Source organism: Ensifer sp. PDNC004, assembly GCF_016919405.1.
Lineage (GTDB): Bacteria > Pseudomonadota > Alphaproteobacteria > Rhizobiales > Rhizobiaceae > Ensifer.
Genome location: NZ_CP070353.1, coordinates 3,597,156 through 3,653,346, shown reverse-complemented (window position 1 = coordinate 3,653,346; position 56,191 = coordinate 3,597,156). Strand labels below are relative to the sequence as shown.

The window sequence follows — 56,191 nt, the reverse complement described above, 5'->3', positions numbered from 1 at the left end:
CGGACCTTGCGTTCGGCGGCAGGCATCGCATGGCTATTCATGGGTCTTCTTGTCCTGGTACTCGATGACGGCGTTGAGGACGTCCTCGACCATCGTCTCTTTCTTCACATCGCGCGACAGCACCGTCAGGTCCGCTTCCGCATAGATCGGGTAACGCGCATTCATGAGGTTTTCGAGCGTCTGCCTGGGGTTCTCGGTCTTCAGCAGCGGCCGGGTGTCGCGCTTGTTGACCCGCTCCCAGAGCACGTCGAGTTCGGCATTGAGCCAGACCGTCAGGCCGCCCTTCTTGATCTGGCGGCGCGAACGCTCGTTGATATACGCGCCGCCACCGGTCGAGACCACGCGCGGCCCGCTGCGCAAGAGCCGCTTCAGCACCCGCGTTTCGAGTGCCCGGAACTCGTCTTCGCCATAGCGGGCGAAGAGATCGCTGATCGTCATGCGCGAGACGCGCTCGATCTCATGGTCGGAATCGACGAAGGGAATGCCGAGCGCCTGGGCCGTCAAGCGACCGATCGCCGATTTGCCGGCGCCCATCAGGCCGATGAACACGAGATTGCGTTTACCGAGTACAAGCTTCGCCCGCTCGGCCAGCGTTGCGGAAACCGGTTCGATCACGTCGTTCATTGGACTTCTTATTCCCCATTCCCTTTCGGTATCGACAAATCAGGGTGTAGCGTCAAGTCGTCGCGCGCGTCCGCTCACGGTTCTTGAACTCGGCGGAAGCGGCGTTCATATAGGTCTGGCACCCGCCACGGCGTCGCGCGCTCATTCCGGGCGCTGAAACGCACTGGCCGTTTGAACGCCTGCATGTATCCTTGCGTCCGCTTCGATCGAAAGGCACATGCAGAGGAGATTGAAATGCCGACCCTCTTCCGGTTCCTGTTCTTCTGTGCCGTTATCGCCGGGATAGTGTACGGCACGATGATCTCTCTCGTCACCTTCGTCGAGCCGACGCAGCGCGACGTCACCGTCAAGATTCCGTCCGAACGGGTGAACAAGACCCAATGAGCGATCTTTCCGCCGCCCACGTCGAGGCTTTCCTCGAAATGATGAGCGCCGAGCGGGGTGCCGCGATCAACACGCTGCAATCCTACGAGCGTGATCTCGAAGATGCCTCCTCGCACCTGCGCACACTTGGAACCGGGCTGACGGCAGCGACACCGGACGATCTTCGCGGGTATCTCGCCCACCTCGCCGGCCAGGGCTTCAAGGCGTCCTCGCAGGCGCGGCGGCTTTCGGCACTCAGGCAGTTCTACAAGTTCCTCTACGCCGAAGGCATGCGCGGCGACGACCCGACGGGGATCCTCGACACACCGAAGAAGGGACGCAGCCTGCCGAAGACGCTAAGCGTCGACGACGTCTCGCGGTTGATCGGCCAGGCGGAGACCGAGGCGGCAGCCGGCGGCGCCGACCACCTCGGCAGATTGCGCATGCATGCGCTGATCGAACTGCTCTATGCGACCGGCATGCGCGTCAGCGAACTCGTGTCGCTGCCGGCAAGCGTGCTGGCGCAGAACGGCCGCTTCCTCGTCATCCGCGGCAAGGGCAACAAGGACCGCCTCGTGCCGCTGTCGCAGGCGGCGATCCGGGCCATGCGGGCCTATGGCGAGGCGCTCGCCGACGAGATGGCGCGCGACGAAACTGGCAACCGCGAGAACCCGTGGCTCTTTCCCTCCTCGGGCAAGCAGGGCTTCCTGCCGCGCCAGGTTTTTGCGCGCGACCTGAAATCGCTTGCGGCCCGCGCCGGAATAAGGGTCGCCACGATCTCCCCGCACGTGCTCAGGCATGCCTTCGCCAGCCACCTGCTCGCCAATGGCGCCGACCTTCGCGCGGTGCAGGAACTGCTGGGGCATTCAGACATTTCCACGACACAAATCTATACGCATGTGCTGGAAGAACGGCTGCACAACCTCGTGCAAAACCATCACCCTCTTGCCAAACAGGCGAAAAAACAGGATTAGGACCGCCGGGCAGGCTGGTTTCGGCCCGCAGACCCTTGTCGCAAAATGATCGGAAACGCATCTCATGCACAACTATCTCGATTTCGAAAAACCCATCTCCGACCTCGAAGGCAAGATTCTCGAATTGAAGAAGCTCGCCGGCGAAGACGAGAGCGTGAACACTTCGGATGAGATCGAACGCCTGGAGACGCGCGTCCGCGACGCGATGGTCGAGATCTATTCCAAGCTGACGCCGTGGCAGAAGACCCAGGTCGCCCGCCACCCTTCGCGTCCGCACTTCCTGGACTATGCAGCAGAACTCTTCACCGAGTTCACGCCGCTTGCCGGCGACCGCAACTTCGCCAATGACGACGCCATCCAGGCTGGCCTTGCGCGTTTCCGCGGCATGCCGGTCGCCGTTCTCGGCCAGGAAAAGGGCAACGATACGAAGTCGCGCATCAAGCACAATTTCGGCAGCCCTCGTCCGGAAGGCTACCGCAAGGCGATCCGCGTCATGGAAATGGCCGATCGCTTCGGCCTGCCGCTGATCACGCTGGTCGACACCGCCGGCGCCTATCCGGGCGTTAACGCTGAAGAGCGCGGCCAGGCGGAAGCCATCGCCCGTTCGACCGAAATGTGCCTCAACGTTCGCGTGCCGATCGTCACCGTCGTCATCGGCGAAGGCGGCTCCGGCGGCGCGATTGCGATCGCCACCGGCAACCGCGTCTACATGCTGGAGCATGCGATCTACAGCGTCATCTCGCCGGAAGGCGCTGCCTCGATCCTGTGGCGCGATTCCACCCGCGCGAAGGAAGCGGCCAGCAACATGAAGATCACGTCCGAGGATCTGAAGGCGCTCGGCGTCATCGACGGCATCATCCAGGAGCCCGTCGGCGGCGCGCATCGCGACCCGAATGCGGTCATCGGTCGCACCGGAACCGTGATCGCCGACGCGCTCAAGGAACTTTCCGGACGCGATGGCGACCAGTTGCGCACCGATCGCCGACAAAAATACCTGAATATCGGCCGTAATCTCTAAGCCGGGATCGGCAGTCCTTAGGCGGGGACGGGGCGAAAGTCCCACGCCTTTCCCCTCGCCGGTCTCCATGGCCCGCGATTGCGGTAGAGTGTTTCGCAACTGCAAAGCGGAGTGTGGCCAAATCTTGGCCATATTCATAAGGTCATGAACAGCGCATCGGCAGGGCCACCCTGCAGGGTTAAGAATTCGTGAAGTATAATCGCTTAGTGATTCTCTAAAGGGCCCACCCTCGCGGACTGGGCTATCGTAGTCGAGTTTGGGTTTGAACGGGCCTCTGCTGATGCGTTTCTGGAACCTTTTAGCTTCCGCCGCCATTGTCGCCACACTTGCCGGCTGCACCAACGAAGCGCTGGATGCGACGACGTCGGTCGATATCAAGTCCGTCAAGAACAAGACCGAGTACCAGGTCTCTGCGCCGATGGTCAGAAAGATGACCGAACTCGGCATGCAGAAGCAGGCGCCGATCGCGTTGCGCATCTTCAAGGAAGAAGGCACGCTCGAGGTCTGGAAGGCCAATACGGCCAACCGTTTCCAGCTCTTGAAGACCTACAAGATCTGCGCCTGGTCCGGCAAGCTCGGCCCCAAGGTGAAGGAAGGCGACCGGCAGGCGCCGGAAGGTTTCTACCCGCTCTTCCCCCGCCAGATGAACCCCAACTCCAACTATTATCTGGCGATCAACACCGGCTATCCCAACGCCTACGACAAGGCGAACGGCCGCCAGGGCACGCACCTGATGATCCACGGCGCCTGCTCGTCGTCGGGCTGCTACTCGATGACCGACGAGCAGATGATCGAGATCTTCGCGCTCGCCCGCGACAGCTTCAAAGGCGGCCAGGAAAGCGTACAGCTGCAAGCCTTCCCCTTCCGCATGACCGCGGAAAACATGGCGCGGCACCGCGACAATCCGAATATCGACTTCTGGAAAATGCTGAAGGTCGGTTACGACCAGTTCGAAGTCACCAAGCGTCCGCCGGAAGTCAACGTCTGCGAAAAGAAGTACGTCTTCAACCAGCAGGCCTCCGGCCCGTTCAACCCCGGCGGCCAGTGCCCGGCGATGTCGACGCCGCCGGCGCTGCAGGTGGCCATGGCTGGCTTCGAGAAGACCTACCAGACCGACTACGACAAGGCCATGAAGAAGTATGACGGCATGGTCTGGTACGAGCCGAGCGAGGCCGAGCGCAAGGCGATCGTCGCCAAGCAGCGCGTCGGCCGCGAGCTCGCCTATGCCCCGACCGGCAACTCGCTTGACGCCGGCAAGATGATGAAGGCGAGCGATCTCGAAAAGAAGCTCGCCGATCAGAAGGAAGCGGAAGAAACCAAGGTGGCTGTCGAGCTCCAGAAGAAGGAACTCGAAAAGGCGACCGATGGCGGCAAGCACGTGCCTGTCCCCGCCGCCAATCCCATTCCGCAGCCGGTGATGCAGGCAGCCGTCGAAGAGCCGAAGAAATCCTTCTGGAGCCTGTTCTCGAAGAGCGAACCGGAATTGCAGATGCCGGCTCCCGTCGTCGTGACGCCGGACCAGCAGGCAACCGCCGCACCGCAGGCACAGCCGGCTCCGGCAACGACCGCAAAGCAGGCGAAAGCAGCGGCTCCCGCCGCCCAGCAGCAGGCCGCTGCCGTGACCACGGCAACGACGCCTGCAGCCGATGCGACCGCCGAGGCGCCGGTTCTGACGGAAGAGCCGCCGAAGAAGCGCCCGTTCTGGAAGATCTGGGGCAATTAATGCCGGACGAACAGAAGATCGCCTACGACCTGAGGGGGCTTAAATGCCCCCTTCCCGTTTTGAAGACGCGTAAACGCATGACTTCGCTGGCGCCGGGCGCTTTGCTGGAGATTGAGACCACCGATCCGCTGGCGGTGATCGACATTCCGAATTTCTGCAACGAGGACGGCCACAAGCTTGTAGAGGCCGCACCCGCCGACGGCGGCCACCGGTTTCTCATCCGTAAGGGCGCGTAAGACGCCACGTCTGCCGCGCGGCAACGCTTCGATTACTGAGGTGATTTAGAACCGCATGCCCGGAACGGCGAGCGGATTGTCGGAGAGGGCCTGGGCGTCCGGCCGGTCGATGCGCGGTTTGCCGGTGAAGGCATCGAAGAGATCGCGAACGAAGTCTTCCGTCAGCCCCTTGGTGATCAGCACCATGCGCGTGCGCCGGTCATTCGGGTCCGGCCAGGCGGCAAGCCGCTCCGGCGTGTGGAAGACGTTCTGCACGCCGTGCAGGACAAGCGGCCGGTCCGGCCTGTCGGCAACCGCAACGATCGCCTTCATCCTCAAGAGCTTCTCGCCATGCGCCGAGCGCAGCAGGTCGATGAACATATCAAGCGCCATCGGCTCGATCGGCCGGTCGTGCACGATGCTGAAGGAACGGATGTCGCCGCCATGCCGCGTCACATCGTGATGGTGGTGATGATCATGGTGCTCGTGATGATCGTGACCGTGGTCATGGTCGTGGTCATGATGGTGGTCGTGGTGCGCCTCGTCCTGCAGCCAACGGCCGACATCGGCGATCTTCGATGAAGGGTCGTAAAGACCGCAATCGAACAGCTCTGCGCGCCCTGCCTCGGCACTATCGCCATCGATCAGCGGCGCGCGCGGATTGAGCGCGCGGATCCTCGCCGTCAGCGCATCACGCTCCGACGCTTCGGCAAGGCCGGTCTTGCTGATGACGATGCGGTCGGCAACGGCAACCTGCTTCAGCGCTTCCTCGTGGTTGGCGATCGTCTGCAGGCCGTTGACGGCGTCGACGACGGTGACGACGCCATCCAGCCGGAAGTTCTGCGCGATGATCGGGTTGCCGATCACCGACTGCAGCACCGGCGCCGGGTCAGCAAGGCCCGTGGTCTCGATGACGACGCGCTTCAGCGGCTTGATCTTGCCGGTCTGCATACGATCCATGAGATCGGCGAGCGTATCGACCAGTTCGCCGCGCACGGTGCAGCAGAGGCAGCCGTCGGAAAGCTCGATGACCCCGTCGCTGGAGGCTTCCACCAGCAGGTGGTCGATCGAGACGTCGCCGAACTCGTTGATGATCACGGCCGTATCCGAGAGATCGGGATCCTTCAGCAGCCGGTTGAGCAGCGTCGTCTTGCCCGCACCGAGAAAGCCGGTGAGGATCGAGACCGGCACCGCCGACAAGGGACTAACCATCATGCACTCCGATCAGAAGGCCGGCCGCGGCACCGGGATCGGCACATTGGCGACATCGCCCTGGCCGGCCGGGTCGCCGGCAAGCTTCGGAGCCTTTTCGCCGCTGCCGGCGATGAGCCCGGCGAAGGCGAGCTTCAGCGGCCGGTTGATTTCGTGGATATAGGGCGAAAGCAGCTTCTGGCGGCCGGCCTCGTCGCGGCCTTCGCTGCGAACCTTCGCGGCCGATTTCGAGCAGATCTGCTTGCTGACGTCGGCGACCATGTCGCGCGTCTCGCCATAGGGCGGGATCTGCACCAGCGACGGTTTGCCGTTGCCGTTCGTCGTCAGTGCCATCTGCAGGAGCCTTGCCGACTCGTCCGCACGCGCACCGAGGCTGTCCTCGCCGAGCACGACCGAGACGACGCTGCGCCCCTCGCGGGTGGCGGACGAAACCTGGTTGAAGCCCGAGGCGCAGATGAAGCCGGTCTTCATGCCGTCAGCCCCTTCGAAGCGGCCGATCAGCATGTTGTAGTTCGGATAATCCTTCTTGCCGGTGGTAAAGCCTTCCAGCGAGAAATAGGAGGCGTATTGCGGAAACTCGCGCTTGAGCGTGATCGCCAGCACCGCAAGGTCGCGGGCCGTCGTGTACTGGCCGGGACCGGGCAGACCGTTGGGGTTGACGAAGTTCGAGGACGTCATGCCGATGCGGCGGGCCTCGGCGTTCATCCGCTCGATGAAGGCGGGCTCCGAACCGGCGACCGTTTCGGCGATCGCGACGGCGACGTCGTTTGCCGACTTCACCAGCATCATCTTCAGCGCGCTGTCGAGCGTCATCGCTTGGCCGGGCTTGTAGAACATCTTGCTCGGCGGCTCGGCGGCGGCGTTCTTGGTCATGACGACCGGGCTCTCGAGCGTGAGCTGGCCGGACTTGATGGCGCGGAAGGCCGTGTAGGCCGTCATCAACTTGGTCAGAGACGCCGGATACCATTTCTGGAAGATATCCTGGTGCTCGTAAACCTTCAGCGAATTGACGTCGACGACCAGCCTCGGATTGGCCGCAGCCGGCAGCGCCGCAAGAAGCGTGGCGCATGTCGCCGCCGTCACTCCGAGCGCCTTTATCTTGCCACGCGTGAAAAATCCTGCTGTCACCACGATAGGACCTCGAAAATCCGCTGTTGCCTCGTCTCGTCCGGCTATTTAGCCTATATGGCGAGGAGATGGCAAAGCCCATTCACGGGCAGTGATGCCAATCCACACCGATACGCAGATACAATTAGTGATCGAACAGACCGACAGGACGAAACGATGCCGATACTCAACCGTGCCGCCGAGCTCCAGAATGAAGTCACCGAATGGCGGCGCCACCTGCACAGGAATCCGGAGCTCCTGTTCGCGGTCGAAAATACGGCAGCCTTCGTCGAAAAGAAACTGAAGGAGTTCGGCGTTGACGAAATCGTGACGGGGCTTGGCCGCACCGGCGTCGTCGGCCTCATCCGCGGCAATCTCGGCGCGGGTCGCACCATCGGCCTGCGCGCCGACATGGACGCGCTGCCGATCACCGAGACGAGCGGCAAGGACTGGGCGTCCGAGACGTCCGGCAAGATGCATGCCTGCGGCCACGACGGCCACACGGCCATGCTTCTCGGCGCGGCGAAGTATCTCGCCGAGACCCGCAACTTCGCCGGCCAGGTCGCGGTGATCTTCCAGCCCGCCGAAGAAGGCGGCGGCGGCGGCAACGAGATGGTCAAGGACGGCATGATGGAGCGCTTCGCCATCGCCGAAGTCTACGGCATGCACAACATGCCGGGCATGCCCGTCGGCCAGTTCGGCAGCCGCGTCGGCCCGATCATGGCTTCGACCGACGAGTTCACCATCACCATCAAGGGCCGTGGCGGCCATGCCGCCCAGCCGCACAAGACGATCGATCCGATCATCGTCGGAACGCAGATCGTGACCGCCTTGCAGACGATTGCGTCGCGCACAGTCGATCCGCTCGCCTCCGTCGTCGTCTCCGTCACCAAGTTCAATGCCGGTTTCGCCCACAACGTCATTCCGCAGGAAGCCGTGCTTGGCGGCACCGTGCGCACCCTCATGCCTGAGGTGCGCGAGATCGGCGAAAGCCGCATCCGCACGATTGCCGAGGGCGTTGCCCAGATCTACGGCGCGACCGTCCAGGTCGCCTACAACCGCAACTATCCGGTGACCGTGAACCATGCCGACGAGACCGGTTATGCCTTGCAGGCGGCAGCCGAGATTGCCGGTGCCGGCAATGTCCAGCCGTCGCTCGATCCGATGATGGGCGGCGAGGACTTCTCCTACATGCTGCTTGCCCGCCCCGGCGCCTTTATCTTCATGGGCAACGGTGACACCGCCGGGCTGCATCACCCCGCCTACGATTTCAACGACGACGCGATCCCGCACGGCATTTCCTACTGGGTGAAGCTCGCGGAAACGCGACTTGCCGCCTGAGGCACGGGTGGGAGGCACGATGCATCAGATCGACAAGATTGACCGACGAATTCTCAACATCCTCCAGGCGGACGGCCGCATCACCAATCTGGAGCTTGCCGATCGCATCGGCCTGTCGCCGACCGCGACCAGCGAACGCCTGCGCCGGCTGTTGAAGGAGGGATACGTCTCGGGCTTCGGGGCGCGATTGGACCCGCAGAAGCTCGGCTTTGGGCTGCTGGTCTTCATCGAGGTCATGCTCGACAAGACGACGCCCGACGTCTTCGACCAGTTCGCCGCCGCCGTCAAACAGGCGCCGGCCGTGCTCGAATGTCACATGGTGGCAGGCGGCTTCGACTATTTGGTCAAGACGCGGTTCGAGGACATGGCGGCCTACCGCAACTTCCTCGGCCAGGTTCTCTGGACGCTTCCGGGCGTCAAGGAGACCCGCACCTATGCTGTCATGGAAGAGATCAAGAACGACGGGCCGCTGCCGCTGGTGTGAGCCTCTGTCGCAGAAAATAATAGAACGGCCCGGGATCTACACAGATCCCGGGCCGTCTGCTTTCAGCTTAGGCGGCGTCCTGCAGCGAGGCCATGTCGATGACAAACCGATAACGCACGTCGCTCTTGACGACGCGTTGATAGGCTTCGTTGATCTCTTGGATGCGGATCGTTTCGATTTCCGAGACGATGTCGTGTTCGCCGCAGAAGTCGAGCATTTCCTGGGTCTCCTTGATCGAGCCGATCATCGAGCCGGAAATGCTGCGGCGCGCCGGCACCAGCGAGAAGGCATGCACCGGCACGGCGTTCTCCGGAATGCCAACCAGCACCAGATCGCCATCGACCTTGAGCAGGTTGAGGTAGGCGTTCCAGTCGATCTCGGCGGCAACCGTGCAGATGATCAGGTCAAACGTGCCGGCCAGCGCCTTGAAGGTCTCGGGGTCGTTGGTGGCATAGTAGTGATCGGCGCCGAGCTTCAGCCCGTCTTCCTTTTTGGAGAGCGTCTGGCTGAGAACGGTCACGTCTGCGCCCATGGCATGCGCCAGCTTGACGCCCATATGTCCGAGACCGCCCATGCCGACGATCGCGACCTTCTTGCCGGGACCGGCCTTCCAGTGGCGCAGCGGCGAATAGAGCGTGATGCCGGCGCACAAAAGCGGTGCCGCAGCGTCGAGCGGCAGGTTCTCGGGGATCGACAGAACGTAGCCTTCCTTGACGACGATGCTGTCGGAATAGCCGCCCTGCGTCGGTGTCTTGCCGTCGGCTTCGACGCCGTTATAGGTCACGACCAGGCCGGGCATGTAGTGTTCCAGATCCAGATCGCGGGTAGCGCAGGTGGTGCAGGAATCGACGAAGCACCCGACGCCGGCGCGGTCGCCGACCTTGAACTTGGTCACCTTGGAGCCGACCGCCGTGACGATGCCGACGATCTCGTGGCCCGGAACCATCGGGAACGCCGAGTTGCCCCATTCGTTGCGGGCCTGGTGGATGTCGGAGTGGCAGACGCCGCAATATTTGATCTCGATCACCACGTCGTCGTCGCGCGGTTCGCGGCGTTCGAAGGTGAAGGGCGTCAGCGGCTTCGACGCATCGGTCGCCGCATATCCTCTTGCAATGGCCATCAGTCTGTCCTCATTTTGGGAAAGGGTGCAGGTCCGGAGGGAGCCCGGCCTGACGCATCAGGACTATGAGGGTGCGCACGCTGCAAGCGTTAGAGCGATCCTGCAAAGTTTTTGCACGATCCTACAAGATTGACGGGGACATCCTGGAGATGGCACGTCGAGACCCTATCTGAGCGTTGCCTCACACAACGCTAAGCCGCTGGAAAGACCTGAGATTATGACAGCCACGCGACAGACTGCCCGTCCCGAGATGATCGACGTCATTGCCCGGTTTGCCAAAACCGACGGTGATCACATGACGCAGATTGCCGGCCTGAGCCTGCACCGCCACGGCGGCGACGCCCCGGTCAACTGCTCCGCCTACAGGCCGAGTTTGGCGATCATCGTGCAAGGGGCCAAGCGCGTGGTGCTCGGCGAAGAGACGCTGATCTACGGCGCCTCGGATTATCTGCTGACGTCGATCGACCTGCCGGTTCTGTCCCAGGTCTGCCAGGCCTCCGCAGAAGAACCCTACCTCAGCATGGCCTTCACGCTCGATCCGGGTAAGATCCAGGCGCTGCTTGCGTCCCTGTCGCAGCTGCCGGCACCCGCCGCCTCCGTGCGCGGCATGAGCGTCAGCAAGATCACTGCCGAACTCGAAGACGCGGCCCTTCGGCTCTTGCGCCTGCTCGAACGGCCGGACGATATCCCAGCACTCCTGCCCCTGATCGAACAGGAGATCCTGTATCGGCTTTTGACCGGCCCGCATGGCCACCGGCTCAGGCAGATGGCGACGACCGACAGCCAGCCGCATCAGGTCGGCCGCGCCGTCGCCTGGCTGAAGGAACACTACTCGCGGCCCTTGCGCATCGACGACCTCGCCAGCCGCGTGTCGATGAGCGTCTCGTCGCTGCATCATCACTTCAAGGCGATCACCGCCATGAGCCCGCTGCAGTACCAGAAGCAGCTGCGGCTGCAGGAAGCGCGGCGGCTGATGCTGGAAGAGAGCCTTGACGCCGGAGATGCCGGCCATCAGGTGGGCTATGAAAGCCAGTCGCAGTTCAGCCGCGAATATGCCCGCCATTTTGGCGAACCACCGATGCGCGATATCGGCCGGGTCCGCCGCTCGCTGCTCGAACGGCTTGCGCCGCAGGCGGAGATGCTGAGCGAGGGTTGACCGGGCCTCAGTTCCGCTCGCTGCGGATCAGCTCCGCTCGATATCTCTTCTCAGCACGATGGACGTCGTCAGGTCCTCGACATTGTCCATCGTCGCCACTTCATTGCGCAGCTCGTTGAGCGCATTGATCGAGCCAACCTCGACCTCGACGACGAGATCCAGCTGGCCGCTGACGGAGGACACCTTGCGCACGGTGGAGAAACCGGCGAGCCGGTCGAGCACGCCGATCGATGGCGTGCGCTTCAGGGTCACCAGCAGAAAAGCCTGGATCGTGCCCTCGTCCAGTTGGCCGATATCGGCGCGATAGCCGCGAATGACGCCGGCCTTTTCCAGTCGCGTGACCCGCTCGGTGGTCGCACTTCGGGAGAGCCCTATCCGGCCTGCCAGCGACTTCATTGGGATCCGAGCCTCCTGCGACAGGATGCTGAGGATGGTGCGGTCGATCGCGTCGATGTCCTGCATGTCCCCTCCTCCGTGCCCGCCGACAAGATGACGGTTATTATAAACATAGTGCCGGTGCAACCGGCATATTGCCGGATGCATCCCCTCGCCGCTCATGCAAATCTTCTCACCGAGATGAGGATCCCCATGAACGATATGCTGAAGACCACGCCCGACTTTTCGACCGAAGCGGCAGCCGCCTTGCTGAAGGAGCATTACGGCCTCTCCGGCACGCTCTCGCTGCTCGCCAGCGAACGCGACCAGAACGTCAAGGTCGAGGCTGAGGACGGCAGCATCTCCATTCTGAAGATCGTCAACGGCGCCGAGCCCGAGGTCGAAAGCGATTTCCAGACCGCACTGCTCAGCCACGTCGGCACCCATGCCGCCGACCTGCCGGTGCCGCATATCCGGCCGACGCTGTCGGGCGCGAGCCTTGCTTCGACCACCAGTGCGGGCGGCGTCACCCACCGCCTGCGGCTCGTCAGCTGGGTCGAGGGCCTGCCGCTTGCCGAAACCGGACGCAGCGAGGCGGCGCTCCAGTCGCTTGGGCAGATGCTCGGCCGCTTCGACGCCTCGCTCAAGGGCTTCATGCATCCGGGCGCGCTGCGCGATCTCGACTGGGACATCCGCCACTCCGGCCGCTCGGCTGACCGGCTGCATCACGTCGCTTCCGCCGAAGACCGCGCGCTGCTCGAACGCTTCCTTGTCCGCTTCGAAAAGTCCGTGGCGCCACACCTTGCGACCCTTCGTGCCGCCGTCATTCACAACGACGCCAACGACTGGAATGTGCTGGTCGATAAAGTCGACCACGACACCATTTCCGGCCTGATCGATTTCGGCGACGCGCTGCATGCGCCGGTGATCGCCGAAGTGGCGATCGCCGCTGCCTATGCCGGGCTCGACCATCCCGATCCGATCGGCGCTGCCGCTGCCATCGCCCGCGGCTTCCATGGCGAATATCCGCTGGCGGAAGAAGAGATCGACCTGCTCTTCGATCTCATCGCCATGCGCCTCGTCACGTCGGTGACGATCTCGGCGTCCCGCCGCGCCCACACCGAGGACAATCCCTATCTGGCAATCAGCGAACGCCCTGCCTGGACGCTGCTGCGCAAGCTCGACCGGATGAACCCGCGTTTCGCGACCGCCATCCTGCGGCATGCCTGCGGCTTCGAGGCAAGCCCGGGCGCGCGTGCCGTTGCCGCCTGGATCCGCGAGAACCGCAAGACGCTGAAGCCGCTGCTCGCACGTCCGGCCGCCACCTACCCGGCAGCGCTCGTTCCCTATGGCGACCCGCAGCATCCGATGACCGTGAAGTCGGCAGCCGAACAACCGAATGAAGCCCAGGCGATCTGGGAAGACTATTGCCGCACGCACGGCGTCGAACTCGGCATCGGCCCCTTTGGCGAAGAACGCACAGTCTATGCCGGCGAGATGTTCGTCTCGCGCTTCATCGACCACACCCGCCGCACCCGCCATCTTGGGCTCGACCTGTTCATGGCCGCCGGCACCAGGCTCTACACCCCGCTTGCCGCCACCGTCGTCAGCGTCGAAATCGAGAAAGATGCGCTCGGCTACGGCTGCCTGATAGCACTTCGCCACGAGCCCGAGGGCTGCCCGCCCTTCGTCACGCTCTGGGGTCATATGGCGCACGAAGCGATGGGACGCATCAAGGCCGGCGACCGGCTGGAGGCCGGCGCGCTGGTTGGCGAGATGGGCGCCCCGAAGGAAAACGGCGGCTGGGCGCCGCATCTGCACCTGCAGCTTTCCGCCGATACCAGCCTGACGGCGACCGAGATCCTCGGGGTCGGCGAACCGCAGTTTCTCGATGTCTGGGCCGAACTCTTCCCGGATGCGCGCACCTTTGCCGGCATTGCCGAGGAATTCTATGAAAAGAAGGGCCGCTCGCACGAGGAGATCGTCAAGCGCCGCAAGGAACTGCTCCTGCCGAACCTCTCGATCTCCTACGACAAACCGATCAAGTTCGTGCGCGGCGAAGGCGTCTGGCTGATCGACGACAGCGGCCGCGCCTATCTCGATTGCTTCAACAATGTCTGCCACATCGGCCACGCCCATCCGGCTGTCGTCGAGGCGATGGCCAAGCAGGCAGCGATCCTCAACACCAACACTCGCTACCTGCACGACAACATCGTCGCCTATGCCGAGCGGCTGACGGCGACGCTGCCAAAGGAATTGACGGTCGCCGGTTTCGTCAACAGCGGTTCGGAAGCCAACAGCCTGGCGCTCAGGCTGATGCGTGCCCATACCGGCCGCGAAAACGCGATTACGCTCGACTGGTCCTATCACGGTACGACCCAGGAGCTGATCGACATCAGCCCCTACAAGTTCCGCCGCAAGGGCGGCAAGGGTCCGAAGCCGCATGTGCATGTGGCGACCATTCCCGACAGCTACCATGCGCCGGCGGACTGGCCGGCCGAGGAACACGGTAAGCGCTTCGCCGAAAGCGTCGCCGAGCTGATCCAGGCGATGCAGGCCAAGGGCGAAGGCCCGGGCTTCTTCATCGCGGAGTCGATCCCGAGCGTCGCCGGCCAGGTGTTCCTGCCGGAAGGCTACCTGAAGGAAGTCTATCGCCTGGTGCGGGAAGCCGGCGGCGTGTGCATCGCCGACGAGGTGCAGGTCGGCTTCGGCCGCATCGGCAGCCATTGGTGGGCCTTCGAGACGCAAGGCGTCGTGCCTGACATCGTCACCATGGGCAAGCCGATCGGCGACGGCCATCCGCTTGCAGCCGTCGTTACCACCCGCGAGATGACCGACAGCTTCAACAACGGCATGGAGTACTTCAACACCTTCGGCGGCAACCCGGTGTCCTGCGCCGTCGGTCTCGCCGTACTCGACGTGATCGAGGGACAGGACCTGCGCGGCAATGCGCTTTCGGTCGGCAACTACCTGATCGATGCCTTCCGCGCGATGGCCACCCGCTACGACGTCATCGGCGACGTGCGCGGCATGGGTCTGTTCCTCGGCATCGAACTCGTGACCGATCGCAAGACCAAGGCGCCGGCAACCGAATTCGCCCGCGCGGTCTCCAACGGCGCCCGCCGCCGCGGCGTGCTGATGGGCACCGAAGGTCCGCATGACAACATCTTGAAAATGCGCCCGCCGATGATCTTCTCGAAACGCGATGCCGATCACCTGCTCGCCGTGCTCGAAGAGACCTTCGCGGACGTCGCAAGGACGCTCGGCTAAGGCCGGGTCGAACAGCAGAAAAACCAGATGCAATGACCGGGGTGCACGACACGCATCCCGGCAACGAAGACGCATGTCCTAAAACAAGAGAAGAGGAGAACAGGAAATGAAACTTGGAGTGAAACTTGGAGTTCTGGCTCTGGCGAGCGCGGCGTTTCTTGCCGGCACCGCCGCCAACGCCGGCATGCTCGACGTCATCAAGGAACGCGGCGAGCTTCGCTGCGGCGTCAGCCAGGGCGTGCTCGGCTTTTCCGCACCCAACGACAAGGGCGAATGGACCGGCTTCGACATCGATTTCTGCCGCGCGGTGGCTGCCGCAGCGCTCGGCAATCCCGACAAGGTGAAATACGTGCCGCTCTCGACCAAGGAGCGCTTCACCGCATTGCAGTCCGGCGAGGCCGACCTGCTTTCGCGCCAGACCACCTGGACGCTGTCGCGCGACACCGATCTCGGCATGAGCTTCGTCGGCGTCAACTACTATGACGGCCAGGCCTTCATGGTGCGCAACGACCTCGGCGTGAAGAGCGTCAAGGAACTCTCCGGCGCCTCCGTCTGCACCGAGACCGGCACGACGACCGAGCAGAACATGGCCGACTATTTCGGCGCCAACAACATCCAGTACCAGGTCGTCGCCTTCGAGAAGGCCGACCAGACGATCCAGGCTTTCAACACCGCGCGCTGCGACGTCTACTCGACCGACGCTTCGGCGCTTTATGCCCAGCGCCTGACGCTGAACGACCCCGATCGTTTCGTCGTTCTGCCGGAAGTCATCTCCAAGGAGCCGCTTGGCCCGGCCGTCCGCCAGGGCGACGATCAGTGGTTCAAGATCGTGCGCTGGACGCTGTTCGCACTGACCGAAGCGGAAGAACTCGGCATCACCAAGGACAATGCCGCCAAGCTGATCGAAAGCGGCACGACCGCCCAGAAGCGCTTCCTCGGCATCGAGAACGAAGCGGGCAAGTCGCTCGGCCTCGATCCGAAGTGGGCCTACCAGGTGGTTTCTGCCGTCGGCAACTATGGCGAAGTCTTCGAACGCCACCTCGGCAAGGACAGCCCGCTGAAGATCGATCGCGGTCTCAACAAACTCTGGAGCCAGGGCGGCCTGATGTACGCCCCGCCGGCACGCTGATCCGCAAGGAGCAATTCCGGCAAGTCTCCGTTCGGAATTGCTAGACCCAAGGAAAAGCGCCAACGAGACGCCGCGGCCCTCCCCGCGGCGTTTTCGCTTTTACCAGCCTTCCTCCAGCACGCGGCCCAGCATGTCGGTGAAGAAGTCGGCGCTCTCGCGCGACAGGCAGAGCGGCGGCTTGATTTTCAGCACGTTCAGGTGGTCGCCGGTCGGCTGCATGATGACGCCGAGATCGAGCAGGCGGTCGCAGATCGCCGCAGTCTCTTCGGTTGCCGGCGACAGGGTCTCCCGATCGCGCACGAATTCGACGCCGAGATAGAGCCCCATGCCGTGCACCGCGCCGATCAGCGGGAAACGCTGCCCGAGCGCTTCGAGCCGCGCTTTCAGATAGCCGCCGACCACCTGTGCGTTTTCCGGCAGCCTTTCCTCGGTCAGGATATCGAGCACCACCTGCCCGACGACCGAGCTCACCGGGCTGCCGCCCGAGGACGAGAAGAAGTATCCCTCCTTTTCCAGCGCATCGGCAATCTCGCGGCGGGTAATAACGGCGCCAAGCGGATGTCCGTTGCCCATGCCCTTGGCGACCGTGATGATATCGGGCACGACACCCTGCTCCTCGAAGCCCCAGAAATAATCGCCGAGCCGGCCGTAGCCGACCTGCACCTCGTCGGCGATGCAAACGCCACCACGCGCCCGCACCATCGCATAAACAGCGTCGAGATAGCCCTTCGGCAAGGGAATGCCGCCGGCGTTGCCGTAGACCGGCTCGCATATGAAGCCCGCGAGCTTCTCGTCCGCCGCGTCCAGTTCGGTCAGTTTCTTGACGACGGAGCGCACATAGCTGTCGGTCGTGTCGGCGCCGCGGAATTCGCCGCGATAAGTATTGGGCGCGGTGACCGGATGCACCCAGGCCGGGCGGGTTTCGAGCGCCTGCGGATTGTCGGCGATCGAGGTCGACACCGCATCGCTCGCGACCGTCCAGCCGTGATAGGCCTCGAGCAGGCTCACGACGTTGCGCGCGCCGGAATAGGCCCAAGCAAGCCGCAGCGCCAGATCGTTCGCCTCCGAGCCGCTGTTGACGAGGAACACCGTGTCGAGCCCATCCGGCGCGAGGGCTGCAAGCCGCGTCGAGAATTCGGCGACGGAGGCATAGTGGAAGCGCGAATTGGTGTTGAGCAGCGACCATTGCCGCCCGACCGCGGCGGCAAGCCGGGGATGCCCATGGCCGAGAATGGTGACGTTGTTGACCATGTCGAGATAGCTGCGGCCCTCGATATCGAACAAATGGTCCTTCCAGCCGCGCTCGATCTGCGGCGGTTGCAGGTAATAGTTCTTCTGCGGCCTGGCGAAGTGCTGCTGGCGGCGGGCGAGCAGTGTATCGCTGTGCGGCTCCGGCCCATCGCATTCGAAGCCGAGGATGCCGGCCGGTGACGGGCATAGGTGCTTCCACGCCGCCGCCTGATGCGGCATGACGAAAAGCGGCGGCACGAGGCCATGCTCGCGGCAAAGCTGGACACGGATCAGGCCGTAGGACTTCTGTTCGCCGGAGACGACGCCGAGCACGGCACCAGCAACGATCGTGTCCTCAAGATCGGCACCGGCTTCCACGCCCTCGAGAAACAGGCTCGCCTCAGCCCCCTCGAGCACCAGCAGCCCGTCCTGCCGGACGATACGAGCGGCAAAGGGAGCGACAATCTCGCGCCCGGCCTCCAGGCAGATATCGACATGCAAGGCAAAGGTGGCATCGGGCTTCGGTGACCGCAGCAGGGTCTCCGTCATCCGGTATTCGCCGTAGCGCGTCGTCGCGATGCCGATTGCATGCGCGGCGTGCTGGAGGAGCGAGATCGGCAATCCCTGGTGCTGCCAGCGCTCCTCCGGCAAAAGCGGGCTCAGGATCGAGAGGTCGATCTGGCGCACGTCCGTGGGGCCGAGCCCCGGGATCAGGCTCTCACCGGTCACCCGGGCCGAGACCGGCGCGAAGCCGACGGCTGAAAGAATGGCGTGCTCCATCAGCGCCGAAGGCACCGACGAGGCGACCTCGAAGATCTCCCGCTCATGCGCGGCATTGCCCTCGACATAAGCGTTGTCGGGCTCGCGGGAGAGCTGGTGTTCGGAGCTTGCAACCAGCACTGCAGCGCGCGCGACGATCAGCGGCCAGAGCGCCTTCAGTTCCACCTCGGTCAGCGGGCATGCCGCATGAAACGCCTTGACCGCCGGCAGGATGAACCAGGGGTCGCCATCCGCATGATGCAGCAGCGAGGCGCAGGTGACGGCAAGTTCGGCGACCAGCCAGCCATTGAGGATATCGCCGAAATCGATCACGCCGTCCGGCATCGCCCGGCCGGCCGCGTCGGGCCGGCTGACAACGTTGTCATCGGTGACGTCATGGTGGATGGCCTGGGTCCTGAGGCCAGGGGTGAGCGGCTGCAGCCGCCGCATGGCGCCGACCATCACTTCAGCGATGCGCTTCTTGCGCTGCTGGTCCGCCATATCAGTAAGCAGATGCAGGACGACGGGGCCGGCGCGCCTGAGATCCCATTGCAGCTCCCGTTCGAGCCCCGGATGCTCGAAGTCCTCCAGTGCCGACGCGAGCTGGCCCGCCAGGCCGCCGAGGGCAGCCACGGCTTCGCGCGACAGATGTTTGCGCCGGGTGAGCGGTTCGCCTTCGAGATAGCTGAGCAGGCGAATGCGATAATCCGCGCCGCGGATGGCGACGCTCTCGATCGCCTCGCCCTTGAGAGAGGGCACGACTTCCGCAACGCGTGCGGTCGGCAGACGGTTGCCGAGATGCCGCAACGCCGCGTTCTGCGCTTCCATTTCCAGCGGCTCGTATTCCGCCCGGCAGATTTTCAGAACATAACGCCGTTCGCCCGTGTCGAGGCGGTAGTTGCGGTCCTGCTGGCTGCCAAGCTCGCTGATCGTACCCGACAGGCCATAGTGTTCGGCGAGCAGTGAACGTGCCTCCTCGGCTCCGACATCGGGTCTTGGGAGCTCGGTGCGAAGCTTCAGCGCGTCCTCAACCATGGTCTCGTCATCCTCCCCTTCGGCGGTCGATCCTCCGAATCGACCGGAATGTTGTCGAGATTAGAGCGGGATCAAGGAAAAGATGTGCGGTTTCCCGTTTACACCCACCCGCAGCCTACTGCGACATGCCTTCCAGCCGATAGCGCGTGCCGGGATAGAGCAGCCGCGCCGTCGTCACATTGCCGGCGTCCGACCAGGTGCGGCGCCGGATCATCAGGCATGGCTCGTTGCGGTCGATGCCGAGCAGCTTGCATTCCCAGAGCTGCGGCGCCACCGCTTCGACGATCTGCTCGGTGCGGGTGATCGGCGCCATTGCGGTGAGATAGGCGTTCGGCGTCATCGCCTGGAAATCCTGTTCCAGATAGCGCGGGCAGATCGCCGGATTGACGAAACGATCCTCGATCTGGATCGGCAGCCCGTTTTCCGAATGCACCATGATCGAGTGAAAGACGCGGGCCCCGGTGGCAAGGCCCAGCGCATAGCCGATGTCAGGCGTCGCGACCTCTTCCTTGAGCAGCGTCATCAACGACGTATGGGCGTGGCCACGTTCGTGGATCTCGTCGGCAATGTTGCGCACTTCAAGCAGCGCGGTGCTGCCCTTGTGGGCCGCCACGAAGGAGCCGACGCCCTGCACCCGCGTGATCGCGCCTTCGGTTGCCAGTTCCCTGAGCGCCCGGTTGGCGGTCATGCGGCTGACGCCGAGGTCGGCGACGATCTCGTTTTCCGAGGGAATGCGATGATGGGCGGGCCATTCGCCGCTCTCGATGCGGCTGCGGATGAACTGCTTGACCGCCTCGTAGCGCGGCACCGGGCCGTCTTCGAAAGCGGTCGTCTCGTTCCGTTTTCCCAGTGCCGTCATCAACTCAAGCCCCGCCTTTCCGCGCCGCCGAACAAATCGTGCGCATTCGCACTCGAATCTTTTCGTTCATTTCACGCTTGCGCGCCAGCGCAAAATATCTATAGTTCCATATACAACTACGTACAGGAAAATGCACATGGCTAGTTTTCCCGTCAACCGGATCTTTGCAGAGCGGGCTCTCCTGCCCGGCGGCTGGGCCGAGAACGTCGCGATTTCGCTCGACGCGTCCGGTCGCATTGCAGCGATCGAAACCGGCAGCGCCGCCGCTGGCAGCGACGAGCGCACGGCCGGCCCGCTGATCCCGGCGATCGCCAACCTTCATTCCCACGCCTTCCAGCGCGCCATGGCCGGCCTTGCCGAAGTGGCGGGCAGCGGCGACGACAGCTTCTGGACCTGGCGCGAGGAAATGTATCGCACCGTCGGGCTGGTAAACCCTGACGATGTCGAGGCGATCGCCGCCAAGCTCTATATGGAAATGCTGAAGGGCGGTTTCGGACACGTCGCCGAATTCCACTACCTGCACCACCAGGCCGATGGCACGCCCTATGCCGACCCCGCCGAGATGTCGCTGCGCATTCTCGCCGCCGCTCGCACGACCGGCATCGGCCTTACCCATCTACCTGTCTTCTACGCCCACGCCAATTTCGGCGGCGTCGCGCCCAATCCCGGCCAGCGGCCGTTCCTCCATGATCCCGAGCGTTTCCTGGCACTGCTTGAGCGGCTCGCGCCGCTCTGCCGCGACGCGGACCAAACGCTCGGCTATGCCATCCATTCGCTGCGCGCGGCGACGCCTGAGGAGATGCGCATCATCCTCGATGCCGCACCTGTTGCCGGTCCGATCCACATCCATGTGGCCGAGCAGACCAAGGAAGTCGACGACAGCCTCGCCTGGAGCGGCCGCCGCCCGGTCGAGTGGCTGCTCGATGAAATGCCCGTCGACGCACGCTGGTGCGCAATCCACGCAACGCATCTGACGGAAAGCGAACGGCAGCGTCTGGCGCGTTCGGGCGCCGTTGCCGGTCTCTGCCCGGCGACCGAGGCCAATCTCGGCGACGGCATCTTCCCGGCGGTCGATTTCATGGCCGAAGGCGGCGCCATCGGCGTCGGCACCGATAGCCATGTGGCGACCAGCGTTGCCGAGGAACTGCGGCTGCTCGAATACGGCCAGCGGCTGCGCGATCGCCGCCGCAACCGGCTCGCGACCGGCCCCGGCGCCTCGATCGGCCGGACGATCTTCGACGCTGCCCATAAGGGCGGCGCCCAGGCGGCCGGCCAGAAGACGACCGGCATCACCGTTGGCGCGCGCGCCGATTTCGTCGTGCTCGACGGCAGCAATCCCTACATCGCCGCCGCCACCGACAACCAGATCCTCGACCGCTGGCTCTTTGCGCTCGGCGGCGAGACTGTCCGCGACGTCATGGTCGCGGGCGCGTGGAAGATCCGGAACGGACGCCACGACCGGGAGGACGATATCGACCGTGCCTTCGCGCGGGTGCTGATGAAACTGAAGTAATCGTCAAAGCCAAAATCAAATCAGGGAACAGCTTAATGTCGATCAACAAACTGAAACTCGCCCTCGCCGCCACCGGCCTCGTGCTTGCGGCCTCCACCGGCAGCGCCAGCGCTTCCTATTGCGGCGACGGCAAGACCGTCATGTTCGCCGGCATCGACTGGGAAAGCGGCGCCTTTATCACCGAAGTGATGAAGACCATCCTTTCCAAGGGCTACGATTGCCAGGTGGATTCGATCCCCGGCAACTCGGTGACGCTCGAACAGGCAACCGCCAACAACGACGTGCAGATTTTCGCCGAGGAGTGGCTTGGCCGCTCCGATATCTGGAACAAGGCGGTCGAGGAAAAGAAGGTCGTCGCCGTCGGCAAGACCTTCGTCGGCGCCAGCGAAGGCTGGTTCGTGCCGGAATACGTGATCAAGGGCGACGCCTCACGCAGCCTCGAAGCCAAGGCGCCGGACCTGAAGAGCGTCTCGCAGCTCTCCGACCCGAAGATCGTCGAGCTCTTCGCCGATCCGGAGGAGCCGACCAAGGGCCGCTTCCTCAACTGCCCGTCGGGCTGGACCTGCGAGGGCGTGAGCTCCGCCAAGCTCGAAGCCTACAAGCTCGGTGAGACCTACGTGAACTTCCGTCCCGGCACCGGCACGGCACTCGATTCCGCCATCACGTCCGCCTATCTCCAGGGCGAGCCGATCCTCTTCTACTACTGGTCGCCGACCGCGATCATGGGCAAGTTCAAGCTCGTGCAGCTTGAGGAGCCGGCCTATAGTGAAGAATGCTGGAAAGAGCTTTCGAGCGCCAACGGCAAGCGTGACCAGGGCTGCGCCTTCCCATCGGTGGACGTCTCCTATGGCGTCAACAGCACCTTCGCGCAGGAAGCCCCCGAGATCATCGCCATCCTCGAAAAGGCGACCTTCCCGCTCGAAGCCGTCAACGGCAGCCTCGCCTACATGGCCGACAACAAGGTCGATGCGACGGCGGCCGCCGCCGAATTCCTGAAGACCAAGGCAGATGTCTGGGGCAAGTGGGTTTCGGACGAAGCCCGCGGCAAGATCGAAGCCAGCCTGAAGTAATCGCGCAATCGCTGCGATCGGGCCCCACCACACATACGTGTCGGTGGGGCTCGTCCCGGCCCCTTGCGACCATTCCCGAGGCAAGCGTCATCGATGACCGCAGGAGGCGGCCATCGATGACCCGAGCAAGGAACGTTTCCGATGTTTCCGGATTCTCTCAATCTCTCCATTCGCGGGCCGGTGAACGACTTCATCCAGGCGCTGGTCAGCGGCTATGGCTGGGTCTTCAAGGCGATCAGCGCCGTCATTCTGAAAGCCGTTCTGTTCATCGAATGGATCCTGCGCGGCCTGCCCTGGTGGGTCGTCATCCTCATCTTCATGGCGCTCGCCTGGCAGAGCTCCAAGCGCTGGGGCCTGACGGTCGCCGTCGGCGTGCTTCTGTTCTTCGTCGGCGTTCTCGGCCTCTGGGACCTGACGATGCAGACGCTGGCGCTGATGCTGATGGCAACGATCGTCTCGGTCATCATCGGCGTTCCCATGGGCATCTTCGTCGCCAAGAGCCGGACGGTGCGCAGCATCACCCTGCCGGTGCTCGACGTCATGCAGACGATGCCGAGCTTCGTCTACCTGATCCCGGCGCTGATGCTCTTCGGCCTCGGCAAGGTGCCGGCGATCCTTGCCACCATCATCTACGCCGTGCCACCGCTCATCCGCCTCACCGATCTCGGCATCCGTCAGGTCGACCATGAGGTCGTGGAAGCTGCGACCGCCTTTGGCGGCAGCCCCAACCAGATCCTCTTCGGCGTCGAGCTGCCGCTCGCCACGCCGACAATTATGGCCGGCCTCAACCAGACGATCATGATGGCGCTGTCGATGGTGGTCGTCGCCTCGATGATCGGCGCCCGCGGCCTCGGCGAGCAGGTTCTGAACGGCATCCAGACGCTCGACGTCGGCAAGGGGCTGGAAGCCGGCATAGGCATCGTCATTCTGGCGATCGTTCTCGATCGCATCACGCAAGGCTTCGGCAAGAGCCGGACGGAGGATCCCCGCAATGGCTGATATCGAGATCCGCAACGTCTACAAGATCTTCGGACAGGACGCGAAAGCAGCCCTCGCCATGGCCAAGGAAGGGCTCAACAAGAGCGAAATCCTTGCCCGCTCCGGCTGCAGCGTCGGTCTCAACAATGTCAGCCTGACGATCGGCGCCGGCAAGATCTTCGTGATCATGGGACTTTCCGGCTCCGGCAAGTCGACGCTGGTGCGCCACATCAACCGGTTGATCGAGCCGACCAGCGGCGAAGTGGCCTTCGACGGCAACAACATCCTCGACCTCGACGCCAAGGCGCTGCGGACCTTCCGCATGCACCGCGTCAGCATGGTGTTCCAGAGTTTTGCCCTGATGCCGCACCGCACCGTGCTGCAGAACGTCGTCTACGGCCAGCGCGTGCGCGGCCTGCCCAAGGCCGAGGCCCGCGACATCGGCATGAAATGGATCGAGACGGTCGGCCTTGCCGGCTACGACGCCAAGTTTCCGCACCAGCTTTCGGGCGGCATGAAGCAGCGCGTCGGCCTCGCCCGGGCGCTTGCCGCCGATACCGACGTGATCCTGATGGACGAAGCCTTCTCGGCGCTCGACCCGTTGATCCGTGCCGACATGCAGGACCAGTTGCTGCAGTTGCAGCAGAACCTTTCAAAGACGATCGTCTTCATCACCCACGATCTCGACGAGGCACTGCGCATCGGTTCGGAAATCGCCATCCTGAAGGACGGCCAGGTGGTGCAGGTCGGCACGCCGGACGATATTCTGCAACGGCCGGCCAACGATTATGTTGCCCGCTTCGTGCAACGCCGACAGGGACGACCGGAAGCCCATGAGTGAGAATGTAGTCCTCGATGCGCCGCTGACCTGGAAGCAAATCGCAGCGGTCGCCAATGGCGCACCGCTCGCGCTTTCCGCTACGGCACGCCAGCGCATCGTCCACGCTCGCCGGGTCGTCGACGCTCTGGTCGAGCGCGGCATCCGCGGCTACGGCATCAACACCGGCGTCGGCGCGCTCTGCGACGTCGTCATCGACCGCGAGAACCAGCAGGCGCTGTCGCGCAACATCATCCTCAGCCATTCCTGCGGCGTTGGCGAGCCGCTTGCCCGGCCCGAAGCCCGGGCGGTGATGGCCGCCCAGATCGCTAACTTCGCCCACGGCTATTCCGGCGTGCGCATCGAGACAGTCGAGGCGCTGCTGGCACTGCTCAACGCCAACCTCATCCCCTACATCCCCTCGCGCGGCTCCGTCGGTTATCTCACCCATGCAGCGGCGATCGGCCTCGTGCTGATCGGCCACGGCATCGTCGATGACGGCAAGGACAAGATCAGCGGCATCGAGGCGCTCGCGCGGATCGGCCTCAAGCCGCTCAGGCTCGAAGCTAAGGAGGGCCTGAGCCTCGTCAACGGCACACCCTGCGCCACCGGCCTTGCGGCGCTTGCGCTTTCGCGCGCCACGCATCTCTTCGACTGGGCGGATGCCGCCGCCGCCATGACCTATGAAAACCTCGGCAGCCAGGCCAATGCCTTTGCCGCCGGCCCGCTGGCGCTTCGTCGCTCGGACGGATTGGACGCGGTCGGAGCAACGCTACGCGCCTATCTCGCCGATAGCCCGATGCTGGCCGAGACTGCCGGCACCCGCACGCAGGATCCCTTGAGCCTTCGCGCTGTGCCCCACGTGCACGGGGCCGCGCGCGATGCGCTCGCCCAGGTCGCCGAAGTCGTCGACCGCGAGCTTGCAAGCCTCACCGACAACCCGGCCGTGTCGGGCACGCCTGAGGCGCCGGAAGTGCATTCGCAGGCCCATGCGGTGGGTGCAGCCCTCGGCCTTGCCATGGACAGCCTGGCCGTCGCCATTGCCGAAGTCGCCGCCATTTCCGAGCGGCGCATCGACCGGTTGGTCAATCCGCTGGTGAGTCGCCTCCCGGCCTTCCTTGCCGGGGACAGCGGCGTTGCCTCCGGCTTCATGATCGCGCAATACACGGCCGCCTCGCTCGCCGCCGAAAACCGGCGCCTGGCCGCACCCGCAAGCCTTGACGGCGGCATCACCTCGGCGCTGCAGGAGGATATCCTCACCCATGCGACGCCCGCCGCCTGGAAGGCGCTCGCAATCGCCGACAATCTCGAAACGATCCTTTCGATCGAGCTGCTCGCCGCGACGCAAGCCTATGACCTGCAGCCGCGTGGCCGCGCTGCCCGCACCGGCGCGCTCTACCGGCGCATCCGTGCGGACATTCCCACCTATGCCGACGACCGGCCGCTCAACGGCGACTTCGCCCGCATGCGCACGCTGATCGAAGGAGGCACGCCATGAAGGTCCTGCGCGCGAAAGACTACAAGCGCATGCCGTGGAAGAACGGCGGGGGCGAGACGGTGGAGATCGCCATTTTCCCCGAGAAGGCCTCGCTTGGCGATTTCGACTGGCGCGCCAGCATGGCGACCGTTGCCACCGACGGCCCCTTCTCCAGCTTTCCCGGCATCGACCGCACGCTGTCCATCCTTCAGGGCAAGGGTATGCGGCTGATGATCGAGGGGCGCGCGCCCGCCTTGATGACCGGCGAGACGGCGCCGCTCCCCTTCCCTGCCGACGTCGCAACCTCGGCGACGCTCGTCGATGGTCCGATCGTCGACCTCAATGTCATGACACGGCGCGGAAAGCTCGCGCACTCGGTTCAGCGCCTGGCGATAGACCACCCGCACAGGGCGGAAAGCCTGGGGGGCACGACCCTCCTGCTTTGCCACGGCGGCGCCGCGCGGCTGACCGCAGGCGAGACCACTGCCGACCTCGCAGCGGGCGACACGGCGGTGCTCACGGGCGCAACCGCCGTCACCATCGAACCGGCGGCCTCTGCCGTCCTCTTCCTGATCACAATCGACAAGCCGGCCGCCTGATCGGGCGCCGGCTCGCATCGTTCAGCCGCGCTTGAGATGCAGCAGCGGATAGGGCCGGCCCGCATCATCGACAGGCGAACGCCCGACCACCTCAAAACCCATCCGCCGATAGAAACCGGCGCCCGACACATTCTGCTCGTTGACATCGACCGTCAGCACCGGATGCAGGCTCATCGCATGCTCGATCAGCCGCCGGCCGACACCTGCGCCGCGCGCGTCGGCATGGACGAAGAGCGAGTCGATCTGCGCCCCGCTCATGCCCATGAAAGCGAGCGCCTGGTCATTTTCGTCCGCGGCAATCCAGAACTCGGCGGCCGGCAGATACTGGTCGCGCACCAGCACCTCGATTGCAGCAAAATCCTCCGGCGTCAGGAAATCATGGGTGGCAACGACGGCGCTACGCCAGATCTCGAAGGTGCGCGGAAAATCGGATGGACGGGAGGGGCGGATGGAGATGGTCATGATGCAATCGCTTCTGAAAATGCGGCGGCGGCGAGGCGTTGCCGCGCGTCCGGCTGAGGCCAACGCCGTTTTGCGCGGGCGCCAGCCTGTGAAGATGTCCGGTCCTGATCCGGTCCGGCCGAGCTGCGCACCTTATCCGCCGCCCCGACGATCGCAAGCAGTCTCTGCACCTGCGGTTTTCAGGCCACGCCGGTTAAGAATTCAGCAACCATATTCCATGTTCCCCGGGGAACAGCACAATTGACGCCACACGATAGTCTCCATGTCACGGTTTTTAGCCAAGACATCAACAAGCGCAGGACATGGGGGACAAGGACATGATCAAAACCGCTTTCGGCGTCAACGTCACCGTACTGGTCTTCTCGATCACCGTGATCGCGATCATGCACTTCGCCCTGTCCCAATATCGCGCAGCCGAAATCGCCAATATCGACCTGCCGGACTACACGACGATCACCTCGTCGATCAGCAGATAATCATTTAGTTTTTTCGATTGGGCGTCGGCCAAGTCACGGCGAATGCAACGTCGCTGCCATGAGCGACCGTCCCCGGGCGGTGTTGCTTACGTACCGCCAACACAATTCCAGAGCCTTGCAACCGCAGCTGGCGCGCCTTTCAGGTCGACCTTGACCTCGGCGTCACCAACGCGGAACATGAGTTGGACGCTTTGTTCGATTGGCGCCTGGAAGCCACCTTCCTCACCCCCGCCGCGCACGACCAGTTGCTGCGGCGTGAGAACCTCGACGCTGACGGCGGGGTAAGGCTTGCCATCGAAAAGCAACTCGGCGCTTGGAGGCGTCTCGGCCTTGAACGACCAGGCTTCGTTGTAGAATCCAAGATCAAATGCCTCGTTGGCGTTCGCATAGACCATGAATGTCGTCGCCCCATCGGCGTCTCGCGACAGCACGCAGCCATTCGCTTTGTCGCCGTTCAGGCGCGCACCACTCCAAACGCCGAACTTGAAAGCGCGATCCGGGGCGTCCTTGGCAGTCTCCTCGATCCCATAGTTCAGGAGGTTCGGCGGCGTACCATCCGTCCTAAATTGCAGAACATAGGCACCTTTCTCGGCATCAGTGCCTTCACATTGGGTCGTCGCCGGTCCTTTGAACGGATTTTCGTAGAAACAGGAACCGGTTACGTCTTTGGAGCTTATAGGCTCGCCATCCTTGCCGCGGTTCACAATGACCTTGTCGACACTCTGCAACTGGCTATCGGCGTCCGGCTTTTCGCCTTCGATGCCGCTAAAGGTGATGGCGCCGCCAGAGCCGATGTTCACTGTGAAGCCCGTCCGGCCGGTGCGGTAAATCGACTGGATGAGCCGCCCCTCGCACGTGTTCGTCATATCTTCGCCAGCAACGACCAAGCGTTCGCAGGTGCCAGTCACCATCGCCACGCCACTCAGATCACCGATCCCTTGCGCGGCAGCCGGCACACTGGCAAGGCCGCCCGCCATCACGGTTGCAGCCAGCAGACCAAAGAAGAGGCTCGACGTCGCACGCATCCCTATCTCCACAAAACCGTTCGAATATCCGAAGTTGTAGTCAACCTACAAAGCTATCGTTTGGTCCGCCAGTGGCGTCGGCACCTGTATGAAGTGGATTGGGCGATGGATTATGATACGGAACGCTGATCAGTGAACCAGCACTTGGAACAAGCGCGAGAAGAACGTGCAGAAAGGCCCAGACAAAATGACGGACCCGCAAAACGAGCTGAAGCTCAGTGCCTTCAAGTTCCACGAACAGGCGGTCCGCGCATCCGTCGGCAGCAAGCAATTGACACTCGATGCCCTCGAACTCGGCGGCGAAACTCTGGTCGTGCTGACATGGCTCGGCAATTCCGAGAAGGGCCTGCGCAAACCCGAATATGTCCTGCCCTTGAGCGCGGTGGCCCATCAGGAACTGGGCAACGAGCCGGACGCGAAATACAAATGGGCCATCAGCGCGCCCCTGCCGCAATCGCTTTTCGACGGCACCGCGTCACGGCCGTTCAGAAGGCAGTTCGGGGTCAAGAGTGGGCCGGCGCTGACATTGCCGCTGAAGCTGGCAAAGCCTTAAAGACGGGTGCCGGCACGCAGCACCGGCAACATGAACCGCTCTCCTTCTGGCGAGCGGCCGTCCCCTCGTTCTCGTGGGCGAATCGGGCTATGGTCGCAGCATGACCGCGACCACAGTCGAGCGCTTCAAAAGCCATGACCGAGCTTGAGGTGGCTTGCCAGTTCGTCTGACCGCTGCAGCAGCGAGCGATGCTCGGAGGTAAACGCCGCCCGAAAAACCGGGCGGCGGGAATCCTCGGCTGCAGCCAATTTCCAATGTTCTTCAGAGGTCGTTGTCAACGAACGACGATCTAGCTGCAACGCATCACAAGGGTTGCCGAAGCTGTACGAAGTCGTTCTGCAAGTAACTCGTGGGCTGACTGGAGCAGGGTTTGCGAGTTGGATGTCTTCGCGCTGCTTGGCCCGCACGCGCAAGGCAACTTCGCGCTTGTATTCCGCTTCATAGCACTGGCGAAACTCACCGGACTGAGACCCATAACCCTGCTTCACGCAGCGCATGGCCATCTGGTTCACGAATTCCTTCTGCTGGGTCTAGGTCATTTCCTCGACCTGCTGGGTTTGACAGCCGGCCAAAAGCGTTGCGGCAACGACCGCTGGCAGTATGCGCATTTTCATGTGAACCCCTTCAACTAACGGGGCCAGCAACCAGATCGCCGGCAAATTGTCGAGCAATGAAGTTCTCGCCGAGCACTCGATCCACAATCAGGAGCACGTTGAAGTTGACGGCCTGGAAACCCGAGAAATCAAGGCTGTCGTCGCCAAATCGAGCCGCTTGCGAACATACAAGTGATCAGCCGAAATGCGTCCAAACTTGCATGTCGCCAAAGACGTACTAGCCCCATTCAATCGAGGTCGCCGTACAGTTCGCGGGAGGCCTCAACGACTTCGACAGGCGCGGCATCACCTAAATCTTGCAGATACTGGAGAAACTCATCCTTCCGTTTCAGGCAGAAAATGCGCGCCTTCAGGTTCACGCCCTTCGCAACTGACTTTTGTTGCAGCAAGTCAGCACACTCGTTGTCGAGAAACATGGCATCCACGTACGGTCCATAAACAGAGATGACCTTAATATCGTTCGACATGCCGCGTGTTGGGTATCTTTTTTGTCCTTTCGCGAGCCGGTCCGCGATCGCCGCGAAAAGATGCGCAGATACCCAACCCGCCGGCAAAGTCTGCAATTGGGGCCATGCAAAGAACTTTGCCGTTTCTTTCAATGCCTGTGCTTCTGGAATGCCGCGCTCAGTGAACACGCGATTGATTTCGTGGATTAGCGAAACAACCGGCGCAAGGGCGCCCTGCATAAATCCCTCATTGTCTCCCGACTTCATTGCCGCCGCAGCCTTGGACATAAAGTGGAGATAGCCGCCTATGTAGGTAGCAAAGGCGTCCGAAAGCTCATGACTTAGCACCTGTTCAAAGGTAGGGCGTTCAGTCGCCCAGCGATCGTAGAGGGAAACAAGGTTGGCCGCACCATCGTCTCTAGCTCGCCTCGTGTCCTCGACGAATGCGCTCCAGTCCATTTGTGCGGTTATGTGGATGTCTTGCAGCCAGGCATTTCTGCTTCCGTGCAGGATTTCATCGACATTGAACTCCAACCGGGGAGCATTTTGCCCCTTCAAATAGGCATCGAGATAGTCAAAGATTTGATCATGCTCAATTTGTGTTGTGTTCTCAAAGGACGTATCCCCGCCCAGCATCTCATGAGCCAGGCCGAGCGCCTCACTGTCGTAATGGACGATTGTCTCATCTCGGTGAATGTTCGACGCAGGGCAGATGATCTGCTGACGCATTATTGCACGATCCAAGAGCCCGCTAGCTTCGGACCAGAATTTAGCATGATGCGCGCCGGGCGCTAGTTTACCGGTCTTAGTTTGGAAGATGGCGGTAATCGCGAACTGATCCAAGTAAAGGACCTGTTTGTCGAGATCTGGTAACGGATGCGAAGTGGATACCTTGCAGAACTTGCAACGCCGCTTGAAAGATGATGGCGAGATCCAGACGATGCCCGTAGCAGACTGCTGGCCGCAACTACCGCAATCCTTAAAAGGGGGGCGCTCGAACATTCCGAACCTCCGTTTGAACCTCCCTCATAAGTCGCAGATTCGACCCTTGCTCGCAAACTAGGCGGGATCTGGCTTATCTCCACAATTTTGAGATGACGAGGAAATTATGCGAGTGTTAAGGGCGCGGACTAGGGCGTCCGTCTGCCGTACTGCTTCCACGAGCCTCCAAAAGGTCTTTGGCGACCTCTTTGCGCAGAAGATGAAGATCAATCTCTTCCCGATCGTCCGTATCGAGAAACTGGTTGAGCAGCCCTACATTGCGTCGGGAAACGGCTTGCTCCATCGACGTTGCAGGCAAAGAAATGCGAGCCTGCTCATGCAGCTCGCGCATCAACAGTTCCACGCGCTCCCGAAGGCCAGCCTTCACGACCTTCGTCCCAAACAAGAGCCAGTGAGAGCTTACTCTAAGCAGCGAGCTGCCACCGTCTACGCTAACCTCGCCTTGGAGGAAAAGCGCTAGATACGTCTTCGGCGTGGATAGTCGGAAAATGGTAGCGGAGGAGGGATTCGAACCCCCGACACAAGGATTATGATTCCTCTGCTCTAACCTACTGAGCTACTCCGCCGGGTACCGCGTCAGCGCTTCGTAGTGGAAGCCGTCTTGACTGGACGGGCGGCTTATACGGCCCGCTTCCGCCCACTGTCAACCCAAGTCTCCGGGAAAATGTGAAGTTTTCACAACAGCCCGGAAATCAAGGGCTTCAGGCGGCTGCCTGCGCCGAAAGCAGCGCCTTCAGCGCGGCTTCCGCGCCGGCTTCGCGTTCCGATTTGCGAATAAATCCGCCGCCATAGACGCGCGCGTCCTCGCCGACGCCGGAATAGAGCGCGCAGGCCTGGCCGGGCGCGATGCCGGCTTCGCCCTCGGCAAGCTCCACATAGATGCCCTCGTCGTCCATCGCGAGCACGGCAGGCGCCGGCTGGCGGGTGGAGCGCACCTTGGCGAAACATTCAAAGCCACGGGCGGCTGCCGCTTCGACATCCTCGTCGCCTAGCCAGTTGACGTCGCGCAGGTAGACGCGGCGCGTCTCCAGCGCTTCCTTGGGGCCGACGATGACGCGGCGCGAGCGGGCATCGAGATAGACGACATAGAGCGGCTCGCCGGTCGCAACACCGATGCCGCGGCGCTGGCCGATCGTGTAGTGCAGGATGCCCTCATGCGTGCCGAGCACGCGGCCGTCGAGATGCACGATGTCGCCGGAGAGTGCCGCATTCGGCTTCAGCTTCGAGACGATGTCGCTGTACTTGCCCTGCGGCACGAAACAGATGTCCTGGCTGTCGGCCTTCTGGGCGACGACAAGGCCCATCTCTTCGGCGAGCTTGCGGGTTTCGGCCTTGGAGAGATGGCCTAAGGGGAAGCGCAGATAGTCGATCTGCTCCTGCGTCGTCGCAAAGAGGAAGTAGCTCTGGTCGCGGTCGGCATCCGTCGGCCGGTAGAGCGCCCGCTGGCCGGCATAGCGCGGGTTCGGGCTCGGGCGCGAGCGGATATAGTGGCCGGTCGCCAGCGCATCGGCGCCGAGTTCCTTGGCCGTCAAGAGCAGGTCGGCGAACTTGACCGTCTGGTTGCAGGCAACGCAGGGGATCGGCGTCTCGCCGGCGATATAGCTTTCGGCGAAGGGATTGATCACCGTTTCGCGGAAGCGCGCTTCGTAGTCGAGCACGTAATGGGGAATGCCGAGCGTTTCGCAGACGCGGCGCGCATCGTCGATGTCCTGGCCGGCACAGCAGGAGCCGGCCCGGTGCACAGCAGCGCCGTGATCATAGAGCTGCAGCGTGATGCCGAGAACATCGTAGCCCTCGCGTTTGAGCAGGCCGGCAACGACGGAACTGTCGACGCCGCCGGACATGGCAACGACGACACGCGTATCTTCGGGCTTGCGGTCAAAATCGAGACTGTTCACGGGATCCAATCCGGCCTTCGGGCGGCAACCTTGCGCCTGCCCTGTTTCACGCTTCATGCGATGCTTTGCCGAGCAACTCTCGGCCCACGGCATCTTCGGCTCCGCGGCGGCCGGCATCAATCGGATGCATAGAGCGCGTCGCGGTACTTTCAGTTCCGCGACATATAGAAACTTGTCCGTCCGGCGGCAAGGCCGGCCGCTGCGGATGACATGCGCGTGCCTGGCCCTAAAGGCGTCAGATCAGCTTCAGCCGCATGGCGCGGGCAATCGCCTGCATGCGGTTGACGGCATCGAGCTTGCGGGTCGCGCTCTTGAAGTAGCTGCTGACCGTATAGGTCGAGATCCCCAGGATGATGCCGATCTCGTCGCTGCTCTTGCCGGCGGCCGCCCAGCGCAGACATTCCAACTCGCGGCTCGACAGCTTTTCGCGTGCGGTATTGCCGGTGTCGAAGGTGCGCTCCAGGCATTCGAAAAGCTGGACCAAAGTGAGATACAGCGTGGCGCGCTCGACGCCCGCCGGCGCCTCGCGGCGGCCCGACAGCATGGCGATGAAGGGATCGCCGCCGCTTGTGTGCAGCAGCACCGCGAAATGGCGCGCCATCTCCGGATGGGCGAGCAGCCGGTGCACCATCGCCTCGTCCGCAGGCTTGGCCGCGACATCGAGCAGTTCGGCCCCGCCGGTTACCGGCAGCTTGGTGAAACGCAACTTTTCAACCAGCCCGCTCGACTGGAAAGTCTCGCAGGCGTCGTATTGGCGCACCAGTTCGGACGGCCAGTTGCTGAGCACCAGCCGCTCGGAAAAGCGCTGCTGTTCGGCAAGCGGCATGCGCGCGATCATAAAATGGCCGAAGCCATAGCGCGCGATCAACCGCCGCATGAGATGCAGAAGTTCGTACTCGGTGCGCACCGTGGCCGTATCGATGTCCGAAAACATCTCCACCGTTTCAGCCTCGCGCAGCAAGGCCGGTTCATGCGATTCCTTCATCTGCGATCACCACATCCCCGGCGCCACCGCACCGGTCGAGAGAAATACAAACAACGCCCCACATCGTCAGGAGCATGAAATTCACCCGGCAGGCGAAATAAAACTGCCGCTACCGGCCTGCCCGCGAAAGAAACGCGTCCGGTTGTGAAAAATATGACGATGCACCAAGAATGAATGCGGGAGCGTACATACGACGCTCATCCTTATTTCGGGGCTTCGTTACCAAAAATTTTAGTTAAAGTGAAATGTGGTATTTGCATGGCTCCCATGTCAATTCCGGGAGAATCCGGATTGTTCTCAAGCGTTTCCACAAGTCGGGGAAATATTGCCGCAAGTTTTGGGGGACGCCGCACATGGGCAAAGGCCCATCGGAAGTGTCTCAAATTATGAGCAAATTGTTACTTGACGCTTAGGCAAATGTTAAATGTGGCAGGCTAAGGTCACGGTCATATGGTCTTGAGTTTGTGTAGAGAGTCCCATGACCGAAATGATGCGACCACGCGTGAAATATGTCATCGGCCCCGATGGCAGCCCTCTGACGATTGCGGATCTGCCGCCGGCGAATACCCGGCGCTGGGTAATCCGCAGGAAGGCTGAGGTTGTTGCCGCCGTGCGCGGTGGCCTGTTGAGCCTGGAAGAAGCGTGCGAACGCTATACCCTTACTGTCGAGGAGTTCCTGTCCTGGCAGTCCTCGATCAACGATCACGGTCTCGCCGGCCTGCGCACCACTCGCATCCAGCAGTATCGCCACTAATTTCGCCCATCACAGGGCCATAGGTCGCGCGGCGGCTCCGGGTTCCCCGGGGCCGCCGCCGTCGTTTTTAAAGGTCCCGTGCGGACCGGCATTGGTTGCGTTTCGCGAACGCACTGTGCACCGGCGATGGCCGAGCGGGCGATTCCGATTTGCGAAAAACTGCGCTAGCTTCCACGCAGACAAACCCGTTCCAAGGAAGGTTGCCATGGAAATCATGCACGAGGAAACCGGATCGCACGGCCGCTACTCGACATCAGTCGAAGGCCATACCGGTGAAATGACCTATTCGCGCACCTCGCCGCAACTGATCATCGTCGATCACACGCTCGTTCCGGATGCCCTGCGCGGCACGGGCGTCGGCCAGGCCCTGGCCAAGCATGCAATCGAGGAAGCCCGCAAGGGCGGCTGGAAGATTATCCCCCTCTGCCCTTTCATGAAAGCCCAGGCGATGCGGCATCCCGAATGGCAGGACGTCATCCAGGGTTGAGACACCTGCGCCTGCGGCCGCGGCACGAATCTTATATCGAAATCGCGTGCACCTTGAAAGAACCAACGGCGCTGTCGGTCCCGAAATGAGAAGACCCGCCCGGATGCCGAGGCATCGGGGCGGGTCTTTTTGTCTTGTCACGATCGTGCCGGATCGGATCATGCCAACCGCATGATCCGTCAAGGATGGAACCATCTGCTCCGAAACGGGCTGTCGGCCCGTCCAACGGACAAATCCCCCTTGCCGCATCCGGCTCGGGGTTAAAATCACCCTTTGGACCAAGACGTTACGGCCCGCTGCGCCGGATTGTGGCGCAGGAGCCGCAGCTATGCCCGCAGGCGGGTCGACGTGTCCCGCTCTTCGAGGGCCGCCGCCTTCGCGTATTCGGCCTGCACTTCTTCGAGCGCGAGTTCGGCAGCATCCTGCTGCGTCTTCAGCTCGCGAATGGAGACCTGAAGATTGTCGGCTCTCTGACGTGCGGCCTTGGCGAAGGTGGGATAGGCGAAGTGCTGGGGATCGGAGATACCCGACTTCTTCTCCTCGAAAATAATCTGATTTTCCAGATCCTTGGTCATCCGTTCGAACTCAGCCATCATCATCTGAAGCTGGTTCAGCTGACGCTGCTTCTCCCGGACCTGAAACTCCTTCAGGCGGACAAGGCTCTCACGTGCTTTCATACGCAATACTCCCGTGGATAACGAGACCCCGGTTACTGATTTGCCCGCGAGCCGGCCCGAACAGGGCCGGAAACGAAAAATCTTCAGCGATATTAACAAAAGCCTACCGCTGGTAACCTTTCGTTTACGGGCATCGTTAATCATAGGCGTGATGATTTAAGGCTCCGTAAATGCTGAGGCACGAAATGTGACCGCCCCGGCATTAACGAGTCAGAAGAGTCAGATAACGGGATTTCCTCATGTTTCACATGAGATTAGCCGTTCTGGATTCACGTTTGAAATCAGGAGACTGCTAAAAATATTTAACAAACTCGATACACCTTGCCAGAGGGAATCAGAATTTGTTAACCATTTGGTGGCAGCCTCCAAATCAGGCAACGACTGGATCCGTATCGCGTAAGGGTGCCACGACAACCTTGGGCGGCGGAAAAGGGGAAGAATATGCGGGTTCTATTAATTGAAGACGACAGTGCAACGGCTCAGAGCATTGAGCTGATGCTCAAGTCCGAGAGTTTCAACGTCTACACCACCGATCTCGGTGAAGAAGGCGTCGATCTCGGCAAACTTTATGACTATGACATCATCCTTCTTGACCTCAACCTGCCGGATATGTCCGGCTACGAAGTCTTGAGAACGCTGCGTCTTTCCAAGGTGAAGACACCCATCCTGATTCTTTCGGGCATGGCCGGCATCGAAGACAAGGTTCGCGGCCTGGGCTTCGGCGCAGACGACTACATGACCAAGCCGTTCCACAAGGACGAACTGGTCGCTCGCATTCATGCGATCGTCCGCCGCTCCAAGGGCCACGCCCAGTCGGTCATCTCCACCGGCGAGCTTATCGTCAACCTGGATGCCAAGACGGTTGAAGTGGGCGGACAGCGCGTCCACCTGACCGGCAAGGAATACCAGATGCTCGAGCTGCTCTCGCTGCGCAAGGGCACGACGCTCACCAAGGAAATGTTCCTGAACCACCTCTACGGCGGTATGGACGAGCCGGAACTGAAGATCATCGACGTCTTCATCTGCAAGCTGCGCAAGAAGCTTGCAAACGCCGCCGGCGGCGCCAACTACATCGAAACCGTCTGGGGCCGCGGCTATGTGCTGCGCGAGCCGGATGGTGCCGAATACGCCGAAACTGCCTGATTCCCTGCCAGGGCTTGCACCGATCCCCGCATGATGCGGGCCCGACATTCGAGAGTTTCGCAAAACCCGCCTATGAGGCGGGTTTTGTTTTGCGCGGAAACGACCGCGCTCGCCTCTTCTGCGATGATGTTCCCTCGGATCCCGGGGCGTACCGCATCTGCCGCCCTCCCTTTCGCGCTGATCGAAAGCCTGCTCGGCGCCGGGTTGGCACAACAAAAAGCCGCGGCAAACGCCACGGCTTGATTTCGCTGCAAGGATGCCAGGATAAGGCGGCTCAGGCCGCCATCGACTGGCTCGCGAAAACGCTGGTCAGGATCTTTCGGTCGAAAGGCTTCAGCAGGAAGTCGTCGGCACCAGCCCGCTTGCCGGCCATCATCTTCTTCAGGTCCGCCTCGACGACGCAGTAATAAATCCGCACCGACGGGCCGTTCGGCAGCCGGCGAATGTTGCCGATAAGCTCAAGCGCGCCTTCAAGACCCGCGTCGATGATCAGGATGTTCGGGAGTTCCGCTTCGCAGCGCACGAGCGCCTCGAGGCTGTTCGACGCCTCGTAAACCATGAAGCCCATACCGGAGAGGATACGTTTTCCAACTTTCCGGACGACATCCGAGCCGTCGGCAATCATCAAACGTCGCATGTCCAACTCCCTTCGCCACTTACCTATACGCGTATCGGCATTACTGAAACAACTCTATACAAATTTGGGAAAGATTTCGTTACGGAGTTTGCTTAACGAATCTTTTTCGCGCGAGATCAACCCGCTGAAAATATTAAGTTTTCTAAGATTCAGGTGACAGTGAAACGCCTTTGGCAGATACGATTCCGCCGGATGCGATGGCACCCGGCGGCTGTCGAGACGTCAAAAAATCGGGGCGCCTGGCGCCGCCGACTTAAACCTCAGGCTGCATCTTGGCGGTGAAGATGATTTCCTCGCCGGTCGAGGTGACGGCGATTTCCATGCCCGCCTCCTCGCCGAGAAGCACCGTGTAGTAGGGCTGGATCGAATGGGCGTCGACGGCCTCTTCCGGCGTGCCGGACAGGAGTTCCACCAGCCTTGGAGGCACGCGCATCATCCGGCCCTTGGCAACGAGCGTGAACACGGCGTCGAACTCCGGGTTCTCGAGCGTCACGTCGATCGAGCCGCCGCGCGGAATGGCGCCGTAGGCGATCAGGAAGAGGTTCAGGAGCAGCTTGACCCGGTTCTTGGCAATGATCGCCCGCGGGCCGTGCCAGTTGACCTCGGTCTTCTTCTCGGCCGCGGCAAAATCCTTCGCCGCCTTTTCCGCTTCGCCGGTATCGATCGACGCACCGACCGAGCCCGACGCGCCGAAGGCAAGGCGTGCAAACTTCAGCCGGACCGAGGCGTTGAGCGCGCTCGTGCGGATGAGATCCATCGCATCGGCATCGGCGCCGCCCTCGTCGAGCAATTCCAGGCCGTTGTTGATGGCGCCGACCGGGGAAATGATGTCGTGGCAAACCCGGCTGCACAGAAGCGCGGCCAGATCGGGTCCCGTCAATGTCAGGTTCGGATTCGTTGCCATCTTAGTTCCTTGTTTGGTGCCATCGGCCCTCGCCCATGGCACGCGCCGTGGTCATGCCGGTAAAGCCTCCTGCGTGAAGACGCAAGTCATGAGCTGCCCGGCGCAGCCGTTCATCAGTGGAACATAATGACACCACATTTGGTAAACCGATTGTTAAGACCATCGGTTCAAATTGCATGGAATTGGTCCAGACCCCACCTGGCCGCGCAGTGATCTGACTGTCGGCCACTGCAAACCCGCAAGCGAGCAAATTTCGCGCCTGACGGAGGATATGATGCATCAGATCATGAAGGCTGCCACATCGGCTGGTCGTGTTGTCCTGGCCACGATGTTTCTGGTCGCCGGCGCCCTGTCCGTCGCGCACGCCCAGTCGGCGAACAACAACAGCCAATACACCATGCAGGAAATCGTCGATGCCGGTCACGGCTTCTTCGGAGAAACCTCCGGCGGCCTTGCCAAGGTTGTCGAACGTGCCTTTGAACGCTACGGCTTGCCGAACGGCTACATTCTCGGACAGGAAGGCTCAGGCGCGTTCATCGCGGGCCTCACCTATGGCGAAGGCGAACTCAACACCAAGAATGCCGGACAGCACAGCGTCTTCTGGCAGGGTCCGTCGCTCGGTATCGACTGGGGCGGCCAAGGCAGCCGCGCCATGATGCTCGTCTACAATCTGCCGAGCGTGCCGGCGCTCTACAAGCGCTTCGGCGGCGTCTCCGGCTCCGCCTATGTGGTTGCCGGCGTCGGCATGACGGTGCTGACCGACGAGAACATCGTCGTGGTGCCGATCCGCACCGGCATCGGCGCACGCCTCGGCGTCAATGTCGGCTACCTCAAGATGACCCAGAATCCGACCTGGAATCCCTTCTAAGACCGTTGCCGGACCTGCCTGTCGCAAAATCCGGCACCATAGACTTGCAGCGCACGAAACGTCATGTTTAGTGCAAGGAAACGGAAGATGGAGCGCCTGCCGTGCCCGTTGTGGCCGGGCAGGCGGTTCGGTTTCCGGTCCAGTTTCGAAACGGCCAGCTCGTGATCCAATTCTCGCTTCTCTTTGCCCTGGGCTTTCTGACGGCGATCATCATCGGTCTCCTGGTCGCACCGGCGATCCACCGCCGCATCGTGCGTTTCGCCGAGGACCGGCTGAAGGCGACGATGCCGCTCAGCCCCCAGGAGGTGCGCGCGCAGAAGGATGCGGCCCGCGCCGCTTTTGCCGCCGAGAACGCCCGCACGCTTCAGGCCCTGAAGCGCGAACGGGACAAAGGCGTGTCACTGATGCTCACAAACGAGAAGAGCCTGCAGGAGGCCCGTCGCCTCAGCGGCGAAAACGCCGATCTGCATGCCCAGCTTGCCGACATGAACGTCGAGGCGGCAGACATGCGCTCGGCCATCCGCCAGTTCGAACAGCGCCTGGAGCGGATGAAGGCGACGCTCGACAGCGTCGAGCGGGACAACGCCGGCAAGGCCGACGAGATCAGGAAGCGTGACGTTCAGCGCGCCCAGGATGCTGCCGAGACCGACAATCTGCGGATCAACCTGGCCGCACGCGACACAGAGGTCGAGCATCTGAAAAGCCGGATTGCCACGCTGCGCGACGAGCGCGAAGCCCTGCGCGGCGACTTGAAGACCGAGACCACCCATGCAAAGGAAATGGAACTCCGCCTGTCGCGCGACGAAACCCGCCTGCACCGGTTGGAAGACAAGCTTGCGCGCGAAATGGCAACCAGCGCCGATCGCGAGAGCGCGCTCGAAAGGCGCGCCGGTGAAATCGAGAGATTGAAGGCCAAGGTGAAGGACACCAATCAGGAAATGCGTGACGCCGCCAAGGCCCTGCGCGCCGCCGGCGTCGCCTTTCCCTTGCGCCGCGACCGCAAGCCGGCATCCGAGCAGGCGGGCAATGGTGCTGCAGCGCCGGTCGAATTGGCAAACGGGGATTCCGGCTCCATTGTCGCCGCCGGCGATCTGCGCAATCGCGCCACCGCCCTTTCGGAGCGCCTGACCAACTCCAAGTCCTCAGCCCATGACGAGGCGCTGCGCGACGAAGTCGCAGCAATCGCCGCAGGCATGGTCGCCCTTACGGCGGCGAATGAGGGCGCCACCTCTCCCATCCTCGGCCTGCTCTCGGGCGAGGAAGAAGGCACAGCCAACAGAAAAAGCCTGGCGAAGCGCGTCAAGGATATTCTTCCGCGCGAGTAGGCGCCCGCTGCCGTCGCGGACTGTCTGCCCTCACACCAGCGCGCCCCCTCAGATCCGGCCGTTGATCAATGCCACCTGGTGCAATGCGATGCCGGCCGCGGTCGACACGTTGAGGCTGTCGAGCCCCGGCCGCTGGCGGATGCGCGCGGTCTGGATCGCGGTCATCACCGCTTGCGGCAGTCCCTCGCCCTCGGTCCCCATCAGAAGCGCCGTGCGCGGTGCCGGAGGGATTGCGCCGATGTCTGTCGTTCCTGCCGGCGACAGCCCCCAGATCGCAAAACCTGCATCGTGCAGCCGCTCCAGCATGGCGGCGACGGAACCCTCGCGAGCGAAAGGCACCGCCAGCACGGAGCCGACAGAAACGCGGATCGCCTTGCGATACATCGGATCACAGCTCGTCTCGTCCATCAGCACCGCATCGACCCCAAAGGCCGCGGCGTTGCGGAAAAGCGCACCCATGTTGTCGTGGTTGGAGATGCCGCACGCCGCCAGCACCAGGCTCGACGTGGGCAGCGACGCGATCAGCGCATCGCGATCCGGCTCGCCTTCGCGGCGCCCGAGCGCCAGAACGCCGCGATGCATGTTGAAGCCGGCGATCGCGTCGAACACCTGCGCGTTCGCCACATAGACCGGCACGTCAGGCGGGAAACGCCGAAGAATGTCGCCGACGCCCTCCAGACGGTTTTCCAGAAGCAGGAGGGCCTCGGCGGCAAAACCGCGGCCGGCCGCGTGCGCGGCGGCGAGCATGCGCAGCACCACGGTGCCCTCGGCAATGAAGCGGCCCTGCCGCCCCGTCAGATCGCGCTCCTTGATCGAGACGAAACCAGCGATCCGGGGATCGGCGGGATCGTCGATGCGCAGGACGGGCGGGAGGGCGCCGGACATGCCGTCAGTTCGTCCGTACGGTGATATCCGCGACGATACGGCCGGTGCCAATGTCGAAGACGATCGCACGCAGCTCGGCGCCGGGCAGGTTGCCGTAGAACAGCACCTGCGAGCCCGAAAGCGCGACATTCGTCACGGTGAAGCCGGCAGGCAGCGCGGCAACGGCGTTGAGCGGCGCCTCGCTCGGAACGACGGCGGCGGACGTCTGGGCCGGCGCTTTCTCATCCGTGCGCGTCAGCTTGTAGACAATCGTTCCAAGGACAGCCATAAGCATGACCAACATGACGCCTGCCGAGACGAGCTGCAGCTTCACCATCTTGCGGCGGACATTTTCCATCGCCGGATCTAGCGGCTTGTCTTCCTGGTCATCGGGCTCGATTGTGGTCATGGCTGGCCTTTTTTCGGATTTTTAACGGAATGAACGACCCCTTTAAACAAGCAACGGCCAATAGGAAAGTCCTGACGGCGGGCGAGGATGCCGCAGGACGGCTCGATTCCTTCTTGACGGACGCACTTTCGGGTGAATTCTCCCGCAACCGTATCAAGGCTCTCATCGAGCAGGGTGCCGTGTCGGTCAACGGCAAGCCGGTGAGCGAGCCGAAGAAGAAGGTGCAGCCGGGGGACATCTTCGAGATCGACCTGCCAGAGCCGGAAGATCCCGAGCCGAAGGGAGAGAACATCCCCCTCGACGTCCTCTACGAGGACAGCGACCTGATCGTGCTGTGCAAGCCGGCCGGCCTCGTCGTGCATCCGGGCGCCGGCAACTGGACGGGCACGCTCGTCAACGCCCTGATCCACCACTGCGGCAGCAGCCTATCGGGTATCGGCGGCGTCAAGCGCCCCGGTATCGTCCATCGCCTCGACAAGGAGACGAGCGGCGTCATGGTCGTCGCCAAGAACGATGCGGCCCATCGCCATCTCTCCGACCAGTTTGCCGACCACGGCCGCACCGGCCCGCTCGAGCGCGCCTACCGGGCGGTCGTCTGGGGCAGGCCACGGCAGTTGAAGGGCACGATCGACGCGCCGCTCGGCCGCGCCGGCGACCGAACGAAGCGCGCGGTCAAGCGTGAGGATAGCGACGACGCCCGCGAGGCCATCACCCATTACGAGGTGGTCGAGCGCTATCTCGAAAAGCCCGATGGCACCTCGCTCGCCTCGACGATCGAATGCCACCTGGAAACGGGCCGGACCCATCAGATCCGCGTACATATGGCCCATATCGGCCACCCGCTGATCGGCGATCCCGAGTACGGCGCCGCCTTCAGAACCAAGGCGAACCTTCTGCCGGATGCCGCCAAGGCCGTCGTCAACCAGTTCCACCGCCAGGCGCTGCATGCCTTCATGCTGCAGTTCGAGCACCCGTCGACCGGCAAGACCATGCATTTCGAAGCGCCGATGCCGGACGACATGGCAGCGCTGATCGAGGCGCTGCGCAGCGGGGAGTGACCGCCCCTTGAAATCCGTCGGAAGAATTCCGATCTAAAGCGGGCCTCTATTCGTGACATTTCCGTCGCTCCGGCGTCACATCCTTGTGAACCGGACTCCTTGAATCATGCTTTCGCCGTACTTATTTTCTACGTTCGTGGGGTCTTGACGAAGACCCACATGCCCGGCTTGCCGACCGGAGGCCGGAGACTAAAAAGGGGGGTGCTTCATATGGCCCGAAACAATTTGCCGACCATTGCCGCTGGAGAAGGCGGCCTTAATCGTTACCTCGACGAAATTCGCAAGTTCCCGATGCTTGAGCCGCAGGAAGAGTACATGCTCGCCAAGCGGTACCAGGAACACGACGACCGCAAAGCGGCGCACAAGCTTGTCACCAGCCACCTTCGCCTCGTCGCCAAGATCGCGATGGGTTATCGCGGCTACGGCCTGCCGATCGGCGAAGTCGTGTCGGAAGGCAATGTCGGCCTGATGCAGGCCGTGAAGAAGTTCGAGCCCGATCGCGGCTTCCGTCTCGCCACCTATGCAATGTGGTGGATCAAGGCGGCGATCCAGGAGTACATCCTGCGCTCGTGGTCGCTGGTCAAGATGGGTACGACCGCCAACCAGAAGCGGCTGTTCTTCAACCTGCGTCGCCTCAAGGGCAAGATCCAGGCACTCGATGAGGGTGACCTGAAGCCGGAGCATGTCAAGGAAATCGCCACCACCCTCAAGGTGAGCGAGGACGAAGTCGTTTCTATGAACCGCCGCCTGTCCGGCGACGCCTCGCTGAATGCGCCGATCAAGGCGAGCGAGGGCGAGTCCGGCCAATGGCAGGACTGGCTCGTCGACGACCACGACAACCAGGAAGAAATCCTGATCGAGCAGGACGAGCTCGAAAGCCGCAGGGCACTGCTTGCAAACGCGATGAAGGTGCTCAACGACCGCGAGCGCCGCATCTTCGAGGCACGCCGCCTGACCGAAGATCCGCTGACGCTCGAGGATCTTTCGGCCGAGTTCGACATCAGCCGCGAGCGCGTCCGGCAGATCGAAGTTCGTGCCTTCGAAAAGGTCCAGGATGCCGTGCGCAAGGCAGCGCTGGAGCGCGCCAATTCCCTGCGCGTCGTCGAAGGCGCCTAAGGCGGCCGCAGCAACCTAAGCGGCGGTTCTGCTTCAAGAACGCGAAACCCAATAAAAAACCCGGCGGTTGCTTCCGCCGGGTTTTTTGTATCTTCGGTTCTTTTCGAGCTTACTGGCTGTTGCTCTCGGCAGCCGTACCCGTCGCCGACCAGGCGCGCATGGCCTGGTTGAAGGCATCCGTGCCGCTCTGCCCCTTCTCAAGCGTCAGAAGCGCACGGCGACCGTTGCGGTAGGTCAGCGGGATATCGATCCAGCTGCGGCTGCGCAGCAGCTGGGTGTTGTTGCCGATGGCGTCCGTCGCATCGTTCAGGGCGATCATATGGAAGTCGTCGGTGATCTTGGCCGGAACCGCGATCAAGGCGTCGCCCCGATCCTGCTCGGTCCGCTTCATCGATACGCGCTGGACGCTGTCGATGGCGCCGCCCTCGAAATTCGACGGCAGCGAGAACACGAACTCGATGACGTGGCTTGCCGGCAGGGACGGATCCGCATTTCGCTTGATCGTCATCAGCGCGGTCAGGCCGCGGTCCGGAACGGTGATCTGGGCCTGGATCGCCGGCTCGGGCTTGGCATCGCCGCCGGGCGATTCCTCCTTCACCGACCACGCCACGGTTCCCGGAACGGCCGTGGGCGAAGACTGGCCGAGACGCTCCTCGTAGAGGAACATCTTCTCGCCGGTGGCAAGGGCGACTTCAGGCTGGTTCGGCTGGCCGGCCGGCTGACCAGTCGCGGGCGCTCCGGCCTGGCCGGCCGTGCCACCCTGGCCGCTCGCCGCTTCGACAGGCTTGCCTGCTTCCGTCTGCGGCGCCACGGACTTGCCTTCCTGCGCAGCGCTCTCGCCCGTTGGGTTGGCCGGGCCGTCGTCGGTCTCCGATCCGTCCGCCATCAGGCGCTGCGTGAACTTCGTCGAGTTGTTGTCCGGCGCAACCGTATCGTCATGCGCGGCCGGTTGCTGCGTGGCCGTTTCGCCAGCGGGCTGCGGCGGCGTGCTTTGCTCGGCCGGCGTTCCGCCGATGCCTGACACCGCCGAGGTTATCGACGACACCATGCCGGAAATCCAGGCATTGCCGGCCTCGCGGTTCTGCCAATAGGCAAATCCGCCGCCGCCAAGCACGAGCAGGGCGACGCCCGCAATGACGAGACGCTTGACGCTGAAACGCGACGGCTTCGGCGTGGCCCGGTAGGATGTCGGCCTGGGCGCTGCCGGGGTTGCTTCGCCAACCCGTTCCGGCTCGCGCGCAGCCGCCGTTGCTCCGGCTCCCGCCGCAGCAGCGTTGGCCGCGTCCTCGAAGCCGAGCAGATCGTCAATGTGATCCCAAGCGGTACCGGCGCGTTCCTGCTGGTTCTGCGCCGCCGGTGCGGCAGCCGCCTGAACAGGCTTTTCGACCGGCCACGACCAGTCGCTGATCTCCGGTTCGGAAGTCTTCTCGGCCCGCCGCTCTTCGATCGGCGCAAAGGGGTCATTGTCGTCGAACGACCAGCCGCGCACGGGGTCCGCCTTGGGCGTCGTCTCAGGGGCCTGCTGCTCCGGCTCGGCGACCGGATGCATCCCCAAAAGCTCGGGCGCTGTGTCCGGGTCGTGGGTCTCGGTGGCGCGCTCTTCGCCGATGTGTTCGGTGACCGGCGCGACGGTCGAGGTCGGACCAACGGTCTCCCATTCGGGCAGGTCCCACTCGGAGAGGGCCGGCTTCTGCTCGGCACTTGCAGCCGGCGCTTCGTCCCAGGTCGGCTCGTGCGCGGCATGGTGCTGCGACTCGACCTCCGAGGAAGGCGCCGGTGTTTCCTGTGCGTCTGGCACCGGCTCCGAATATTCGGGCGCTTCATAGGCCTGCACGTCTTCGTGCGGCTGAACGACGACGGGACTTTCGTCAAGCGGCGGCTCTGCGGCTTCGGCAGGCTCAACGACCGGTTCGTATTCTATCGGCTCGACCGGAGTTTCCTCGACCGGCTCGGCCTGGGGCTCGACCACATGCGTCGGCGCCTCATAGGCCTCGACAGGATGGTAGGGCTCGGCGGCGATTTCCGGTTCCGATGCGGGCTGCTCGACCGCATCATCGGCAACGGCCACCGGCTCGCTTTCGACGACCTGTACAGGCTGAGCTTCCGGTTCCGGTTCCGGTTCCGGTTCCGGTTCCGGTTCCGGTTCCGGTTCCGGAACGTGCTCTACTGCCGGCTCCGAGGCAACCGGTTCGAAGGTCTCCGCCTCGGCAACCTCGGGCTCGTCGAGCGCCGGCAAGGCCTCGGCATGTTCGCTGTCGACCTCGGCAATCGCATTTTCGAGTTTCGCCAGCTGGCGATTGATCATGTCGTCCGACGGACGCGGGTTCATGTTTTCGAGTTGGCGGCGCACGGCCGCGCGCGCCTTCTCGTATACCCTGTCCCGCATTTCAGGTGTGTTTTCCGACAGGCCGTCAACGGTCCTGCGAATAACTGCAACAAAATCCGCCATTAGTACTTTCTCATACGCCCAGGTATGTCTTTGCGATCACGACGCAATGTCAGTTCGCCGACACTAGTCCTCAAAGGGGTCCGTCACAAGTATTGTGTCGTCCCGCTCCGGGCTGGTCGAAAGAAGAGCAACCGGTGCGCCGATCAGTTCTTCCACCTGGCGGACATACTTGATCGCTTGCGCCGGAAGATCTGCCCAGCTGCGTGCGCCAACCGTCGATTCTTTCCATCCTTCAAGCGTAACATACACTGGCTTTGCCGAAGCTTGCTGCGCCTGGCTTGCCGGCAGATGGTCGATTTGCTGCCCGTCCAGAGTATAGCCGATGCAGATCTTCAGTTCGTCGAGGCCATCGAGAACGTCAAGCTTGGTGAGCGCGATGCCGGTGATGCCGTTGGCGGCAACCGACTGGCGTACCAGGGCCGCGTCGAACCAGCCGCAGCGGCGCTTCCGGCCCGTCACCGTGCCGAACTCATGGCCCTTTTCGCCGAGGAACTGGCCGATTTCGTCGGTAAGTTCGGTCGGGAACGGACCTTCGCCGACGCGTGTCGTATAGGCCTTGGTGATGCCGAGGATGTAGCCGAGCGAGCCCGGGCCCATGCCCGAACCGGCGGCAGCCTGGCCGGCGACCGTGTTCGACGAGGTGACGAACGGATAGGTGCCGTGGTCGATGTCGAGCAGCGTGCCCTGAGCACCTTCGAACAGGATGCGCGCGCCCTTGCGGCGGGCCTTGTCGAGCAGCACCCAGACGGTGTCCATGAACGGCAGCACCTTGTCGGCGACTGACGAAAGTTCCTGCATGATCGCGTCATGGCTGATCTCGGCTTCACCCAGGCCGCGGCGCAGCGCGTTGTGGTGCGTCAGCAGGCGGTCGACCTTGGCCGGCAGCGTGTCGAGGTCGGCAAGGTCCATGACGCGGATGGCACGACGGCCGACCTTGTCTTCATAGGCCGGGCCGATGCCGCGGCGCGTCGTGCCGATCTTGGTGCCGCTGTTGGAGGCGGCGTCTTCGCGGATGCCGTCAAGCTCGCGGTGCAGCGACAGGATCAGCGTGGCATTGTCGGCGATACGCAGGTTGTCCGGCGTGATCGCAATGCCCTGCTTGCCGAGCTTGTCGATTTCGGCGATCAGCGCGTGCGGATCGATGACGACGCCGTTGCCGATGACGGCAAGCTTGCCGGGACGCACGACGCCGGAGGGCAGGAGCGACAGCTTGTAGCTGACGCCGTCGATCACCAGGGTATGGCCGGCATTGTGACCGCCCTGAAAGCGCACGACGATATCCGCGCGCTCGGAGAGCCAATCCACAATCTTGCCTTTGCCTTCGTCACCCCATTGGGAGCCGACCACTACGACATTCGTCATAATTCTCTTCCTGTTCAGGCGCGCAACCGAGGCTGCGCTGTTCTCAAACCCGCGCATCTATACTGTGTTGTCATCTGGAAAGCGACCCCGTTATGTCGGGCGTTCCGCCCTTTTTGCATGACAAGCCGGGATTTTGATGATTTTTGTTTTTGTTTTAATTAATCATTCCGCTATCCCAGACTTAGCGAAACTCGGTCGCAATACCACATGCATGTAATGAGATTAGTGATTTACAAGGGACTAATTAGATTCTGAAAAAGATAGTGAGGGGAGGAATAGAAGTAAGACGATAGATGGAAGTAGGAAATGTAGAAAGTTGTTGATGTAAGAAAATGAAGGGGATAAGTAGAAATGAAGAGTAATAATAGTGATGATGACATAAGAGTTTAAGGAGAGAATGGGAAAAGAGCAGAATGGGGGGGGGCGGGGGGCGAGGGGCGTGTCTGGGGCGGGGAGGTGCTGGGGGTGCGTGCGTGGGAATTAAGGGTGGTAGGATTTATAAAATTAATTGAAATGAGAGTAGAGGAAGAATTTTTTTAGTGAAATGATGGAAGGATGGATAATGGAAGGATTAAAGTTGAGGTTAGAAAAGAGGATTAGGAGGGATGTGTAGTTAGTGGAGTAGTGAGAAATGTGTTAGAGTGTAAGGATAAAGAGGAGGAGGGAGGGGGTAAAGGAAATGGGAGTTAGGATAATGAAGAGGAGATAGTTGGATTAGTGAGGAGTTGCGCTGATGATCGCGGCCTGCGTCGTCTATGCCGGCTACACCGTGGCGCTTCGCTACAAGCCGACGATGCACTGGCAGAGCTTCATTGCAGCCCCCGCCTTCGGCGCGCTCTTGAGCGCCATCCCGCTGTTGTTCTGGGAGATCGGCACGGGCACCGCGATCGCGCCCGACACCACCGGCTGGATCATCGTTCTCTATGCCGCGATCTTCCCATCGCTGATGTCGCAGGTTCTTTATGTCCGCGGTGTCGAGATGATCGGTGCCAACCGCGCTGGCCTGTTCATCAACGCCATTCCCGTTTTCGGCACGCTGCTGTCGGTGATGCTGATCGGCGAGACCTTTCACCTCTTCCACCTTGTCGCGCTGCTCCTGGTGCTCGGCGGGATCGCGATCGCCGAAAAAGGTCGCCCGCGCTAGAGAAGTCTCGCGCCTGCCGGGCAAGTTTCGGGCGATGCAATCGCTAGAACTCGGGAGGCGACTTAAGGCTTGATTAGCAGATGGGTGTTTCTGTCGCCGCCAGGATTTTCCTTGGGGCTAAGGCAGTGAAAAATATTAGAATTTCGACACGTATCTACTTATTGACGGCGATGGCGCTGGTCTTCATGGCGGCCGCCATGGCCTACAAGACTCAAGTCGCCAACGCGGAAGTCAGCGACGAACGCCGGCAGATGCTGCGCAACGTCACCGAAGCGGCGATCTCGACGATCGCAAGCTTCGAGGAACAGGAGCGCAGTGGCACGCTCTCGCGTGAGGAGGCCCAGAGCCGCGCCATTTCCGCGGTCATGTCCATGCGCTTCGGCCAGGACGGCTACTTCTTCATCAACGGCTTCGACGGCATGATGATCGCCCACCCGCTCGCCAAGAAGCTCGTCGGCACCGACGTGCGCGGCCTCAAGGATACCAACGGCAAGGCCTTCAACGTCGAACTCATCGCGCTGGCGCAGAACCCGGGTAGCGGCATCGTCAACTACTACTGGGACAAGCCTGGCCACGAGGAGCCGGTCGAGAAGTACTCCTATATCCAGGGCTTCAAGCCCTGGGGTTGGGGCGTCGGCACCGGCGTCTACGCCGACGATCTCGCCGCCAAGTACAATGCGTCGCTGCTGATGACGATCATCACCACGGCGATCGCGGCAATCGCGACGCTGGCTGCCGCCATGGCGATCGGCCGCTCGATCAGCCGGCCGATCAACCGGCTGAAGGACGTGATGCTCGAAGTATCGAACAATGACACCCGTTCGGAAGTCCCCGATACCGACCGCCGCGACGAGATCGGCCACATGGCCGACGCGCTTGTCGTGCTGCGCGCCTCGGTGATCGAACGCAACGCGCTTGAGGTTCGCCAACGCGAACAGCAGGTGGCACTCGACGGCGAGCGCAGCGCCAACGAGGAAATGCAGCAGGCGACCGCCCGCGTGCAGGCCCATGTCGTCAGCACCATCGGCGGTGCGCTCGAGCGGCTGGCGCGCGGCGACCTCACCACCCACGTGCCGGATCTCGGCGCCGACTACGAAAAATTGCGCCAGGACTTCAACACCGCCGTTGCAGCACTTCGCTCGACGGTCAGCGCAATCGCCGACTCCACCTCCGTCGTTACCGGCAATGCCAATGAGATCAGCCGGGCGGCCAACGACCTGTCGCAGCGCACCGAGCAGCAGGCAGCGTCGCTCGAAGAAACCGCAGCCGCGCTCGACGAGATCACCTCTGCGGTTCAGAACTCCACCAACCGCGCCGAGGAGGCGACCCGCATGGTCGCTGAGGCTCGCAAGGGGGCGGCCACCTCGAGCGAGGTCGTTCGCGACGCGATCACTGCCATGGGCCGCATTGAAAACTCGTCTTCGAAGATCGGCGAAATCATCGGCGTGATCGACGACATCGCCTTCCAGACCAATCTCCTGGCGCTGAACGCCGGCGTCGAGGCGGCGCGCGCGGGGGATGCCGGCAAGGGCTTTGCCGTTGTCGCGCAGGAGGTGCGGGAATTGGCGCAGCGCTCGGCAACGGCTGCCAAGGAAATCAAGGGCCTGATTACCGCGTCCGGCGTCGAGGTTTCGGCCGGCGTGCGCCTGGTCGAAGCGACCGGTTCGGCGCTCGGCGACATCGAGCGGCGGGTCAACGAGATCAACGACCGCATCGTCGCGATTGCGACGGCAGCGCGCGAACAGTCGGTCGGGCTGCGGGAGATCAACACCGCCGTCAACCAGATGGACCAGATGACCCAGCAGAATGCCGCCATGGTCGAGCAGACCTCGGCCGCAAGCCAGACGCTCGCCGGCGAAAGCAACGTGCTTTCCGGCCGGCTTGCCCAGTTCACCGTCGAGGAAAAGGTATGGCGGCCCGCGACGCAGCGGGCGGCCTGATCCAGCACAAAATGAAAATGGCGCCGATCGGCGCCATTTTCATTTTAGACAAGGTGCCGCTCCATATAGAGCGCGTCGTCACCATAACTTGAGAGCTTCTGCGCCAGCCGTTCGTCCATGCGGACCTCAAAGCCCTGTCTTTCCCAGAAGCCACGGGATCCGTTGACGGATACGAGCGACATCGACCGGAACCCTTCCGTGCGTGCGACATCCGCAAGCATCGGCAACACGCCGCCCCCTGCCCCGGAGCCCCGCATTTCCGGCAAGAGCGCGAGATCATGGATGTACCACGTGTCGGCAGCCTCAGGGATTTCGCCAAGCATGCTGTTCAGCGACGGCGGCGCACCGCGAAGCCATGGGTGGCTCAGCACATAACCGCGTGACAGACCTTTCGCATCCAGCATGAAGCAACCGGCAGGGCTGAGCGCGATGCGGTCGGCGAGAACGGCGTCATCCTCGGGAAAGGCCTGGTGAACCACGAGCTGGATCTCCGATACGGAGGCGAGGTCGGGCAGGCTTGCCTCGCGCCAGCGGAATGTCATTTCGGTCATTTCTCGTCACATGCGTTCGAAACAGGAAAACGCACCGGCGGTCGGCCGGTGCGTCCTCGATATGTCCCGTGAGTGGGTCGGCAAAGTGACAGACGGTGCTGCCACTTGCTGGGCTGGCGTCAATCGATGTTGAAGACCAGCGGCTTTGCCTGGCGAATTGCCGGATTGGCACGCAGCTTGTCAAGCACATCGTCAGAAACCGCACCATCGACGTAGAGCAGCGCGATCGCGTCGCCGGCTTCCTTCTCGCGGCCGAGCTGGAAGTTCGCGATGTTGACGCCGGCATCACCGAGCGTCATGCCGATGAAACCGATCATGCCGGGGACGTCGGTGTTGGTGATGTAGACCATGTGGCTGCCGACATCCGCATCGAGGTTGATGCCCTTGATCTGGATGAAGCGCGGCTTGCCGTCCGAGAACACCGTGCCGGCAACCGAACGCGTCTGGTTCGCGGTCTTCACCGTCAGCTTGATGTAGCCGTCGAAGACACCGGTCTTGTCGCGCTTGACCTCGGACAGGATGATGCCCTTCTCCTTGATCATGACCGGCGCCGAAACCATGTTGACGTCGGCGACCTGCGGCCGGATCAGACCGGCAAGCACGGCACTCGTCAGCGCCTTGGTGTTCATGCCAGCGGTCGAGCCGTCATAAAGGATCTCGATTTCCTTGATCGCGCTTTCCGTCACCTGGCCGACGAAGGCGCCGAGAACGTCGGCAAGCCGGATGAACGGCTTCAGGATCGGCGCTTCCTCAGCGGTGATCGACGGCATGTTGATGGCGTTGGAGACGGCACCCTTGACCAGGTAGTCCGACATCTGCTCAGCCACCTGCAGCGCGACGTTCTCCTGGGCTTCCGTGGTCGAAGCGCCGAGGTGCGGCGTGCAGACGACGTTCGGCAGGCCGAAGAGCGGGCTTTCGGTCGCGGGCTCGACCTCGAAGACGTCGAAGCCGGCACCGGCGACATGGCCCGACTTGATCGCTTCGGCAAGCGCCTTCTCGTCGACGAGACCGCCGCGAGCGCAGTTGACTATGCGCACACCCGGCTTCGCCTTGGCAAGCGCTTCGGCGCTCAGGATGTTGCGGGTCTTGTCGGTCAGAGGCACGTGCAGGGTGATGAAGTCGGCCTGGGCGAGCAGTTCATCGAGCTCGACCTTGGTGACGCCCATTTCCTCGGCGCGCTCCTTGGAGAGGAACGGGTCGTAGGCGAGAACGTGCATCTTCAGGCCGATGGCGCGCGAGCAGACGATCGAGCCGATATTGCCGGCGCCGATGACGCCCAGCGTCTTGCCGGTGATTTCGACACCCATGAAGCGGGACTTTTCCCACTTGCCGGCCTGCGTCGAGGTATCGGCGGCCGGAAGCTGGCGGGCAACGGCAAAGAGCAGCGCAATCGCATGTTCGGCGGTCGTGATCGAATTGCCGAAGGGCGTGTTCATCACGATAATACCGCGGCGCGAAGCAGCCGGAATGTCGACATTGTCGACGCCGATGCCGGCGCGTCCGATGACCTTGAGATTGGTCGCAGCTGCGATCAGCTTTTCGGTCGCCTTGGTGGCCGAGCGGATGGCGAGGCCATCGTAGTTACCGATGATTTCGGCAAGCTTGTCCTTGTCCTTGCCGAGCTTCGGCTGGAAATCGACTTCGACGCCGCGATCGCGAAAAATCTGGACGGCGGTTTCCGACAGTTCGTCGGATACGAGAACGCGAGGTGCCATGGAAGGCCTCCTTAAAGATCAGGTCTGAATGGAAATGCAGTTAGCCAGGCTTCGCTCCCATCGGGAGCGAAGCGGATCACTCAAATCAGTGTGAGATGCGGGCGAAGTTCATTGTCCTCACCCTTGTCCGATCAGGCCGCGGCCTGTGCCAGCGTTGCCTTCTGGGTCTCGAAAGCCCAGGTCAGCCACGGCATCAGCGCCTTCATGTCAGCCGCCTCGATTGTGGCGCCGGCCCAGATGCGAAGGCCGGACGGTGCATCGCGGTAGTGGCCGATGTCGAAGGCGACGCCTTCCTTTTCGAGAAGCGCAACCACGCCCTTGGCAAAGGCTGCCTGTCCGTCGGCGTCGAGCGCGAGCACGTCCTTGTCGACGATCTTCAAGCAGACCGAGGTGTTGGAGCGGGTCTCGTCCCTGACCGCGAGGTTGGCGATCCAGTCATTGGCGGCAACAAAGTCGAAAATCGCCTGCGCATTGGCGTCGGCACGCGCCATCAGGCCCTTGAGCCCGCCGACCTGCTGCGCCCAGACGAGCGCATCGATGTAATCTTCGACGCAGAGCATCGATGGCGTGTTGATGGTTTCGCCGGTGAAGATCCCTTCGATGAGCTTGCCGCCCGAGGTCATGCGGAAGATCTTCGGCAGAGGCCAGGCCGGCACGTAGGTCAGCAGGCGTTCGACGGCGCGCGGCGACAGGATGATGACGCCATGGGCGCCCTCGCCGCCAAGAACCTTCTGCCAGGAGAAGGTAACGACGTCGAGCTTGGCGAAATCGAGGTTCTGCGCGAAAGCGGCCGAGGTCGCGTCGCAGATCGTCAGGCCCTTGCGGTCTGCCGGGATGAAGTCGCCGTTAGGCACACGCACACCCGAGGTCGTACCGTTCCAGGTGAAGACCACGTCGCGGTCGAAATCGACCTTGGAAAGATCGGGAAGTTCGCCGTAGGCGGCTTCGAACTTGCGAACGTCGGCGAGCTTCAGCTGCTTGACCACGTCGGTCACCCAGCCGGCGCCAAAGCTTTCCCAGGCGACCATGTCGACGCCGCGCGGACCGAGCAGCGACCAGAGCGCCATTTCGACGGCGCCGGTATCGGAAGCGGGCACGATACCGATGCGGTAATCAGCCGGCACTTCAAGAATGTCACGGGTAAGATCGATGGCCTGCTTCAGCTTCGTCTTGCCGATCTTGGCGCGGTGCGAACGACCGAGCGGAGCATCAGAGAGAGCGTCGAGCGTCCAACCGGGGCGCTTCGAGCAAGGGCCAGAAGAGAAATGGGTATTGTTCGGACGGAGGTCCGGCTGTGCAGGCTTTGCCATGTGCTATCCTTCCAGATAGATAGCCCTTCGTTGGGGAAGGGTGTCCCGCCGTCGTCGATATTGAGGGCGGGACCGGAAGTCAAGCGCTTTGTCGCAATCGACAAATTTATGGCGTCGCGAGCAACATATGAAAAGGCAGGCGACCACCGCAGAGCGATTGTTGCCGGACGCTGCCTTCATGTGGGCAACAGGCTGAATCACCTGAGGACAGAACGCGGCAAACCTGCCCGATCTTTCCGTGGCCGATGGTTTTAGAACGAGAAGCGCAGGCCCGCCCGGATTTCGTGACGCGAAAGACCATCGTCAAAGCCCTTGTCGCCCCGCGCGCCGGCAAGCGCCTCAGTGCCAAAGCCGAACATCTCGCCATCGGCGATATGGGAGTAGCGGTAGCCGACATCGAGCTTCAGCTGATCACTGAGATCGTAGGAAACGCCGGCCATCAGGGCGTAAGTAAACCGCCAGCTATCGCGCCCCGCGTAGGAGGTGGAGCCGGCCGCTCCGGCGCAGGCGCCGCCACCGGCAACGCAGGTCGCCCGTTCGACTGCCGTATCCCAATTGAGACGCGTTGCGCCGAGACCGGCGCCGACATAGGGGGTGAAGCCCGCGAGCGTGCCGAAATCGACATAGGCATTCGCCATCAGGCCAAGAGCGGAATAATCAGCCCCGGTTGAAAATGCACAGGACGTACCCGCCCCCTGCCCCGCGCACGGGGCGGTCGACGATGACGAACCGTTGAACCGGCCCTCGAAATACTCCGCCGTCAGGTCGGCACGGAACGTGTCGGTAAACTGGTAGCCGACGCCAAGCGCCCCGGAGAACGGCTTGTCGAAACGGGCGTTGTCGAAAGTGGTGCTGTCGTATGTCGACGCGCCTGCATCGAAGGTTCGGGAATAGGGATCGCCCTCGCTACGCCAGGGCGCATAACCGATATCGCCGCGCAGGTAGATCGCGCTAGCGCCAGCGGCTTCTTTTTCGATGGTGATCTCCGGCGCATTCAGGAGCTCCTCATCGGCGGCGAATGCCGCACCGGAAAGCAGCAGGCCGGCACCAAAAGCGGCCCCGCAGAACCCGTTTCGCCAATCCATGCCCATGCCCTCTCACCACTGCTATCGGTGCGGGATGGCGCACTGCCGTCACCGCTTCGTTCAGCGTTAACTATTGGCAGCGACTGGTTAACCCCCGGTTAACCATGCCCGTTAGGAAACCAGCAAAGATTGGCGGCAACGAAAAAGGCCACCCAAAGGTGGCCTTTTGTATCATCTGGTCTGGTCGATCACTTGTAGACGATCGGCTCCGGCTCGTAGGGAACTTCGCAGACACTGCCGAACGAGTAGCGCAGACCGGCGCGTGCCTCATGGATGTAGAAGCCCTTGTCGAAGCCCGGGCCGCCACCATTGGCGTAGCCGAACATGTCGCCATCGTCGACCTGGCGGAAGCGATAGCCGACGTCGGCCTTGAGGTTGCAGGTGAGGTCGATGGCCGTACCGGCCATCAGTGCATAGGTGAAGCGCCACTTGCTCTCGCCGTCATGACCCGTCGTCGGGTCGCATTGGCTGGGATCGGCGATGC

53 protein-coding genes, 1 tRNA gene and 1 pseudogene (2 of these 55 only partly in view) are annotated in these 56,191 nt (G+C 62.5%); 27 read left to right on the top strand and 28 right to left on the bottom strand.

Annotated elements, in window-relative coordinates; all coding sequences use genetic code 11:
• A protein-coding gene (gene aroB / locus JVX98_RS25830; RefSeq protein WP_205237901.1) for a 3-dehydroquinate synthase crosses the window boundary here: on the bottom strand, positions 1–41 show its 5' end (the start). Its footprint begins 1,093 nt before the window's first position; 41 of the gene's 1,134 nt are visible here — the first part of the coding sequence; it begins with the start codon at positions 39–41; its stop codon lies off the left edge, out of view.
• Positions 34–624, bottom strand: coding sequence for a shikimate kinase (locus JVX98_RS25825; RefSeq protein WP_043623123.1), 591 nt, complete (start codon positions 622–624; stop codon positions 34–36). Before JVX98_RS25825 ends, aroB begins: the two co-directional genes overlap by 8 nt.
• Positions 625–858: 234 nt before the next feature.
• On the opposite strand from JVX98_RS25825, the gene JVX98_RS25820 reads away from it, so the two are divergent.
• The 5 genes from JVX98_RS25820 to JVX98_RS25800 all read left to right on the top strand — a co-directional run bounded on the left by JVX98_RS25820 (position 859) and on the right by JVX98_RS25800 (position 4,938).
• The gene (locus tag JVX98_RS25820) at positions 859–1,008 is read left to right on the top strand and encodes a hypothetical protein (protein ID WP_192450658.1); all 150 of its coding nucleotides are present in this window, start codon (positions 859–861) and stop codon (positions 1,006–1,008) included.
• A complete protein-coding gene (gene xerD, locus JVX98_RS25815; protein ID WP_192450659.1) occupies positions 1,005–1,961 on the top strand; it encodes a site-specific tyrosine recombinase XerD in 957 nt (318 codons plus the stop codon). Before JVX98_RS25820 ends, xerD begins: the two co-directional genes overlap by 4 nt.
• A gap of 64 nt (positions 1,962–2,025) precedes the next feature.
• On the top strand, positions 2,026–2,979 hold the full coding sequence (locus tag JVX98_RS25810) for an acetyl-CoA carboxylase carboxyltransferase subunit alpha (RefSeq protein ID WP_034806530.1): 954 nt from the start codon (positions 2,026–2,028) through the stop codon (positions 2,977–2,979).
• A 280-nt stretch (positions 2,980–3,259) separates the two neighbouring features.
• Positions 3,260–4,702, top strand: coding sequence for a murein L,D-transpeptidase family protein (locus tag JVX98_RS25805; protein WP_205237900.1), 1,443 nt, complete (start codon positions 3,260–3,262; stop codon positions 4,700–4,702).
• On the top strand, positions 4,702–4,938 hold the full coding sequence (locus tag JVX98_RS25800) for a sulfurtransferase TusA family protein (RefSeq protein ID WP_205237899.1): 237 nt from the start codon (positions 4,702–4,704) through the stop codon (positions 4,936–4,938). Before JVX98_RS25805 ends, JVX98_RS25800 begins: the two co-directional genes overlap by 1 nt.
• A 45-nt stretch (positions 4,939–4,983) precedes the next feature.
• Here JVX98_RS25800 and JVX98_RS25795 read toward each other — a convergent pair whose 3' ends face one another.
• Entirely contained in the window at positions 4,984–6,129 is a 1,146-nt protein-coding gene (locus JVX98_RS25795) for a GTP-binding protein (RefSeq protein WP_205237898.1), read from the bottom strand.
• 12 nt (positions 6,130–6,141) lie between these two features.
• On the bottom strand, positions 6,142–7,212 hold the full coding sequence (locus tag JVX98_RS25790) for a D-alanyl-D-alanine carboxypeptidase family protein (RefSeq protein ID WP_205237897.1): 1,071 nt from the start codon (positions 7,210–7,212) through the stop codon (positions 6,142–6,144).
• 201 nt (positions 7,213–7,413) lie between these two features.
• Here JVX98_RS25790 and JVX98_RS25785 point away from each other — a divergent pair, with 201 nt between their 5' ends.
• Positions 7,414–8,577: a M20 aminoacylase family protein gene (locus JVX98_RS25785; protein WP_205237896.1), complete on the top strand. Its 1,164-nt coding sequence runs from the start codon at positions 7,414–7,416 to the stop codon at positions 8,575–8,577.
• Positions 8,578–8,596: 19 nt separating this feature from the next.
• Positions 8,597–9,061 (top strand): Lrp/AsnC ligand binding domain-containing protein, encoded by a 465-nt coding sequence (locus tag JVX98_RS25780; RefSeq protein ID WP_034806518.1) that lies wholly within the window; start codon positions 8,597–8,599, stop codon positions 9,059–9,061.
• 67 nt (positions 9,062–9,128) lie between these two features.
• Here JVX98_RS25780 and JVX98_RS25775 read toward each other — a convergent pair whose 3' ends face one another.
• The gene (locus tag JVX98_RS25775) at positions 9,129–10,181 is read right to left on the bottom strand and encodes an NAD(P)-dependent alcohol dehydrogenase (protein ID WP_205237895.1); all 1,053 of its coding nucleotides are present in this window, start codon (positions 10,179–10,181) and stop codon (positions 9,129–9,131) included.
• Between the two features lie 217 nt (positions 10,182–10,398).
• On the opposite strand from JVX98_RS25775, the gene JVX98_RS25770 reads away from it, so the two are divergent.
• Positions 10,399–11,337: an AraC family transcriptional regulator gene (locus tag JVX98_RS25770; RefSeq protein ID WP_205237893.1), complete on the top strand. Its 939-nt coding sequence runs from the start codon at positions 10,399–10,401 to the stop codon at positions 11,335–11,337.
• A 27-nt stretch (positions 11,338–11,364) separates the two neighbouring features.
• Here the strand turns inward: JVX98_RS25770 and JVX98_RS25765 are convergent, their stop codons facing one another.
• Positions 11,365–11,799 carry an Lrp/AsnC family transcriptional regulator gene (locus JVX98_RS25765; RefSeq protein ID WP_043617453.1) on the bottom strand — a complete coding sequence of 145 codons (435 nt, stop codon included), beginning with the start codon at positions 11,797–11,799 and terminating at the stop codon, positions 11,365–11,367.
• A gap of 126 nt (positions 11,800–11,925) precedes the next feature.
• On the opposite strand from JVX98_RS25765, the gene JVX98_RS25760 reads away from it, so the two are divergent.
• Entirely contained in the window at positions 11,926–14,982 is a 3,057-nt protein-coding gene (locus tag JVX98_RS25760; RefSeq protein WP_205237892.1) for an aminotransferase class III-fold pyridoxal phosphate-dependent enzyme, read from the top strand.
• A 106-nt stretch (positions 14,983–15,088) separates the two neighbouring features.
• On the top strand, positions 15,089–16,111 hold the full coding sequence (locus tag JVX98_RS25755) for an amino acid ABC transporter substrate-binding protein (RefSeq protein ID WP_205237891.1): 1,023 nt from the start codon (positions 15,089–15,091) through the stop codon (positions 16,109–16,111).
• A gap of 99 nt (positions 16,112–16,210) precedes the next feature.
• Here the strand turns inward: JVX98_RS25755 and JVX98_RS25750 are convergent, their stop codons facing one another.
• Positions 16,211–19,135, bottom strand: coding sequence for an aminotransferase (locus JVX98_RS25750; RefSeq protein ID WP_205237890.1), 2,925 nt, complete (start codon positions 19,133–19,135; stop codon positions 16,211–16,213).
• Between the two features lie 115 nt (positions 19,136–19,250).
• A complete protein-coding gene (hutC, locus tag JVX98_RS25745) occupies positions 19,251–19,994 on the bottom strand; it encodes a histidine utilization repressor (RefSeq protein ID WP_205237889.1) in 744 nt (247 codons plus the stop codon).
• Between the two features lie 136 nt (positions 19,995–20,130).
• On the opposite strand from hutC, the gene hutF reads away from it, so the two are divergent.
• From hutF to JVX98_RS25715, 6 genes are all read left to right on the top strand, one after another.
• Positions 20,131–21,507 (top strand): formimidoylglutamate deiminase, encoded by a 1,377-nt coding sequence (hutF, locus tag JVX98_RS25740; RefSeq protein WP_205237888.1) that lies wholly within the window; start codon positions 20,131–20,133, stop codon positions 21,505–21,507.
• 35 nt (positions 21,508–21,542) lie between these two features.
• A complete protein-coding gene (locus JVX98_RS25735; protein ID WP_205237887.1) occupies positions 21,543–22,577 on the top strand; it encodes an ABC transporter substrate-binding protein in 1,035 nt (344 codons plus the stop codon).
• A 141-nt stretch (positions 22,578–22,718) separates the two neighbouring features.
• Positions 22,719–23,576: a proline/glycine betaine ABC transporter permease gene (locus JVX98_RS25730; RefSeq protein WP_205237885.1), complete on the top strand. Its 858-nt coding sequence runs from the start codon at positions 22,719–22,721 to the stop codon at positions 23,574–23,576.
• Positions 23,569–24,396, top strand: a complete 828-nt coding sequence (locus tag JVX98_RS25725; RefSeq protein ID WP_192450672.1) for a glycine betaine/L-proline ABC transporter ATP-binding protein — start codon at positions 23,569–23,571, stop codon at positions 24,394–24,396. Before JVX98_RS25730 ends, JVX98_RS25725 begins: the two co-directional genes overlap by 8 nt.
• On the top strand, positions 24,389–25,870 hold the full coding sequence (hutH, locus tag JVX98_RS25720; RefSeq protein WP_205237883.1) for a histidine ammonia-lyase: 1,482 nt from the start codon (positions 24,389–24,391) through the stop codon (positions 25,868–25,870). The genes JVX98_RS25725 and hutH overlap by 8 nt, the downstream gene beginning before the upstream one ends.
• The gene (locus tag JVX98_RS25715; RefSeq protein WP_205237881.1) at positions 25,867–26,448 is read left to right on the top strand and encodes a HutD family protein; all 582 of its coding nucleotides are present in this window, start codon (positions 25,867–25,869) and stop codon (positions 26,446–26,448) included. Before hutH ends, JVX98_RS25715 begins: the two co-directional genes overlap by 4 nt.
• A 21-nt stretch (positions 26,449–26,469) precedes the next feature.
• On the opposite strand, the gene JVX98_RS25710 is transcribed toward JVX98_RS25715, so the two are convergent.
• Entirely contained in the window at positions 26,470–26,910 is a 441-nt protein-coding gene (locus JVX98_RS25710) for an acetyltransferase (RefSeq protein WP_205237879.1), read from the bottom strand.
• Between the two features lie 317 nt (positions 26,911–27,227).
• Between JVX98_RS25710 and JVX98_RS25705 the strand changes: the two genes are divergently transcribed.
• Positions 27,228–27,386, top strand: coding sequence for a hypothetical protein (locus JVX98_RS25705; protein WP_162768803.1), 159 nt, complete (start codon positions 27,228–27,230; stop codon positions 27,384–27,386).
• Between the two features lie 86 nt (positions 27,387–27,472).
• Here JVX98_RS25705 and JVX98_RS25700 read toward each other — a convergent pair whose 3' ends face one another.
• A complete protein-coding gene (locus JVX98_RS25700; protein ID WP_205237878.1) occupies positions 27,473–28,411 on the bottom strand; it encodes a hypothetical protein in 939 nt (312 codons plus the stop codon).
• Positions 28,412–28,598: 187 nt separating this feature from the next.
• Here JVX98_RS25700 and JVX98_RS25695 point away from each other — a divergent pair, with 187 nt between their 5' ends.
• The gene (locus JVX98_RS25695) at positions 28,599–28,964 is read left to right on the top strand and encodes a hypothetical protein (protein WP_205237876.1); all 366 of its coding nucleotides are present in this window, start codon (positions 28,599–28,601) and stop codon (positions 28,962–28,964) included.
• Positions 28,965–29,089: 125 nt separating this feature from the next.
• Here JVX98_RS25695 and JVX98_RS25690 read toward each other — a convergent pair whose 3' ends face one another.
• From JVX98_RS25690 to JVX98_RS25665, 6 genes are all read right to left on the bottom strand, one after another.
• Entirely contained in the window at positions 29,090–29,476 is a 387-nt protein-coding gene (locus JVX98_RS25690) for a hypothetical protein (protein WP_205237874.1), read from the bottom strand.
• Positions 29,477–29,805: 329 nt separating this feature from the next.
• Complete coding sequence (locus JVX98_RS25685) at positions 29,806–31,026, bottom strand: hypothetical protein (protein ID WP_205237872.1); 1,221 nt, start codon at positions 31,024–31,026, stop codon at positions 29,806–29,808.
• Between the two features lie 115 nt (positions 31,027–31,141).
• Positions 31,142–31,393, bottom strand: coding sequence for a hypothetical protein (locus JVX98_RS25680; RefSeq protein ID WP_205237870.1), 252 nt, complete (start codon positions 31,391–31,393; stop codon positions 31,142–31,144).
• A 122-nt stretch (positions 31,394–31,515) separates the two neighbouring features.
• Positions 31,516–31,592, bottom strand: a tRNA-Met gene (locus JVX98_RS25675).
• A gap of 135 nt (positions 31,593–31,727) precedes the next feature.
• Positions 31,728–32,981 (bottom strand): tRNA 2-thiouridine(34) synthase MnmA, encoded by a 1,254-nt coding sequence (gene mnmA / locus JVX98_RS25670; protein ID WP_052201569.1) that lies wholly within the window; start codon positions 32,979–32,981, stop codon positions 31,728–31,730.
• Positions 32,982–33,159: 178 nt separating this feature from the next.
• Complete coding sequence (locus tag JVX98_RS25665; protein WP_034806462.1) at positions 33,160–33,909, bottom strand: LuxR C-terminal-related transcriptional regulator; 750 nt, start codon at positions 33,907–33,909, stop codon at positions 33,160–33,162.
• A gap of 478 nt (positions 33,910–34,387) precedes the next feature.
• Here JVX98_RS25665 and JVX98_RS25660 point away from each other — a divergent pair, with 478 nt between their 5' ends.
• Positions 34,388–34,663, top strand: a complete 276-nt coding sequence (locus JVX98_RS25660) for a DUF1153 domain-containing protein (protein ID WP_003527546.1) — start codon at positions 34,388–34,390, stop codon at positions 34,661–34,663.
• 205 nt (positions 34,664–34,868) lie between these two features.
• A complete protein-coding gene (locus JVX98_RS25655) occupies positions 34,869–35,150 on the top strand; it encodes a GNAT family N-acetyltransferase (RefSeq protein WP_205237868.1) in 282 nt (93 codons plus the stop codon).
• 326 nt (positions 35,151–35,476) lie between these two features.
• Here JVX98_RS25655 and JVX98_RS25650 read toward each other — a convergent pair whose 3' ends face one another.
• Positions 35,477–35,827 carry a flagellar export protein FliJ gene (locus tag JVX98_RS25650; RefSeq protein ID WP_034806460.1) on the bottom strand — a complete coding sequence of 117 codons (351 nt, stop codon included), beginning with the start codon at positions 35,825–35,827 and terminating at the stop codon, positions 35,477–35,479.
• Positions 35,828–36,268: 441 nt separating this feature from the next.
• Between JVX98_RS25650 and ctrA the strand changes: the two genes are divergently transcribed.
• Positions 36,269–36,970 (top strand): response regulator transcription factor CtrA, encoded by a 702-nt coding sequence (gene ctrA / locus JVX98_RS25645; RefSeq protein ID WP_025424706.1) that lies wholly within the window; start codon positions 36,269–36,271, stop codon positions 36,968–36,970.
• Positions 36,971–37,244: 274 nt separating this feature from the next.
• Here ctrA and JVX98_RS25640 read toward each other — a convergent pair whose 3' ends face one another.
• Positions 37,245–37,607 (bottom strand): PleD family two-component system response regulator, encoded by a 363-nt coding sequence (locus tag JVX98_RS25640; protein ID WP_034806707.1) that lies wholly within the window; start codon positions 37,605–37,607, stop codon positions 37,245–37,247.
• Between the two features lie 253 nt (positions 37,608–37,860).
• Positions 37,861–38,511: a histidine phosphotransferase ChpT gene (chpT, locus tag JVX98_RS25635; RefSeq protein WP_043611903.1), complete on the bottom strand. Its 651-nt coding sequence runs from the start codon at positions 38,509–38,511 to the stop codon at positions 37,861–37,863.
• A 274-nt stretch (positions 38,512–38,785) separates the two neighbouring features.
• Between chpT and JVX98_RS25630 the strand changes: the two genes are divergently transcribed.
• On the top strand, positions 38,786–39,379 hold the full coding sequence (locus JVX98_RS25630; protein WP_082005878.1) for a DUF1134 domain-containing protein: 594 nt from the start codon (positions 38,786–38,788) through the stop codon (positions 39,377–39,379).
• 161 nt (positions 39,380–39,540) lie between these two features.
• A complete protein-coding gene (locus tag JVX98_RS25625) occupies positions 39,541–40,704 on the top strand; it encodes a hypothetical protein (protein WP_205239527.1) in 1,164 nt (387 codons plus the stop codon).
• 48 nt (positions 40,705–40,752) lie between these two features.
• On the opposite strand, the gene JVX98_RS25620 is transcribed toward JVX98_RS25625, so the two are convergent.
• Complete coding sequence (locus JVX98_RS25620) at positions 40,753–41,589, bottom strand: RNA methyltransferase (RefSeq protein WP_205237866.1); 837 nt, start codon at positions 41,587–41,589, stop codon at positions 40,753–40,755.
• A 4-nt stretch (positions 41,590–41,593) separates the two neighbouring features.
• The gene (locus JVX98_RS25615) at positions 41,594–41,977 is read right to left on the bottom strand and encodes a hypothetical protein (protein WP_205237864.1); all 384 of its coding nucleotides are present in this window, start codon (positions 41,975–41,977) and stop codon (positions 41,594–41,596) included.
• A gap of 29 nt (positions 41,978–42,006) precedes the next feature.
• On the opposite strand from JVX98_RS25615, the gene JVX98_RS25610 reads away from it, so the two are divergent.
• Together JVX98_RS25610 and rpoH are read left to right on the top strand one after the other, a co-directional pair.
• Positions 42,007–43,035, top strand: coding sequence for an RluA family pseudouridine synthase (locus JVX98_RS25610; RefSeq protein WP_192450681.1), 1,029 nt, complete (start codon positions 42,007–42,009; stop codon positions 43,033–43,035).
• A 210-nt stretch (positions 43,036–43,245) separates the two neighbouring features.
• Positions 43,246–44,151, top strand: coding sequence for an RNA polymerase sigma factor RpoH (gene rpoH / locus JVX98_RS25605; RefSeq protein WP_043611895.1), 906 nt, complete (start codon positions 43,246–43,248; stop codon positions 44,149–44,151).
• A 109-nt stretch (positions 44,152–44,260) separates the two neighbouring features.
• On the opposite strand, the gene JVX98_RS25600 is transcribed toward rpoH, so the two are convergent.
• Complete coding sequence (locus JVX98_RS25600; RefSeq protein ID WP_205237862.1) at positions 44,261–46,600, bottom strand: hypothetical protein; 2,340 nt, start codon at positions 46,598–46,600, stop codon at positions 44,261–44,263.
• A 63-nt stretch (positions 46,601–46,663) separates the two neighbouring features.
• Positions 46,664–47,962, bottom strand: coding sequence for an adenylosuccinate synthase (locus tag JVX98_RS25595; RefSeq protein ID WP_043623234.1), 1,299 nt, complete (start codon positions 47,960–47,962; stop codon positions 46,664–46,666).
• Between the two features lie 721 nt (positions 47,963–48,683).
• On the opposite strand from JVX98_RS25595, the pseudogene JVX98_RS25590 reads away from it, so the two are divergent.
• Together JVX98_RS25590 and JVX98_RS25585 are read left to right on the top strand one after the other, a co-directional pair.
• Positions 48,684–49,106 (top strand): annotated as a pseudogene (locus JVX98_RS25590) (EamA family transporter); the annotation flags it as partial.
• A 125-nt stretch (positions 49,107–49,231) separates the two neighbouring features.
• Entirely contained in the window at positions 49,232–51,046 is a 1,815-nt protein-coding gene (locus JVX98_RS25585) for a methyl-accepting chemotaxis protein (RefSeq protein ID WP_205237860.1), read from the top strand.
• A gap of 44 nt (positions 51,047–51,090) precedes the next feature.
• Here the strand turns inward: JVX98_RS25585 and JVX98_RS25580 are convergent, their stop codons facing one another.
• The 5 genes from JVX98_RS25580 to JVX98_RS25560 form a co-directional block, all read right to left on the bottom strand.
• Positions 51,091–51,597 carry an N-acetyltransferase gene (locus JVX98_RS25580; RefSeq protein ID WP_192450685.1) on the bottom strand — a complete coding sequence of 169 codons (507 nt, stop codon included), beginning with the start codon at positions 51,595–51,597 and terminating at the stop codon, positions 51,091–51,093.
• A 119-nt stretch (positions 51,598–51,716) separates the two neighbouring features.
• Positions 51,717–53,312 (bottom strand): phosphoglycerate dehydrogenase, encoded by a 1,596-nt coding sequence (gene serA / locus JVX98_RS25575; protein ID WP_192450686.1) that lies wholly within the window; start codon positions 53,310–53,312, stop codon positions 51,717–51,719.
• 131 nt (positions 53,313–53,443) lie between these two features.
• Positions 53,444–54,622, bottom strand: a complete 1,179-nt coding sequence (locus JVX98_RS25570; RefSeq protein ID WP_205237858.1) for a phosphoserine transaminase — start codon at positions 54,620–54,622, stop codon at positions 53,444–53,446.
• 251 nt (positions 54,623–54,873) lie between these two features.
• Entirely contained in the window at positions 54,874–55,707 is an 834-nt protein-coding gene (locus tag JVX98_RS25565; protein WP_205237857.1) for an outer membrane protein, read from the bottom strand.
• A gap of 188 nt (positions 55,708–55,895) precedes the next feature.
• A protein-coding gene (locus JVX98_RS25560; protein ID WP_192450689.1) for an outer membrane protein crosses the window boundary here: on the bottom strand, positions 55,896–56,191 show its final stretch. It continues 529 nt past the right edge of the window; only the last 296 of its 825 coding nucleotides appear in the window; its start codon lies off the right edge, out of view; the stop codon is at positions 55,896–55,898.

What these genes read in the sequence shown, in the direction of transcription:
- JVX98_RS25825 (WP_043623123.1), bottom strand. Translation starts at nt 624, where the DNA reads ATGAACGACGTGATCGAACCGGTTTCCGCAACGCTGGCCGAGCGGGCG.
- JVX98_RS25820 (WP_192450658.1), top strand. Translation starts at nt 859, where the DNA reads ATGCCGACCCTCTTCCGGTTCCTGTTCTTCTGTGCCGTTATCGCCGGG.
- xerD (WP_192450659.1), top strand. Translation starts at nt 1,005, where the DNA reads ATGAGCGATCTTTCCGCCGCCCACGTCGAGGCTTTCCTCGAAATGATG.
- JVX98_RS25810 (WP_034806530.1), top strand. Translation starts at nt 2,026, where the DNA reads ATGCACAACTATCTCGATTTCGAAAAACCCATCTCCGACCTCGAAGGC.
- JVX98_RS25805 (WP_205237900.1), top strand. Translation starts at nt 3,260, where the DNA reads ATGCGTTTCTGGAACCTTTTAGCTTCCGCCGCCATTGTCGCCACACTT.
- JVX98_RS25800 (WP_205237899.1), top strand. Translation starts at nt 4,702, where the DNA reads ATGCCGGACGAACAGAAGATCGCCTACGACCTGAGGGGGCTTAAATGC.
- JVX98_RS25795 (WP_205237898.1), bottom strand. Translation starts at nt 6,129, where the DNA reads ATGGTTAGTCCCTTGTCGGCGGTGCCGGTCTCGATCCTCACCGGCTTT.
- JVX98_RS25785 (WP_205237896.1), top strand. Translation starts at nt 7,414, where the DNA reads ATGCCGATACTCAACCGTGCCGCCGAGCTCCAGAATGAAGTCACCGAA.
- JVX98_RS25780 (WP_034806518.1), top strand. Translation starts at nt 8,597, where the DNA reads ATGCATCAGATCGACAAGATTGACCGACGAATTCTCAACATCCTCCAG.
- JVX98_RS25775 (WP_205237895.1), bottom strand. Translation starts at nt 10,181, where the DNA reads ATGGCCATTGCAAGAGGATATGCGGCGACCGATGCGTCGAAGCCGCTG.
- JVX98_RS25770 (WP_205237893.1), top strand. Translation starts at nt 10,399, where the DNA reads ATGACAGCCACGCGACAGACTGCCCGTCCCGAGATGATCGACGTCATT.
- JVX98_RS25765 (WP_043617453.1), bottom strand. Translation starts at nt 11,799, where the DNA reads ATGCAGGACATCGACGCGATCGACCGCACCATCCTCAGCATCCTGTCG.
- JVX98_RS25760 (WP_205237892.1), top strand. Translation starts at nt 11,926, where the DNA reads ATGAACGATATGCTGAAGACCACGCCCGACTTTTCGACCGAAGCGGCA.
- JVX98_RS25755 (WP_205237891.1), top strand. Translation starts at nt 15,089, where the DNA reads ATGAAACTTGGAGTGAAACTTGGAGTTCTGGCTCTGGCGAGCGCGGCG.
- JVX98_RS25750 (WP_205237890.1), bottom strand. Translation starts at nt 19,135, where the DNA reads ATGGTTGAGGACGCGCTGAAGCTTCGCACCGAGCTCCCAAGACCCGAT.
- hutC (WP_205237889.1), bottom strand. Translation starts at nt 19,994, where the DNA reads ATGACGGCACTGGGAAAACGGAACGAGACGACCGCTTTCGAAGACGGC.
- hutF (WP_205237888.1), top strand. Translation starts at nt 20,131, where the DNA reads ATGGCTAGTTTTCCCGTCAACCGGATCTTTGCAGAGCGGGCTCTCCTG.
- JVX98_RS25735 (WP_205237887.1), top strand. Translation starts at nt 21,543, where the DNA reads ATGTCGATCAACAAACTGAAACTCGCCCTCGCCGCCACCGGCCTCGTG.
- JVX98_RS25730 (WP_205237885.1), top strand. Translation starts at nt 22,719, where the DNA reads ATGTTTCCGGATTCTCTCAATCTCTCCATTCGCGGGCCGGTGAACGAC.
- JVX98_RS25725 (WP_192450672.1), top strand. Translation starts at nt 23,569, where the DNA reads ATGGCTGATATCGAGATCCGCAACGTCTACAAGATCTTCGGACAGGAC.
- hutH (WP_205237883.1), top strand. Translation starts at nt 24,389, where the DNA reads ATGAGTGAGAATGTAGTCCTCGATGCGCCGCTGACCTGGAAGCAAATC.
- JVX98_RS25715 (WP_205237881.1), top strand. Translation starts at nt 25,867, where the DNA reads ATGAAGGTCCTGCGCGCGAAAGACTACAAGCGCATGCCGTGGAAGAAC.
- JVX98_RS25710 (WP_205237879.1), bottom strand. Translation starts at nt 26,910, where the DNA reads ATGACCATCTCCATCCGCCCCTCCCGTCCATCCGATTTTCCGCGCACC.
- JVX98_RS25705 (WP_162768803.1), top strand. Translation starts at nt 27,228, where the DNA reads ATGATCAAAACCGCTTTCGGCGTCAACGTCACCGTACTGGTCTTCTCG.
- JVX98_RS25700 (WP_205237878.1), bottom strand. Translation starts at nt 28,411, where the DNA reads ATGCGTGCGACGTCGAGCCTCTTCTTTGGTCTGCTGGCTGCAACCGTG.
- JVX98_RS25695 (WP_205237876.1), top strand. Translation starts at nt 28,599, where the DNA reads ATGACGGACCCGCAAAACGAGCTGAAGCTCAGTGCCTTCAAGTTCCAC.
- JVX98_RS25685 (WP_205237872.1), bottom strand. Translation starts at nt 31,026, where the DNA reads ATGTTCGAGCGCCCCCCTTTTAAGGATTGCGGTAGTTGCGGCCAGCAG.
- mnmA (WP_052201569.1), bottom strand. Translation starts at nt 32,981, where the DNA reads ATGAAGCGTGAAACAGGGCAGGCGCAAGGTTGCCGCCCGAAGGCCGGA.
- JVX98_RS25665 (WP_034806462.1), bottom strand. Translation starts at nt 33,909, where the DNA reads ATGAAGGAATCGCATGAACCGGCCTTGCTGCGCGAGGCTGAAACGGTG.
- JVX98_RS25660 (WP_003527546.1), top strand. Translation starts at nt 34,388, where the DNA reads ATGACCGAAATGATGCGACCACGCGTGAAATATGTCATCGGCCCCGAT.
- JVX98_RS25655 (WP_205237868.1), top strand. Translation starts at nt 34,869, where the DNA reads ATGGAAATCATGCACGAGGAAACCGGATCGCACGGCCGCTACTCGACA.
- JVX98_RS25650 (WP_034806460.1), bottom strand. Translation starts at nt 35,827, where the DNA reads ATGAAAGCACGTGAGAGCCTTGTCCGCCTGAAGGAGTTTCAGGTCCGG.
- ctrA (WP_025424706.1), top strand. Translation starts at nt 36,269, where the DNA reads ATGCGGGTTCTATTAATTGAAGACGACAGTGCAACGGCTCAGAGCATT.
- JVX98_RS25640 (WP_034806707.1), bottom strand. Translation starts at nt 37,607, where the DNA reads ATGCGACGTTTGATGATTGCCGACGGCTCGGATGTCGTCCGGAAAGTT.
- chpT (WP_043611903.1), bottom strand. Translation starts at nt 38,511, where the DNA reads ATGGCAACGAATCCGAACCTGACATTGACGGGACCCGATCTGGCCGCG.
- JVX98_RS25630 (WP_082005878.1), top strand. Translation starts at nt 38,786, where the DNA reads ATGCATCAGATCATGAAGGCTGCCACATCGGCTGGTCGTGTTGTCCTG.
- JVX98_RS25620 (WP_205237866.1), bottom strand. Translation starts at nt 41,589, where the DNA reads ATGTCCGGCGCCCTCCCGCCCGTCCTGCGCATCGACGATCCCGCCGAT.
- JVX98_RS25615 (WP_205237864.1), bottom strand. Translation starts at nt 41,977, where the DNA reads ATGACCACAATCGAGCCCGATGACCAGGAAGACAAGCCGCTAGATCCG.
- JVX98_RS25610 (WP_192450681.1), top strand. Translation starts at nt 42,007, where the DNA reads ATGAACGACCCCTTTAAACAAGCAACGGCCAATAGGAAAGTCCTGACG.
- rpoH (WP_043611895.1), top strand. Translation starts at nt 43,246, where the DNA reads ATGGCCCGAAACAATTTGCCGACCATTGCCGCTGGAGAAGGCGGCCTT.
- JVX98_RS25600 (WP_205237862.1), bottom strand. Translation starts at nt 46,600, where the DNA reads ATGGCGGATTTTGTTGCAGTTATTCGCAGGACCGTTGACGGCCTGTCG.
- JVX98_RS25595 (WP_043623234.1), bottom strand. Translation starts at nt 47,962, where the DNA reads ATGACGAATGTCGTAGTGGTCGGCTCCCAATGGGGTGACGAAGGCAAA.
- JVX98_RS25580 (WP_192450685.1), bottom strand. Translation starts at nt 51,597, where the DNA reads ATGACCGAAATGACATTCCGCTGGCGCGAGGCAAGCCTGCCCGACCTC.
- serA (WP_192450686.1), bottom strand. Translation starts at nt 53,312, where the DNA reads ATGGCACCTCGCGTTCTCGTATCCGACGAACTGTCGGAAACCGCCGTC.
- JVX98_RS25570 (WP_205237858.1), bottom strand. Translation starts at nt 54,622, where the DNA reads ATGGCAAAGCCTGCACAGCCGGACCTCCGTCCGAACAATACCCATTTC.
- JVX98_RS25565 (WP_205237857.1), bottom strand. Translation starts at nt 55,707, where the DNA reads ATGGATTGGCGAAACGGGTTCTGCGGGGCCGCTTTTGGTGCCGGCCTG.